Genomic DNA, 56,053 nt, shown 5'->3' with positions numbered 1-56,053 from the left:
TGCAGACCACCGCTTTCAGGTTGCCTTGCTTGAGGCTGCGCTCGACCCAATCGCGGGTATCGCGGGCCAGCGAGGCATGGTGCAGGGCAATCAGGCCGGCCCAGTCCGGGCGGGCTTCAAGCAGGGCCTGGTACCACAGCTCGGCCTGGGCTCGGGTATTGGTAAATACCAGGCAACTGGTACTGGCATCGATTTCCTGGCTGACCTGGGCAAGCATCTTCAGCCCCATATGGCCGGCCCAGGGGAAGCGTTCTATCGCCATCGGCAGCAGGGTGTCGACCTGCAATGCCTTGTCTTGTCGCCCCTGTATCAGCTGGCCGCCTTGCGGCAGCAACACATCCAGCGCGTGCTGCAGGTTACCGAGGGTGGCCGAGAGGCCCCAGGTCGTCAGCCCAGGTAGCCATTGGCGCAGGTGGGCAAGGGCCAGTTGCAGTTGCACGCCCCGTTTGTTGCCAAGCAGTTCGTGCCATTCGTCCACCACTACCAGGCGCAGCGTGGCGAAGTCCTCACGGGCCTGGGCCCGGGTCAGCAGCAACGTCAGGCTCTCGGGTGTGGTGACCAACACGCTTGGCAGGCGCCGGCTTTGCCGGGCACGCTCAGCACTCCCGGTGTCGCCGCTGCGCACGCCAACGCTCCAGGGCAGCTCCAGCTCCTCCAGCGGCGCCTGCAAAGCGCGTGCGGTGTCTGCGGCCAGTGCGCGCATGGGGGTAACCCATACCACTTGCAACGGTGCCGGCTGGCGACCCTGGGCTGGGGCCTTGAACGCACGTAGCGCACCGAGCCATACCGCGTAGGTCTTGCCAGCACCGGTACTGGCGTGGAGCAGGCCTGACTCGCCGCGCTCCAGCGCCGCCCATACCCGACGCTGGAATGCGAATGGCTTCCAGCCACGTTTGGCAAACCAGGCATTGGCGAGGTCGGGGGTGGAGGGCATGTGGCGGGTGGTCCTTCGAAGGCTGTGTTTCTACAGACCTCCCGTTGGCGGCAATGGTTTTACCGGATCAATTGCCCAGCAGGTAGCCGCTGCGGCACACCTGCTCGCCGGCCACATGGGCGATGACCATGCCGGCCGTTGCCATGCGCCGTGCGCTGCGGGCATACAGAAGGCCGGGCTGGCTATTGCGTATGGCGGTGACCCGGTCATTGAGCGGGTCGATGACTTCGGCTATCAAATGGCCGGCTTCCAGGTGTTGGCCGGGTTTGGCGTGATACACCAGCAATCCGCCCAGGGGTGTCGCCACTGGTTCCACTGCAGCCAGCGGTGTAGCCGGGCGGTGCAAGGCGGGCAGGGCCCCGCAAGTGCCCTCGATAACGCCTGCATGGGTGAGGAAGTCGAGGATCGCCCGGCAGTCTTTGCTGGCCAGGTCATGGCTTACGTCCGCCTGACCACGCAACTCGACGGTTACCGAGCAGCAGCCCAGCGGAATCGGGAAGCGCTTGCCAAAGCGCTGCTGTAACTGCCACCAGACCAGGCTGAAGCATTCATCGAACGACTGCCCGCCCGAGTCGGTCGCCAGCAGGCTGGCCTGGGCGCCCAGGTAGCGGGCCAGTGGCTCGATCTGCGGCCAGGCGTCTGGCGTGGTGTACAGGTGCTCGACCGCCTCGAAGTCGCAGTGCAGGTCCAGCACCATGTCGGCGTCACAGGCCAGCCGTTGCAGGATCAGGCGCTGGGCCTGCAGGGGGGTGCGCGCAGGGTGCGCATCCAACCCCCTGCGCAGGAATTCGCGAATCAGCGCGACGTTGTGTGCCGGGTCCTGGGTCAGGTGCCCTTCGATCTGGTCGCCGATGCTGTCCGACAGGTCGACGAAGTTGCGATTGAAGTTTTCGCCGCTTTGCAGTTCGAACCGCCCCAGTGGTGCGTCCAGTAGTACCTGCTCCAGGCCGACCGGGTTGGCCACCGGCACCAGGATGATCTCGCGCTGCAGGCGGCCCTGTTGCTCCAGTTCTGCCAAGTGGCGCTTCAGGTGCCAGGCCACCAGCATGCCCGGCAGCTCGTCGGCGTGCAGCGAGGCCTGGATATACACCTTGCCGCCACCGCGGGGGCCGAAGTGGAAACTGTGCAGTTGACGGGTGATGCCCGGAACGGGCGAGAGCAGGTCGTGGGTTGAATGGTGCATGGTGGTCCTGGCTGCGTGGCGAAAACGGTCTGCGACACGGGTCGGCATTCAGATAGAAGCACAGTTTCCGGCCTTGCGCCTCCATCGGTGTTTACCTGGCTACCGCGAACCAGCCAGCACGGTCCGGAACGGGTGTCAGGCCAGCAGGCCCTGCAGCGTCGCCAGGTCATCCGCTTCATCCACCGGCTTGTCCAGGCGCCAGCGCAGCATGCGCGGAAAGCGTACGGCGATGCCGCTCTTGTGGCGGCGGGACAGGGCGATGCCTTCGAAGCCCAGCTCGAACACCAGCGTGGGCGTCACGCTGCGCACAGGGCCGAAGGTTTCCACCGTGGTCTTGCGAATGATGGCGTCGACCTTGCGCATTTCTTCATCACTGAGCCCTGAATAGGCCTTGGCAAACGGCACCAGTGCCCGCCCCGGCGAGCCGGCTGGCGCGTCCCACACAGCGAAGGTGTAGTCGCTGTACAGGCTGGCCCGACGGCCGTGCCCGCGCTGGGCATAGATCAGCACGGCATCGATGCTGAACGGGTCGATCTTCCACTTCCACCAGGTGCCCATGTCCTTGGTCCGGCCCACCCCGTAAAGGGCTTCGCGCTGCTTGAGCATCAGGCCCTCGACGCCCAGGCTGCGCGAAAGCTCGCGCTGTCGGGCAAGGTCGGCCCAGTCCGGGCCTTCAAGCAGCGGCGACAGCAGCACCGGTGCAAGCGGGTGTTCATCGACCAGCCGTTGCAGTTGGCTGCGCCGTTCGTGTTGCGCTCGGCTGCGCCAGTCTTCGCCTTGCCACTCCAGCAGGTCGTAGGCCTGCAGCACGACAGGCGCATCGTTCAGCAGCTTCTTGCCCAGCGTTTTGCGCCCGATGCGCTGCTGCAGCAAGGCAAACGGCTGTACGGCCAGTTCATCTCCATTTCCCGGCTTCCAGACCAGAATCTCCCCGTCGAGCACCACGCCGTCCGGGAGCGTCTGCGCCAGGCTGTGCAGTTCGGGGAAACGGTCGGTCACCAGTTCCTCGCCGCGTGACCAGATCCAGATTTGGCCATCGCGCTTGACCACCTGGGCGCGAATACCGTCCCACTTCCACTCGATTTGCCAGGCACTCGGCGGCCCGAGGAAGGCATCGAACTGCTCGACTGGGACTTGCAGCGGATGGGCGAGGAAGAATGGATAGGGCTGGCCACCACGCTGGCTGTGTTCATCGGCGGATTCAGCAGCAATCAGCTTTTGATAGCTGGCGGCCGTAGGGCGATGGCTGATATCGGTGTAGCCGACCAGGCGCTGGGCCACGCGTTTGGCATCCAGCCCGGCCAATTGCGCCAGCGCGCGGGTAACCAGCAACTTGGACACGCCCACGCGAAAACTGCCGGTGATCAGTTTCAGGCAAAGCATCAGGGTGGGGCGTTCGAGTTGCGCCCACAGCGGTGGCAGGCGCTGCCGGACCTGTTCAGGCGGCAGTCCACGCAAGGGCAGCAAGTGTTGTTCAACCCAGGTCGCCAAGCCTTCGTCGCTGCCTTGGGCATGCAGCGGTAGCAGTAGCGATATGGTCTCTGCCAGGTCGCCGACGGCTTGGTAGCTTTCTTCGAACAGCCAGTCCGGCAAGCCGGCCAAGGCCGTTGCCAGTTCGCGCAGAAGACGCGTGGGCACCAGTTGCCGCGGACGCCCGCCGGCCAGGAAGTACACGGCCCAGGCAGCATCTTCGGCGGGCGCTGCCGCGAAGTAGTCGCGCAGAGCCTCGAGCTTGGCGTTGCTGGAGGTGGTCGCGTCCAGGCGCAGGTACAGCATGGCGAAGGCTTTCATGGCGAAAGCCCAGTGTCCGGTGCGTCGTCCTCGTTACCATATTCGGTGACGAAGGCACGGGCATCCAGGCCTTGCTCGTTGAGGTAGCGCACCAGCACGTTGACCGAGCCGTGGGTGACCATAACCCGTTCTGCGCCGGTCTGGCCGATGGCCCAGAGCAGGCCTGGCCAGTCGGCATGGTCGGAAAGCACGAAACCGCGGTCTACGCCCCGGCGTCGGCGTGTCCCACGCAACAGCATCCAGCCGCTGGCGAACGCATCGCTGTAGTCACCAAAACGGCGCATCCAGCTGCTGCCTCCGGCTGATGGCGGAGCCAGGACCAATGCCTGGCGCAGTAGTGGGTCGTTGCGTGGGATGTCGCCGGCATAGCGGGTTTCCGGCAGCCGGACACCGGCCTCGCGGTAGACCCGGTTGAGCGGTTCGACGGCACCATGCACCAGGATCGGGCCGATGCTGGCGTCCAGCCCGTGCAGAATCCGCTGGGCCTTGCCGAAGGCATAGCAGAACAACACGCTGGCCTTGCCTTGCTCGCTATTGGCCCGCCACCAGGTATTGATGCCGGCGAAGATCTCGGCCTGGCTCGGCCAGCGGTAGATCGGCAGGCCGAAGGTCGATTCGGTGATGAAGGTATGGCACGGCACAGGTTCGAAGGGCGTGCAGGTGCCATCGGGCTCGACTTTGTAGTCGCCTGAGGCGACCCAGACTTCGCCTTGATACTCCAGGCGCACTTGCGCCGAGCCCAGCACATGCCCGGCCGGATGCAGGCTCAGTGTCACGCCGTGGTGTAGCAGGCGCTGGCCGTAGGGCAGGGTCTGTAGATCGATGTCCTGGCCCAGGCGGCTGCGCAGGATACCGGCCCCGGGGCTGGCGGTCAGATAATGGCCATTGCCGGTGCGTGCGTGGTCGCCGTGGCCATGAGTGATCACGGCTCGGTCCACGGGCCGCCAGGGGTCGATATAGAAATCCCCAGGCGGGCAGTACAGGCCTTCGGGGCGAGCAATCACGAGGTCCATGGGCGTTTTGCACGGGCTGAGTTACCAGTTAGGAGCCGTGGTGGAGGCAGGAAGTTCGGACGGGTTGGGGTTGGCAGGTGCCGGGCGGGCAACTGGCAGCGCCTGTGAGATCGTGCGCCGCCCGCGCGGCGCTTCGCGGGGCAAGCCCGCTCCCACATTTCGGGTCAGTTAATCCTGTGGCAGATTGGTACGCCCCCTTGGCGCATGGCTCGACATTGAGCGGTCTAACAAGGCGGACAGCGGTGCCCTCACAGGAATGATTGGCCCGAAACAGATGTGGGAGCGGGCTTGACCCGCGAAGCGCCGCGCGGGCGGCGCACGATCCCACAGGCGCTGCCAATATCTGGTCAGGCGTTTCTCAGCCTCCCCCGTTACATATGCCTTACCGCCCCGGCACCAAGGTCAAACGCTGGTTGCCATACGCCCGCCCGAAATTCTGCGGCTGCAGTGGCAGGCTCATGAAACGCCCTTTGAACCAGGCATCCAGCGCGTCGCCGTGGTGCGCGCTGGCCGGGTTGCCGGACTGGCCGCTGCTGGTCAGCACCTGCAGCGGTTCGGCCTGACTGAAGTCGACGATCATCCGCGCCGAGGCCGGCAGACGGGTATCGAAGTCGCTGCCCCAGGCGTACGGGGTGAGGGCCAGGGTGCTGAAGTCGCCGCCTGCGGCCAGCGGCGAGCGGCTCAGGGCGTCGCCCAGGCCATGGTAGGCCGGTGCCGGCCAGCGATACTGGTGCAGCCTGCCCCACTGCCAGGCACGGCGGTCGGCCCCCAGTTGCGCGGTGCCGGCATCCACCGCGCCCGCCAGGCTGCGGGCGAGGATGGTGGGCTTGTCTTCTTTCTGCGCGGTGTTGCGGTCATCCCAGAACGGGCTGTCATCACGGCCCAACAGGTGATCGGCCTGTGCCGAGAATGACAGCCGTGCATTGCTGACAAAGGCTTGCCAGGCCGGGCCAGACTCCGGTCCGAGGTCGTCGAGGAAGGTCTGCCGCGCCACTTCCTGGAGGAACAGTTCGTACAACGCGGCATCCGCCGACACCGGGCTCAGGCGGCCGTCGAAAGCCTTGAGCCGGGTCAGTGCCTCACGGGCCTTGTCGCGCTGTGCGGGAGGCAGGGCGTCGATCGCCTGCTTCAGTGGCAGGGCCATGCCGGGGGCGTCGAACATCTGCTTGAGCTTGTCGGCCAGCAAGGTCACCTGGTCGTTCTGCAGGGCCATCAGGCTGCGGCTGTCGTGGCGACCATTGCCTGCCAGCTGGGCCAGGCGTTCGGCGCGCTCAGGGTAGTACCAGGTATTGGACAGCTGCATGCCATAGCCACGCGGCTGACTGCGCTGGTTGGCGTGGCCGATCCAGCCCGCGCTCGGGTCCTGGTCATACGGGTGTAGCATCGGGTCGGCGTAGCCATCCCAGTCGTAGCGCCCGTCCCAACCTGGCGAGGGTAGCAGGCCCTGGCCTTCACGGCGGTTGGGGTAGCGGCCACTGACTTGCCAACCGATGTGCTCGGGTTCGGCGAATACGAAGTTCAGCGCCGCGGCAGTCACTTCACGGGTGCTGTCGAACGCCCGCTCGACGTTGCTGGCCCGGGTCAGGTTGAACAGCGCATCCAGGCTGCGGTCGCCCTTGAACTGCGGCAGGTTCAACGCCAGGCCCAGGCTGGCGTTGGCTGGCTGGGCCAGCAGGGTGCCGTGACGGGTGTCGTACATGACCTCGCGCAGCGGCCGTTGGCCGCGGACGAAGAAGGTTTCGCTACGGGGGCGGGCGGGCAGCCATTTGCCGTCGGCCAGATAGTTCAGCTGGCTGCCCTGGCGACGCAATTGCTCCAGGAACAAGTCCTGGTTGTCGGCCATGACCGCGCTGCTGCTCCAGGCCAGCTTGCCGTTGTAACCGGCCAGCACGATGGGCAGGCCAGGCAGCGACAGCCCGGCAACCTGATATTTGCTGGTATGGATCTGCACCGGGCTCAACGCCCAGGCAGCGCGGCTGTCGCTGGCCATGAGGCTTTTGCCGCTGCGGCTGCGCTGCGGGCCCAGGGCCAGGTTGGCGGAGCCTGGGCTGCCGAGCAGGTCGAGATCGGCCAGTTTCTGGCTGGTGGCCGCCAGGGCTGGCAGCCCCGGCAACTGGCTGGCAAGGTTCAGCCCCTTGAGCTTGTCCATTTCGCTGTGCGCCAACGGCTCGTCCGGGGCACCGGGCAGCAGCCAGGCCAGCTTGTCGCTGCCGACCTTCTGCGCCAAGGTCAGGGCGCTGAGCTCTTCCTGCAGGTTGACTGACTGGCTGAACGCGTACAGGCAGAAGATCAGCGCGGAGTCCTCGGGCTTCCAGTATTCCGGGCGATAGCCGGTGCTGGCCAGTTCGGCAGGCAATTTGTCGCGGTAGCGGAACAGGTAGGCGTTGACCCCGCGCGCATACACTTCAAAGAAGCGCTTGAGCCGTGGCGACGCGTCGGCATATTGCTGGGCGGCGCTCTGCTTGAGGTTGGCGGCGCGCATCAGGCGGTCGATGTCCAGTGCTTCGCTGCCGGCCAGTTCAGCCAAGCGGCCTTGGGCCAGCAGGCGCATGGCGACCATCTGCTCGATGCGATCGCCGGCATGTACATAGCCCAGGCTGAACAGCGCGTCATGAAAACTGCTGCTTTCGATCAGCGGCGCGCCCATGGCATTGCGCCGCACCGAAACATTCTGCGCCAGGCCCTTGAGCGGCTGCACACCACTGGTCGGTGGCACGCTGTTCTGGTAGCCGCCCGTCTGGCAGCCGGCCAGCCCGAGCATGCCGAGCAGCGTGGCAGCGGTTGCGAACCGCGGGCGGAAGGGTGGAAAGGCGGGGGCGGCCATGGCAAGGGCTCCTGCAAGGCGAGGCTGGTTTGGAAAGGCGCTAAAGGTAGTTAGCGCGCAGGCGCCATGCAAGGTCCTGGGTCGGTTTATTTGCCGGCGGCGGATCAAACGTCGAAGTGATCGGCCAGGGCGTCCGAAAAATGCGTGCAATTGATACGTGCGTAGCGCCGGTAGTCACGGGTGACGGCAAATGCAGAACCGGGCATCAGCAGGATCTTGTGCTGTTCCAGTTTGCGCATGAAAGGTTGCAGGTCGGGCAGGTCTGGGTGGTAGACCCACAGGAACATACCCCCTTGCGGGGCAATTTCGAACTGCCAGCCGCGCTCGAGCAACAGGCGTTGGGTTTGCACTTGCTGGCGAATCAGGCGCTGCTGCACGTCCTTCATGTGCCGGGCATAAGTGCCATCCGACAATATGGTGTTGACGAAGCGTTCGCAGAACGCCGGCACGGCGACGCAGGTCAGCAGCTTCAGGCGCGTCAGCGGTTCGATCAGGTCTTGCGAGCAGGCAATGAAGCCTACGCGCAGTGAGGCCGACAGGCATTTGGAGAAACTGCCCACGTAAATGACCCGGTCCAGGTTGTCCAGTTCGGCGAAGGTCTGGCGCACGGCCGGGCTGAAGTCGCCATACACATCGTCCTCGACCACGTAGAACTCGTGCTCCACCGCCAGGCGCAGCACGCTGAAGGCGATGTGTGGGCTGATGTTACTGCCGGTCGGGTTGTGGAAGGTGCTGTTGCAGAAGAACGCCTTGACCTTGTGCGTGGCCAGGTAGCTTCGCATTTCGTCCACATCCGGCCCGTCCTGGGTCCGCCGGATGCCGACCACGTGCCCACCCGCCAGCTGGATCAGCTTGATCAGGTTGCCGTTGCCCGGCTCATCGACGAATACATGGTCGCCCGGCTTGATCAATAGCCGCGCAACCAGGTCCAGCCCTTGGGTGGCGCCCAGCGTGGTCAGCAGCTGGTTGGGGCGGGCTTCGACGCGGGTCAGCCGTTTCATGTGCACGCACAGCTGCTTGCGCATGGGCAGGTAGCCCTGGATATCGCCATATTCGGCCAGCGAACTTTGTTCCAGCCGCGCGGTGCGCCGGATCGCCTTGGCCAGTAGCTCGGTGTCGCGCCAGGCGGGCGGCAGCCAGCCGCTGCCCAGTTTGGTGTAGTGCTGGCCACCCTGCAGCAGGCGGAACAGCGGGTCGCCGGCCATGCACTCGGGCTCGTGGATCACGCTGGCTTGGCGGCTGCGGTTGGCAACGAAGTAGCCGCGGCCGGGTGACGCCGTCAACACCCCCTCGCTGACCAGCTGGGCATAGGCCGACACCACATCGTGGTAACTGAAGTCGACGGCAGCTGTCAGCTTGCGAATCGAGGGCATGCGCTGGCCAGGCAACCATTCACCCGCATCCAGGCGTTGTTTCAACAGGAGATGAAGGTTGCTGGTGATCATGGCAGGTCCGAAACCGTTAGAAAAAAAAGCCTAACAGTTAACGGAAATGCTTGTCGACTGTTCGTTTGCAAGTGGCCAGTACATGCCACTATCCCCTTGTCGGAACTTTCGGCTGCCCGCCTTGGCAGCACATTTAACGTCTGTTCAAACCAGACAACTGGATATCGAGCCCTGCCCCCTATGGACATGCAATCAGCCGTCATTGCCAGGCTTCCTGTGCCTGATGAACTGGAGTCATACAAAGTTGTAAAAAACCTTGTGACCTCTGCGTTATTGGAGTGCTGTTCAATTGAAGAATTCGAAGCGCTGAAAACAACAGCGATTATTGATGAAGTGACCGAGCAGGCGCATGCCGACCTGCTCGCATTTGCCATGAAGGACCCGGCCGCCGGCCGTGACCTCATCTTCATTGCCAGAACCTATACCTCTTATTCCGCTGTGTTGCATTACCGGCTTGCCCACTGGGTCTACAGCAACAGCGCAGCTTCATATGGCGCCGGCGGCCAATGCCTCGCCGCCATGATTTCACGGCGCGGAAAAATGCTTTCTGGAGCGGAGATCCACTTCCGTAGCCGCATCGGCGCGCGCTTCATCATCGATCACGGCATGGGCACCGTCATCGGCGAAACCTCGACCATTGGTGACGATTGCTACGTGCTCGGCGGCGTCACCCTGGGTGCTCGCGGTATCAGCGACAACCCGTCGAACGCGAGGCATCCGACGCTTGGCAACCGCGTGCAGATCGGCGCTTTCGCCAGTGTACTGGGTGCAATCCATGTCGGTGATGGCGCCTTTATCGGGCCGGGTTGCATTGTGACCAAAGACGTTCCTGCTGCTGCCCGGGTGCAGGTTAAAACATCATTGCAGGTGGTACTTGAATCATGAACGCTCTGAACTATGAAGTTATGCGCAATACCGAAAAACTGTATTACAAGGATCAATACCTGGCGGGTGCCAACACGCAAGTTACCCGGGTGCACAGTGACGGCATCGAGTTGCAAAGTACCGTCGCTTATCCCGAAGGTGGCGGCCAGGAGGCGGACTTCGGCACGATTGAACTCCCCATGGGTACCGTGCGATTTGTCTGGGTTAAAAAACTCTACGGCAGCCCCATTCGCCTGGAAGGTTTCAAGGGCGGAAAGCTGGGCGGCATCATTATTCACAGCTTGCACCCTGACGACCTGCATGTGCTGGATGAGGTCACGGTCGGCATGCCGGCCCGCGTCACCATCGACGTTGAACGGCGCGAACGTCTAACGCTTTCGCACAGTGCCAGCCACTTTCTGTATGCCGCTGCCGTCGGGCTGCGGGAGGAACTGAAGCAGTGGACCATCGGCTGCCATATCAAGGAGGACACGGCCCGCTTCGACTTTTTGGTCGAGGACGCCTTCACGGCCGAGGACGTGGTCGAGATAGAACGGCGGGCGAATGAACTGATCGGTTGCAACGCGCCCATCGAGCACTACGCGGTCGAGGGGCTGGAGGACGCCCGCTTGTGGACCTACGACGGCATCGAGATCCCGTGCGGTGGCACGCACCTGGATTCACCTCGACGCATCGGGCGGCTGAGCGTTCGGCGCAAGCGTCTGGGCAAAGGCAAGGAACGGCTGATCTGCGTGTTCCCTGATGCCGAAATCGACCTGTCCACCTATCACGAGCATGCACTATGACCAGCACCCTGCCGCGGCGCACTTACCTGTATTTCAGCGCACAGTCGATCAACCTGACCACGGCGGTCATGTCGGTAACCATGGCTGCCATCGTCGGTGCCGCGCTGGCGCCAGATGCCGCGTGGTCTACGGTGCCTTATGGCTTCCAGTTTCTGTGCCTGATGCTGGCAACCTATCCGGTTTCCAGGTTGATGAGCCGCATTGGTCGCAAGAAAGCGTTCATGCTCGGCGCGATTCCCCTGGCGCTGTCAGGCGTCAGCGGCTTTCTGGCGGTGCAGCACCAGCACTTCGCAACCTTGATACTCAGCCATTCTGCGCTGGGTGTGTACATCGCTTTTGCCAACTTCAACCGCTTTGCAGCCACAGACAACCTTGCCCAGGCCCTGAAACCCAAGGCCCTTTCGCTGGTCGTGGCCGGCGGCGTCATCGCTGCCGTGGTCGGGCCGACGCTCACCGAATGGCTGCGCGACATGGGCGGCTATCCGTTGTTTTCGTTGTGTTACGCCGCGTTTGTCGGCTTGGCGCTGCTGTCACTGCTGATCGCCCTGTGCCTGCCCAACGATACCCACACGGCCAATGCGGCCAACAGCGCCGTCAGATCGGCCAGTGCCCGCGCCGAGCCGGCAAGCCCGAGCGTTCTAGTGGCAATGGCCGTCGCTGCGCTGGGCTACGGGATCATGAACCTGCTGATGATCCAGGCCTCGATGCACATGAAGCACATGCACCAGGACTTTACCGACGTGCGTTTGGCGATCCAATGGCATGTGATTGCCATGTTTGCGCCGTCGTTCTTTACCGGTGCAATCATCCAGCGGCTAGGCATCAGGACCACAATCTGCGCAGGCCTGGCCCTGTTGATCGGTTGCTCGGCGTTGAACATCTGGTCGCACAGCTACGCCATGATGACCCTGGCGCTGGTTGCTCTCGGGCTCGGCTGGAACCTGACGTATGTGGGGGGCGGTGCCTTGCTGGCGCAGTCGCTGCAGAATAGCCCGGCAGCGATGCAGATGCAGGGCAAGAACGACCTGGCCATCGCCATTTTCGCCACCATCGGCGCCTTCAGCCCTTCGCTGTTGCTGAGTACGGTCGGCTGGGACGGTACCAATGCCATTTGCATGGTCTTGTGCATCGGCCTGCTCATCGCCACTGCCGGCCTGCTGCAGAACAAGGCCTGCCTGCGTGCTTCAATGGAAGGTGGCCGCAAATGAGCGAGCTGATCAGCGTCAGTGAACGCATCTATACCAAGCTGGAAATGAACAACCCGGGTGGCAGCCACAAATACCGTGCGGCCCGGCGCATCATCGAGCATGCCGTTTGCAATGGCGACATCATCCCTGGGGTGACGACCGTCATCGAGAAGACCGGTGGCAGTTTCGGCTTTGGCCTGCTGGCGGCTTGCCACAAGTATCAGGTTGCGGTCGAACTGGCCGTTGGGCTGAGTTTCAGCCAGACCAAGCGTGACTTGCTGGAGTGCTTCGGTGCCCGGTTGATTGGCAAGGAAATGCTCCTGGCCGGTGCAACACCCAAGGACGTGGTGATGCACCACCTGGAAAACCAGGCCGCGCTGGGCAAGTCATACTTCTACACCGACCAGTTCAACAACCCTGTGGGGGTCGAAGCCCATCGGTATCAGACCGCCAGCGAACTGGCCGTGCAATTGACCAATGCCGGTGCGGGGCGGGACATCCTGTTTGTCGGCTGTGCAGGTACGGGTGCCAGTTTCACCGGTATTACCCTGGGGTTGAAGGATCATGGCTTTGACGTGTCGACGGTGCTGGTTGACCCCAGCGGCTGTGATTCGCGGGCGGGTGTGTTCGCCGATCATCGCTTCGAGGGCATGGCGGTGGGGGTTTGCCCGCCTTTCATGGACTGGTCGCTGGTGGACGAGCGGGCCCAGGTGCAGCACGCCGAAATGCTGGCCGCGCAACGCTGGTTCTACATGCAAAGTGGCATTTTCGTGGGCAATACCGCCGCCGCCTGCCTGGCGGTTGCCCAGCGCATGGCGCAGCATCCGCGCTATGTCGAGACTACCCTGGTGACCATCGCCTATGACGCTGGCCTGTGGTATCAGGACCTGCTGGGGACGAGCCGGCGTAATGCAGCGTAGCTCCATGCAGGTACAGGTCGGCCTGGAGCCTGCACGGTTCATGTGGCAGCGGGCTTGCCCGCGACGGATCCAGCACGGTAGATGGCACCGGCTGTGCCGGTGATCGCGGCTACAGCCGCCCCCACAGGTACAGCGCCAGCGCCAGATTGGTTGCCTACTGCGATGGGCGGCTAATCAGGCCCCGTGGCACTTCTTGAACTTTTTCTCGCTGCCGCACGGGCACGGGTCGTTACGGCCAACGTCCTTCAGGGCGTTGCGGACCGGTTCCTGGTGACCGTGGTTGCAGTGCGGGCCGTGGACATGGCCGTGGTCGTGATGATGGTCATGGTCGTGGTTGCAGTCAGGGCCATGAACGTGGGGTTGTTGGGACATTGCAGGGTTACTCCGGGATATGATCGCCGGGGATTATCTCACCACTGCGCGATAAGTGCAGGTCCCGGTGGATGAGCAGCCCGGTGGCCAGTTCGCCCTGCAGTGTGTAGTGCAGCGGTTGCTTGCTTCTGAGCAGCTTGGCCAGCGGCTTGAGGTGTTGCCACAGGTTGGTTCGCGCGGTGATCTTGAAGGTGCGCCCGGCATGCCCGCCGACGCTGCGCCAGAGGCTGGTCTCGTCCTGCACCAGCAACAGGTCGTTGAGCCGTACGGCATATGACAGGCTGCGGATGAACAGGCGGCTGTCGTTGGGGTTGTCGACCTGCAGGTGCAGCACGAACTCCTGCTGCAGCAAACTGGCCTTGACCGTTTCGACCTCGACCAGGCGTACCTCAGGTTCGCGCCAGTCGTCACCGCCCCAGCTCGCACAGCCGGCCAGGCATGCCATCAGCGTAGCGAGTAGCAGCAGGCGGGCGCGGGCCGTCATGATCAGTTCGCCACGTAACTGGCACAGCACTTCTTGAACTTCTGCCCGCTGGCGCAGGGGCAGGGGTCATTGCGCCCGGCCTTCAGCCCGACCGTGGGGTCGATGAAGTACCAGCGCCCGGCGTGCTGGACGAACGCCGAGCGCTCGCGGTGCTGGTGGTCGCCGTCCAGGTCGTGCCAGCGTGCGGTGAAGGTGACAAAACCGTGCTCCGGCTGGCCACCGAGTACTTCCGCGCTTTCCACCTCCAGGCCCAGCCAGGTGCTCTGCGCACTCCAGGCGGCCATGGCGACACGGTCCAGGTCGGCTTGCTGGGCGGGCAGCGTGGTGGCCACCAGGTAGTCGACTAGGCCCAGTACGTAGGCACTGTAGCGTGAACGCATCAGCGCCTGGGCATCCGGCGCCGGGGTGCCGGCATGGTAATGCCCACAGCAGGCGTCGAGCAGGTTGCCACTGCCACACGGGCAGACCGAGACACTCATCATCACCACCAGTACTTGCCGAAGTTTTCAGGGTTGGCCCAGAACCGGGCATTGAGCCAGTCCGGGACCTGCTTGTAGTCATGTAGATCATAGGTGAACAGGCTCAAGACCTGCTGGTCACGCCTGAATTTCTCGCTGGCCGACAGGGCCAGGGCGAAGAAGTCGGTGTCCTGCCAGCCACAGGCGGCCAGGTCGGCCAACACGGCAACCCGGCTGGCATTGAGGTTGCGAATGCCACCGAGCAGTTCCAGGCCGGTGCGCTTGGGCAGGTGCTCCAGGCAGTCCACCAGCACCGCCAGGTCGAAGCGCTGGGCAGCGAGCTCGGCTGGTAGTGGGCCGGGGGCGGCAGTGGCGATAGTCACGTGAGGGTGCGCCTGGGCGAAGGCATCCAGTGCCGGGAAGCGCGTGCCCACCAGCAGCAGGCGTTGCGGGGTGAAGCGCTCGAGCAGCGCCGCCAGGGCTTGCTGCGGGGTGCGTTGGGAAAAACCGTCGGTCATTGCCTGTCCTCGTTCAAGTCGTCCAAGACTAGCTGGCCGCAGCGTGTGGGCAAAGAGGCATGTGACCGCGTCGTGGCTTATTGCTGGCAGCATTGGAATGCGCGGTCTTTACTCCCAGAGATCGGCCATATGCCGATTCCCCTAGGAGAAGCAATCAAATGAGCATAGTACGCACAGCGTTACCCCTGGTACTGCTCACCAGTGTGTTGACTGGTTGTGCAGGTTTGCAAAAAACCGACTGGCCGAAATGTGCTGCCGTCGGGGGTGTCGGCGGCGCCGCCCTGGGCGCTATCGAAAGTTCCAGCTGGGCGGGCTGGGGTGCGTTGCTGGGCGGTGGCCTGGCAGCGGGCTACTGCTGGGCCCATGGCGATGGCGACGAGGATGGCGACGGCGTGCCGGACAGCCGTGACAAGTGCCCTGGCACCCCGCGCGGGGTGCAGGTCGATGCCAATGGCTGCCCGCCCGAGCCGCCAGCGCCAGTGGTCGAAGAAGTGGTGGTGCAGAAGGAAGAGGTCATCGTCATCCGCGATGTGCACTTCGAGTTTGACTCTGCGCGCCTGACCGCCCGCGACAAGGAACGCCTCAATACCATTGCCACGCGCCTGAAACAGGAAGCGCCATCCGCCCGGCTGAGCGTGAGCGGCCATACCGACAGCGTCGGCTCCGACAGCTACAACCAGAAACTGTCCGAGCGCCGTGCCCATTCGGTGACCGATTACCTGGTCGAGAGCGGTGTGCCGCGCAGCAGCTTCATTTCGGTGGTGGGTGCCGGTGAAACCCAGCCAGTGGCAGACAATGCCACGGCCGATGGGCGGGCCATGAACCGTCGTACCGAAATCAAGATCCAGCGGTAAATCGGTATGCGCCCGTGCCTTGAGCAGTGGCACGGGCGCGTCTGCATGCCGGTCAGACGTTGGTGGCCAATGACACAGGAGCATTCAGCATGAGTGTGACGTCGAAGGCGGCATTGCCGCTGCTGGTGGCCGTTAGCCTGCTTGCAGGCTGCGCCACGCACAGTGATGGCAGCGCGCCGCTCAACCAAAGGACCTGGCCCATCTGCAGCCTGTTGGGCGGCCTTGTCGGTGGCGGCCTGGGCGCTATCGAAAGCTCTACGTGGGCGGCTGGCGGCGGTGCCTTGGGCGCGATCGCCGGCGGATTGATCTGTTATGCCCAGGACGGTGATGAAGATGACGACGGTATTTTCGATCGCCGCGACCATTGCCCCGACACCCCTGGCAACACCCCGGTCGACCACATGGGTTGCCCGTTGAAGGAATACCCGGCAGCGCCGCCGGCCACTGCTCCCGAACCCTCGCCTGAAGTGATCATCCTCGATGACAACGGCGCGGTGATGTTCGCCTTCGACTCCGCCGAACTGACGCCAGCGGCCAAGGCGCGTTTGCAGGACCTGGTGGCGAAACTCAATTCACCGACAGTGGCCAAGGTCAGGGTGATCGGCCACACCGACAGCGTCGGTTCCGACAGCTACAACCAGGCGCTTTCCGAACGCCGCGCCAGCAGCGTGGCCGAGTACCTGATCGGCCAGGGTCTCGAGGCCGGCAAGGTCACCAGCCAGGGCCGCGGCGAAAGCGAACCGGTCACGGACAATGAAACCGAAGAGGGCCGCACACGCAACCGACGGGTGGAGCTGCACCTCAACTAAGCGGTGCTGGCGCCGGTCTTGGCCTTGCAGTTAATGTGGGTCGCACGGCTCGCGCGCGGGCCGTCCCGACATAACGACAATTCATAGGGGCGGGGTATGAAGTTCATCCTGGGCCTGGGCAAGGTCCTGACGGTCGCTTTCTGGGGCGTGGTGTTGTTCAATCAGCTGATGCCACAGCCGTTGCCCTTCAATCTGCTGATCAATGCCGCCGGCATCTTCCTGCTGGGCCTGCACCTGCTTGAGGTACTGTTCTTCAATCGCAGCCTGCGCGGGCGTAGTCACCGCTGGTTCGACCGTTTGCAGATCCTGCTGACGGGTATCTTCCATGTCATGTCCATTCCCCGTGCGCAGGAGGCGCCGCGCAATGCGTAATCTGATATTGCTGGCCATGTTGGCCACCCCCCTGGCCCAGGCCGAAAACCTGGAGGTTGCCGCTAACTCCATGCTGCGCCTGCCCGACAAGTCGGCCAGTGTGCACTTGACCCAGTTGCATGTCGCTGATGCGGCGACCCTGATGCTGCCGGCGACGCTGGCAGAGTTGAAGATTGACCAGCTGGAGCTGGGCCGCGATGCGCGGATTGTCGTGGCCCCCGCCGATAGCCCGCTGCTGATCGAGGCGCGCAGCGCGCGGCTGGGCGAGGGCAGCGAGTTCAGCGCCACCGGGGCGGCGGGTAGCTATCAGCGGGCAGCCCGCTCGGGTCGAAGCCTGGACCTGAAGCTGGCGGAAGTGGATGCCGAGCGGCTAGCGATCGATGCCCGCGGCGGCGCAGGGGCACCGGGTTACGTGGGGCTCGATGGTGGCAACGGCCAGGCCGGTGGGTGCACGTGGGGCCAGGCCAGCCCCGGTGCCAATGGCGATGATGGCGGCAACGGGCACGATGGTGCCCCGGGCGGGCGCATTCGCCTGAGCTTGCCGCAGGGCTTCCCGCAAGCGCGCATCGTCGTGCGCCTGGATGGCGGCGCTCCGGGTAAGCCCGGGGCAGCAGGCAAAGCCGGCAAAGGTGGCGCGAGCAAGGGTTGCCTGGTGTACAGCACTGATGCCGGCGCCAATGGCCGACCAGGCCAGCCGGGGCAGCCTGGCCTGGCCGGGGCTGCAGGGGAGTTGATCCTGCAGCGGCTCTGAACCCTGTGGGAGGCAGCTCCCACCGTTGTCAAAGCACCAGTCGCGAACTGGCCACCACAACCACGGCCAGGCCCAGCAGCAGGTTGATGCCCACCATCCGCCGAATCCGCCCCAGCACCGCCGCGCCCGTCGGCCAGTCCTCGGCCAGCACCGCGGCTTTCAACTCCGGCAGCAGCAGCGCCTGAATACGCATGAACAAGGCAAACATGGCGATCCCGCCACCGATCATCACGTGCACATACTTCGGCGCCGTCTCGAAACCGCTGAAGCGCATGTGCAACATGCCGATACCACTTATCGCCAAAATCGCCACTGCCAGCCAGACCCAGACGAAGAAGCGTCGGAAAACTTCCACCCACAAGCGCAGGCGGGCAGGCCCTTCGAGGGCTGCAACCGTTGCCGGGCGTAGCACCAGCCAGGCGAAGAACATGCCGCCGACCCACACCAGGGCGGCCAGGACATGCAGTGTGTAGGGGAGGGCGAAGGCGAGCATCAGGATCTCCATGCGGCACAATGGGCAATAGCGGGGTATGATAGCCGCCCCATGCGAAACACTGAAAATATATCCAGCCCTCCGGGCGCCTGCAGACCATGATCAGCAACGAACTCAAAGCCACCATCCAGGGCGCCTATACGCGTTTTCTCGAAGCCAAGAGCCTCAAGCCGCGCTATGGCCAGCGCCTGATGATCGCCGAAGTGGCCAAGGTACTTGGCGACATCGCCTGCGACGATGAAGGCCGCCGTGCCGGCGAACCTGCCGTGGTCGCGGTGGAGGCGGGCACAGGTACCGGCAAGACGGTCGCGTATGCACTGGCTGCAATCCCTGCCGCCAAGGCGGCAGGCAAGCGCCTGGTGATCGCCACTGCAACCGTGGCCTTGCAGGAGCAGATCGTCATCAAGGACTTGCCCGACTTGATGCGCAGCAGCGGCCTCAACTTCAGCTTCGCCCTGGCCAAAGGCCGCGGTCGCTATCTGTGCCTGTCCAAGCTCGACATCCTCTTGCAGGAGGGCCACGCCCAGTCGGCCACCGCCCAGCTGTTCGAGGAAGAAGGCTTCCATATCGAAGTCGACGAGCGCAGCCAGAAGCTGTTCAACAGCATGATCGAGAAGCTTGCCGGCAACCGCTGGGACGGTGATCGCGACAGCTGGCCCGAAGCCCTGGAAGACCAGGACTGGGCGCGCCTGACCACCGACCACAGCCAGTGCACTGGCCGCCATTGCCCGAACTTCCAGCAGTGCGTGTTCTACAAGGCTCGCGAAGGCATGGGCAAGGTCGATGTGATCGTGACCAACCACGACATGGTTCTGGCCGACCTGGCCCTGGGCGGCGGGGCGGTATTGCCCGACCCGCGCGACACCATGTATGTGTTCGACGAAGGGCACCACCTGCCAGACAAGGCCATTGGCCATTTCGCTCATTACTCGCGCCTGCGCTCCACCGCCGACTGGCTGGAACAGACTGCCAAGAACCTGACCAAGCTGCTGGCCCAGCATCCACTGCCTGGCGATCTGGGCAAGTACATCGAGCAGGTACCCGAGCTGGCGCGCGAAGTGCGCACCCAGCAGCAGTTCATGTTCACCCTGTGCGAACAGGTGGCCGACTTCCGCCCCAGCGAGGACACCGAAGGCCGCGAGCGCCCGCGTTACCGCTTTGAGGGTGGCGTGGTGCCGGAACAGATCCGCGAAGTGGGCATCGAGCTGAAAAAGGGCTTTGCCCGCCTCAACGACCTGTTTACCCGCCTCGCCGACCTGCTGAAAGAAGGTATGGACGGTGAGGTCAACATCGGTATCGCCAGCCACCAGGCCGAGGAGTGGTACCCGCTGTTCGGCAGCCTGGTCACGCGCGCCCAGGGCAACTGGGAACTGTGGACGGCCTTTACCGCCGAAGACCCGGAAGACAGCCCACCGATGGCGCGCTGGCTGACCTTGGCCGAGAGTGGTGCGCTGTTTGACATCGAAGTCAACGCCAGCCCTATTCTCGCCGCCGAAATGCTTCGCCGCAGCCTGTGGAGTGTGGCCCATGGCGCGCTGGTGACCTCGGCGACACTGACCGCGCTGGGCAAGTTCGACCGTTTTCGCATGCGTTCGGGGTTGCCACGCGATGCTGTCACTTGTGTGGTGCCCAGCCCGTTCGTGCATGGCGATGCCGGCCTGTTGCGGGTCCCCGACCTGCAGGCCGACCCGCGCGACGCCGCGGCGCACACCGCGGCGATCATCCGCGAGCTGCCGAACATCGTCGAAGGCGCCCGTGGCGCGCTGGTGTTGTTCTCCTCGCGCAAGCAGATGCAGGATGTGTTCGATGGCCTGGACCGTGACTGGCGCAAACTGGTACTGATCCAGGGCAACCTGTCCAAGCAGGAAACCCTGAACAAGCACAAGGCGCGGGTCGACGACGGCCAGCACAGCGTGTTGTTCGGCCTGGCCAGCTTTGCCGAAGGGGTCGATTTGCCGGGAGCGTACTGCGAGCACGTGGTCATCGCCAAGATTCCTTTCTCCGTGCCCGACGACCCGGTCGAGGCGGCATTGTCGGAGTGGATCGAGGCCCGCGGCGGTAACCCGTTCATGGAAATTGCCGTACCCGACGCCTCGCTCAAGCTGATTCAGGCCTGTGGCCGCCTGCTGCGTACCGAACAGGATCGCGGCATTATCACCTTGCTGGACCGGCGTCTGGTCACCCAGCGCTACGGCAAGGCTATCCTCAATGCGCTGCCGCCGTTCCGGCGGGAGATTTCCTGACCGCCGGAGCACTTGCTCCGGCGTGTTGTCCATTACTCAGTCTTGGGGCCATGACGGCCCTGAAGGAGAGCCTCAGCCTTATGGTCCGCCGTACCCTGCCTGCCGTTTTCGCCCTGTTGTTCAGCTCGCCCTTGCTGGCCGGGCAGCAGACGCTGTTCAGCTTCGTGCGCCCGGCCTCGGTGGTCAATGTGGCGACCGAGGATGCCGGCATGCCGCAGTACAACGCGGAGCAAACGGCCGAGGGCGAGGTGTTGCGCCGCGTGGTGTTCAATCCGGCCCAGCGGCCCACCCTGCGCCTGAGCCCCCAAGGCGGGGTATGGGACTGGTCCACCGGGCAGTTCCTGACCTTGCGCCTGCAAAGTGCCATGGACTGGGCGTTGACTGTGGATGTGACGGTGCAAGGTAGTGACGGCCGCACCCTGACCAGCCGTATCGACCTGCCTGCTGGGCCCGCGCAAACCGTGATGGTGCCGCTGACCGCCAACTCGCCGCTGAGCCAGGGCATGCGCGCCGGCCCACCGATGCCGTGGAACCACGGTGGTCAGCGCCTGCTGCTGAGCAGCAGCGCCGGCGCGGTCGACCTCAAGCAGGTGGCTTCAGTGAGTCTCAGTATTCCCAACCCCAAGGTGGCGCAGAGCCTGCTGATCGAGCGCGTCGGCATCCAGGATGACGACCAGGCGTACCAGGCGGCCTATCAAGGGTTGATCGATGCCTATGGCCAGTCCACCCGCGGCAACTGGCCGGAAAAGGTGGCGGCTGACGAGCAGCTCAAGGCCGCGGGTGCACGTGAACAGCAACAGCTCAAGGGCTGGCTGGCAGAGCGCGGCAAGCAGCAACTGGACGCTTACGGCGGCCTGGTGGCCGGGCCGGCTTTCGCGGCCAAGGGCTTCTTCCGTACGGAAAAGCGTGACGGCCGCTGGTACCTGGTGACTCCGGAAGGGCACCCATTTTATTCCCTGGGGGTGAACGCCGTAGCGGCAGACGGCGGGCGGACCTACGTCGCCGGGCGTGAAGGTATGTTCAAAGCCCTGCCGGGCGAGGCAGATGCCCTGTCGGCGTTCTACGGCGAAGGCAACAACGACGATGGCAATGCCTCGTCGAAAGGGCGCAATTTCAAGAAGGGTCGCTGGTTCGACTTCTATGCCGCCAACCTGCAGCGCACCCACGGCAAACCCTGCCCTCCCGCCACCGAAGGGCAGCCGGCCAGTTGCCCACCGCTGGTGCTGGACGCGGCCCGCTGGCAGGCCCATGCACTCGACCGGCTGCAGGCCTGGGGCTTCAACACCATCGGCAACTGGAGCGAGCCTGCCTTGGGTCAGGCCCGGCGCATGCCATATACCCTGCCGCTGTCGATCGTCGGTGACTACGCCAGCATCAGCACCGGCATGGACTGGTGGGGCAGCATGCCCGACCCGTTCGACCCACGTTTTGCCATGGCCACCGAGCGCGCCGTGGCGATTGCTGCCCGTGATCACCGTGACGACCCCTGGCTGATCGGCTACTTCGCCGACAACGAGCTGGCCTGGGCTGCGCCTGGCAGCGACCCCAAGGCACGCTATGGCTTGGCCTATGGCACCTTGCGGCTGACCACCGACGTGCCGGCCAAGCGCGCCTTCCTCAAGCAGTTGCGTGACAAGTACCGTAACCAGGAAGGCTTGTCCAAGGCCTGGGGCATTGAACTGACGGCTTGGGAACTGATGGAAGACCCGGGCTTCGAGGCGCCATTGCCCAACCCTGAGCACCCCGAAATCGAGCGCGATTATCAGCACTTCCAGCAGGTCTTTGCCGAAACCTACTTCAAGACCATTGCCGATGCGTTGAATTGGCATGCACCCAACCACCTGCTGCTGGGTGGCCGCTATGCCGTCAGCACGCCCGAAGCGGTCAAGGCCTGTGCCGAGTTCTGTGATGTGCTCAGTTTCAACTTTTATACCCTCAAGCCACAGGACGGCTACGACTTTGCCCGCCTGGCCGAGCTGGACAAACCCGTGCTGGTGTCGGAGTTCCAGTTCGGCTCGCGCGACCGCGGACCGTTCTGGCCGGGCCCGCTGGAGCTGGTTCGGGAGGAAGACCGTGGCCCGGCGTACGGTAACTTCCTCAAAGCGGCCCTGGCGCAGCCGATGATCGTCGGCGCGCATTGGTTCCAGTACCTCGACCAGCCGGCCAGCGGCCGGTTGCTCGACGGTGAGAACGGCCATCTGGGGCTGGTAGCGATCACCGATATGCCGTATCCGGGTTTTGTCGATGCTGTGCGCAAGAGCAACCTGCAGGCCATGGCTCAGTTGCGTACCGAACTGGAAAAACCGGCTCCCTGACTGATGCACAAGTGCTGTGGGGAGCGGGCGCTTTTGCTCCCCACAGAAATTGCTCAGGGTTGTGGGGTTCTGGCAAACAGCACGTCCAGCTTGGGGACCTTTCATCGCGACCACCCAGCCCAAGGCAGTTTGCAAAACGCCAAACTACTGAAACAATGCACACCTTTTTGAATATGGTCGTACGGAGAGCAGCGGGTGCAGATCCAGGGTCACTATGAGCTGAAGTTCGAAGCCGTGCGCGAGGCCTTTGCCGCGTTGTTCGATGATCCCCAGGAGCGTGGTGCCGCGCTGTGCATCCAGGTGGGTGGCGAAACCGTCGTCGACCTCTGGGCCGGCAGCGCCGACAAGGACGGCCAGCAGGCCTGGCACAGCGACACCATCGCCAACCTGTTCTCCTGCACCAAGACCTTCACTGCCGTTACTGCCCTGCAGTTGGTCGGCGAAGGCAAGCTGGCCCTCGATGCTCCGGTGGCCAACTATTGGCCCGAGTTTGCCCAGGCCGGTAAACAGTCGGTTACCCTGCGCCAGTTGCTCAGCCACCGTGCCGGTTTGCCGGCCATCCGTGAGTTGCTGCCGGCCGAAGCCCTGTATGACTGGCAGACCATGGTCGATACCCTGGCGGCCGAGACCCCATGGTGGACGCCAGGCACGGAGCACGGCTATGCCGCCATCACTTACGGCTGGCTGATCGGCGAGCTGATCCGGCGTGCCGATGGCCGTGGCCCAGGTGACTCGATCGTGGCCCGTACCGCTCGGCCGCTGGGGCTGGATTTTCATGTTGGCTTGGCCGATGAGGAATTCGACCGCGTGGCCCATATCGCCCGTGGCAAGGGCAACCCCGGGGACGCGGCGGCGCAGCGCTTGCTGCAAGTGACCATGCGCGAGCCCGAAGCCCTCTCGACACGTGCCTTTACCAACCCGCCGGCGATCCTGACCAGCACCAACAAGCCGGAATGGCGGCGCATGCAGCAGCCAGCGGCCAACGGCCATGGCAACGCGCGCAGCCTGGCGGGTTTCTATGCCGGGTTGCTGGACGGCAGCTTGCTTGAATCCGAACTGCTCGACGAGTTGACCCGCGAGCATAGCCTCGGCCAGGATCGCACCTTGCTCACCCAGACCCGTTTCGGCCTGGGCTGCATGCTCGACCAGCCTGACGTGGCCAACGCTACCTTTGGTCTCGGCGCCCGTGCTTTCGGCCACCCAGGTGCCGGAGGTTCTGTCGGTTTTGCCGACCCGGAGCACGATGTGGCATTCGGTTTCGTGGTCAATACCCTCGGCCCATATGTACTCATGGACCCTCGCGCGCAGAAGCTGGTACGCGTGCTCGGCAGTTGCCTTTGATCGGGTAATGCGGGTATTGGCCCACCCCTTTGACTATCCTCAATGCCAACGCCTGAAGTGCCTAGGCAAAATATCTTTCTATTTCATGGTGTATCGCTGATGTCTTCACATAAAACCTTAGCACTCGCCCTGTGCCTGACCGCCGTTACCGGCTGCGCCAGCCACGCCCCGGACGGCTCCAAGGAAGGTGGCTCCAGCTGGTGGCCTTTCGGTTCGGACAAGGTAGCCGAGCAGGAAGTGAAGGCAGCCGTCACTGAAAAAGTGACCAAGGCCGATGCCAAATCCGAAAGCGCCAGCCGCTGGTGGTGGCCGTTCGGTGGTGACGAAGCGCAGGCCAAGGGCCCTGTGGTACCGAAAATCGACCAGAAGGCCACTCAGGCCTGGCTGGACGAGTACGAGCCCAAGCTGCGTGAAGCGATCAAGGACAGCAAGCTGGAACTGGAGCGCCGCGACAACGTGCTGGCCGTTACCCTCCCGGTGGACAGCTCATACAACCCGGACCGCCCGAACATGCTGCTGCCAATGACCCTTGGCCCGATCACCCGGGTGGCCAAGACGGTTGAAGGTGACCCCAAGACAGCCGTGCTGGTACTCGGCCATGCCGACACCAGTGGTGCCGCCGCTGCCAACCAGAAGCTCAGCCTGGAGCGCGCCGCTTCGGTATCGGCCATCTTCCGTCTCAGCGGCCTGCAGCGTGACCGCCTCACTCTCAAGGGCATGGGCTCGGTGATGCCGCGCGCCGCCAACGACAGCGCCGAGGGCCGCGCACTGAACCGCCGTGTGGAAATGCTGCTGACCCCGCAAAACACCATGGTCGCACTGTTGGCCAAGTACCAGCAGGCCGCCCCGGCACCTGTCCCGGCCTCGATGGTGGCAGTCCAGGATGCCAAGGCACCAGCCACCAAGGCCACCGACAGCAAGGCGGCGGCCAAGCCGGCAGCTAAAAAGCCGGTCGCCAAGGCCAAGGCCCCTGCCAAGACTGTAGCCAAGAAAAAAGCCGCGCCGGCCAAGCCAGCCGCCAAGCCAGCCGCGAAAAAAGCTACCACTGATAAAAAAGTAGCTGCCAACAGCCCTGCGAAGACCAACTGATCGTCAAGGAACGCAGCAATGACCCAATCCCTGGCCGATATGCGCCGCGACTACACCCGTGATGGCCTGGCTGAAGCCCAGGCCCCGGGGGAGCCCTTCGCACTGTTTCACCAGTGGTTTGCCGATGCGGTGAAAACCGAGCAGGCCCCTGTGGAAGCCAATGCCATGACCCTGGCTACTGTGGACGGCGAAGGCCGCCCACATTGCCGTGTATTGCTGCTGAAGGGGCTCGATGAGCAGGGTTTCACCTTCTTCACCAACTACGAAAGCGCCAAAGGCCAGCAACTGCAGGCCAACCCGTTTGCCGCCATGACCTTCTTCTGGCCGGCGCTGGAGCGCCAGGTTCGGATCGAAGGGCGGGTGGCAAAGGTTTCGGCCAAGGAGTCAGATGATTACTATCAGGTGCGCCCCTTGGGCAGCCGCCTGGGGGCTTGGGCTTCGCCGCAGAGCCGGGTCATTGCCGGGCGTGAAGAGTTGGAGGGCTTGGTCAAGGCAACCGAAGCGCGTTTCTCGGATACTCAGCCGCATTGCCCGGAGCATTGGGGTGGTTACCGTTTGCTGCCTGAGCGTATCGAGTTCTGGCAGGGGCGGGCTAGCCGCCTGCATGACCGTCTGAACTACCGGTTGGTGGATGGGCAATGGCTGCGCGAGCGGCTGGCGCCCTGAGGTTTTGGGGCCGCTTTGCGGCCCCTGCAATGTTCACGCTTACCCCGGATAGCCCGCCGCCTCCCGCTCCAACCACCCCGCCAGTTCCTTGCGCTTTACCCTCTCGACCCGCGCCTGCTCCAGCTTCTGCAGCATGTAGACCCGCTTCTGCGGATCCGCCCCCGCCAGCGACAACGCCTGGTCACGGTCCATCCATCGGCGCATGCGCACATACAGCCACCCGTGGAAATACAACCCTGCAACGGTGGCGACCACGACGATGAAGTAATCCATGGCTATCCTTGGTCTCACATTAAAGGCCCTTGGACACAGCCATGCAGGCTGTACCCCGGCTGAATGAAAACAATTTTATTACGTTTGTACCGTGACAGCCGTCAACGTGCAGCGTCTAATGAGCACCTGACTTATGGAGACTTTACCCATGCGTAAATCCGCTTTGCTGGTGGCGACCTTTACCACCATGTCGCTGCTGCTGGGGGGCTGTGCCTCGAGCCTGACCGGTGACAGCTACTCCCGTGATGAAGCCCGCCGCGTGCAAACCGTACGCATGGGCACCATCGAATCGCTGCGTCCGGTCAAGATCGAGGGTACCAAGACCCCGATCGGCGGTGGTGCTGGCGCCATCGTCGGTGGTGTGGCCGGCAGCGCGGTGGGTGGTGGCCGCGGCAGCATCGTCGCTGCAGTGATCGGTGCGGTGGCCGGTGGCCTGGCCGGTTCCGCTGCCGAGGAAGGCTTGACCCGCACCCAGGGTGTGGAGATCACCGTACGTGAAGACGACGGCAGCATGCGTGCCTATGTGCAGGCGGTGCAGGAAAACGAAATCTTCCGAGTTGGTGACCGTGTGCGCATCATGACTGTCGACGGTACCAGCCGCGTCTCGCACTGACCGTCATGCCGTAAAACAAAACCCCGACATGGCGGCTGCCAGTCGGGGTTTTTTAATGCCTCGCGCTTAACCTGCGGTAGACCTGCGGCTGGCCATGGCGGTGACGGCATAGCCGATAACAGCGGCGAAGAACGAGCCGGTCAGGATGCCCATGCGGTCCATGCCCGCGTAGTCGCTGCTACCCGGTACGAAGGCGAGCGAACCCACGAACAGGCTCATGGTAAAGCCGATGCCACAGAGTATCGCCACCCCGAGCAACTGCCCCCAGCTGGCCCCTGCAGGCAGTGCGGCCAGGCGCAGTTTGACTGCCAGCCAGGTAAGGCCGAATACACCCACCGTCTTGCCCAGCAACAGGCCAGCTGTGATACCCAGCGGCACGGGGTGGGTAAAGCTCTGCACGCTCATGCCCGCCAGCGAAACGCCGGCATTGGCGAAGGCGAACAGCGGCAGGATGGCGTAGGCCACCCAGGGTTGCAGGGCATGTTCAAGGGCCAGTAGTGGTGAAGTTTCGGCGTTGCGCGTTCGCAGCGGGATGCACAGGGCCAGGGCGACACCGGCCAGGGTGGCATGCACGCCGCTCTTGAGCACGCAGACCCACAGGATCAGACCAACCACCATGTAGGGCCCAAGCTTGACCACGCCAAGGCGGTTCATCGCCACCAGCACCACCAGGCAGGCTGCGGCCAACAGCAGCGAGAGGCTGGACAAGGTGCCGGAGTAGAACAGCGCGATGACTATGATCGCCCCCAGATCGTCGATGATCGCCAAGGTCATCAGGAACAGTTTCAGCGATACCGGCACGCGCTTGCCCAGCAAGGCCAATACACCTAGGGCGAAGGCGATGTCGGTAGCGGTAGGGATTGCCCATCCGGCAACGGCGGCAGGGTCGTGACGGTTGATGAACCAGTAGATCAGCGCGGGTACTACCATGCCGCCGACGGCGGCCGAGGCAGGTAGCACGATCTGCGACGGTTTGGACAGGTGGCCATCGACTACCTCGCGCTTGACCTCCAGGCCGATCAGCAGGAAGAACAGGGCCATCAGGCCGTCGTTGATCCACAGCAGCAATGGCTTGGCGATGTTCAGTGCGCCGACCTGGACCGCGACGGGCACGTCGAGCAAGCCACTGTACAGGTAGGACAGTGGCGAATTGTTGATGACCAGTGCCAGCACGGCGGCGGCTATCAGTAGCAGCCCGCTGGCGGCTTCAAGCTGGAAGAAACGGGTGAACAGGCCACGCACGGGCTGTTGGCTCTCCATGAGCAGTTTAAGAATGGTACGGGCGTACACCCTAGCCTGTAGGGATATGCTTTAAAACAAAAACTATATTCGTTTTCGTTATATGTTGTTGCAGACAGGCCTGGAGCAAGCCTAGATGGATTCAGGGAAGGAAGGGGGAGGGGAAGTCTGGAGTCTGGGGTGGGTTTTTCTGATGCCTGCCAGGGCCCTTTCGCGGGCAAACCGCTCCTGCAGTGAGATCACTGTCACGTGCATGAGCGGGTGTACCCGCGAAGAATGCCTGTCTGTCTATGAAACTGTCAGAGCCCGAGCATATCCCGTGCCACCGCCTCGGCAATACGAATGCCATCGACACCTGCCGACAGGATCCCGCCGGCATAACCGGCCCCTTCACCCGCCGGGAACAGCCCCTTGACGTTCAGGCTCTGGTAATCCTCTGCGCGGGTAATCCGCAATGGCGACGAGGTACGCGTCTCGATCCCGGTCAACACCGCGTCATGCAGGTTGTAACCCTTGATCTGCCGATCGAACGCCGGCAGCGCCTCGCGGATCGCCTCAATGGCAAAGTCCGGCAAGCTCGGCGCCAGGTCACCCAAAGTCACGCCCGGCTTGTAGGACGGCTCGACACTGCCCAATGCGGTGGATGGCCGGCCGGCGACAAAGTCGCCTACCAGTTGCGCCGGGGCCTGGTAGTTGCTGCCACCCATCACGTAGGCATGGGCTTCCAGGCGCTCCTGCAGTTCGATACCGGCCAGTGGGCCGCCCGGGTAGTCGCGTTCGGGGTCGATGCCGACGACGATGCCGGAGTTGGCATTGCGCTCGTTACGCGAGTACTGGCTCATGCCGTTGGTAACCACCCGGCCCGGCTCGCTGGTGGCCGCGACCACGGTGCCACCTGGGCACATGCAGAAGCTGTACACCGAGCGTCCGTTCTTGGCGTGATACACCAGCTTGTAATCGGCAGCACCGAGCTTCGGGTGGCCGGCGTACTTGCCCAGGCGTGCCTTGTCGATCAGCGTTTGCGGGTGTTCGATACGGAAGCCTACCGAAAACGGCTTGGCTTCCATGTACACGCCCTTGGCGTGCAGCATGCGGAAGGTGTCGCGGGCGCTATGGCCCAGGGCCAGGACGACGTGACGTGAATGCAGTTGCTCGCCACTTTCCAGGACCACACCCGTCAGTTGGCCATTGTCGATCAGCAGGTCGGTGACCTTCTCCTGAAAGCGCACTTCTGCACCCAGGGCGATCATGTCCTGGCGCATTTGCTCGACCATGCCGGTAAGGCGGAAGGTACCGATGTGCGGCTTGTTGATGTAGAGGATCTCGTCCGGCGCACCGGCCTTGACGAATTCTTCCAGCACCTTGCGGCCGTGGTGTTGCGGGTCCTTGATCTGGCTGTAGAGCTTGCCGTCGGAGAAGGTGCCGGCGCCGCCTTCACCGAACTGCACGTTGGACTCTGGGTTGAGCACGCTTTTGCGCCACAGGCCCCAGGTATCCTTGGTGCGCTGGCGCACTTCCTTGCCGCGTTCGAGGATGATCGGCTTGAAGCCCATTTGTGCCAGCAGCAGGCCCGCAAAGATGCCGCACGGGCCGAAACCGACCACGATCGGACGCTCTTGCAGGTCGGCCGGGGCCTGGCCAACGAACTTGTAGGTAACGTCCGGGGCGGGACCGATGTTGCGATCGTCGGCGAACTTGTCGAGCAGTTCGGCTTCGTTGCTGGCTTCCAGGTCGATGGTGTAGATGAACAGCAGTTCGCTGTTCTTCTTGCGCGCATCGTAGCTGCGCTTGAACAGGTTGAAGCTGAGCAGTTGCTCGTCGCGGATGCCCAGGCGCTGGACAATGGCTTCGCGCAACGCTTCGTCGGGATGGTCCAGGGGCAGCTTCAGTTCGGTGATTCGTAGCATGGCAGGGTCCAGTATCCCGGCCATGGGCGGCCGGCGGCTTTACTCAAACCGCCAAGTATAAGCTGTTAGCCGCCCCGACTGGCAGGATAAAAGCGCCCGGCGATCAGTTGTCGCGCGCGCCACCGTAGTAACCGCAGCCTCGCAGGGTCTGACCGTCGATGCGCAGTTCGGCGCGCAGGTGGTGGACGGCGCCGGTGGCGCTGTCGACGCAGCGTTGCGGGGCCACCCACAGTTCCACGTGCTGGCCGTTGGCTTCGCTGGTCAGGGTCAGGCCGCCGCCGGGCACTTCTTCTTCGAGGAACGGCAAGGGCAGCGGGTCTTTGCCGATGCGGTTGAGCACCATGCCCTTGCCGCTGGCCTTGATGTCCCAGTCCGGTTCATGGCCATTGGCGCGCAGGGTCAGCTGCTTGAAGTTGGGATCGTCGCAAGCACGGGTGGAGGGCTCCAGGCGGTACAGGCGGCTGACTTCCAGCTGGCCGTCGTTGTCGGCCTGCTTGGCGCCAGTGAGGCGACCGCGCACGTCGGCGAACAACTTGGCGTTGGCGTCCTTGGCCAGGTTGGCGGACTCCTGCAGGATGCCGGTGCCGGCGACGTCGTTGATCACGAAGCGGCGTGCTTCGCCGCAGGGCTTGAACAACAGGCGGCCGCCGTTGGCGCTCAGTTCGCCCTGCATGCGCGTGGTGCCGATGTTCGGGTCACGGGGCTGCTCGGCCAGTAACTGGCAGCCAGCGAACAGGGGCAGCAGGGCACTGAGCAGCAGGGTAGGGGTGAGGCGCATGGGGCGGGCTCCGAAAATCTTTGCCAAAGAGCTGGCCACGATACACGTCCTGCGGGCAGAAAAAAGGGCCCGAAGGCCCTTTTTCATTCAACCCCCCAGGTAGGCATCGCGCACCTTCGGGTCGGTCAGCAGTGCCTCACCGGTGCCCTGCATCACTACCCGGCCGTTCTCCAGCACATACGCCCGGTCGGCGATTTTCAGCGCCTGGTTGGCGTTCTGCTCCACCAGGAACACCGTCACACCATCGCGGCGTAGCTGTTCGATGATGTCGAAGATCTGCTGGATGATAATCGGTGCCAGGCCCAGCGAAGGCTCATCGAGCAGCAGCAGCTTGGGCTTGCTCATCAGCGCCCGGCCGATGGCCAGCATCTGCTGCTCACCACCGGACATGGTCCCGCCGCGCTGGATGTAACGCTCTTTCAGGCGCGGGAACAGTTGCAGGACCTTGTCCAGTTGCTCCTGATAGTCGCCCTTGTCGGTGAAGAAACCGCCCATGGCCAGGTTTTCCTCGACGGTCAGGCGAGCGAACACGCGACGGCCTTCCGGCACTACCGCGATGCTCTTGCGCATGATGTGCGATGACGGCTGGCCAACCAGTTCTTCACCCAGGTACTTGATGCTGCCGCTATGCGCCTGCGGCGAACCGCAAAGGGTCATCAGCAAGGTCGACTTGCCGGCACCGTTGGCGCCGATCAGGGTGACGATCTCGCCCTGGTTGATCTCTACGTTGACGCTGTGCAGCGCCTGGATCTTGCCGTAGAAAGTGGAAACGTTTTCAAATTTCAGCATTTACGCTTCCCCCAGGTAGGCTTTGATCACGTCAGGGTTGTCGCGGATCTCTTCCGGCGTGCCGTGGGCCAGGGGGGTACCCTGGTTGATCACCACGATATGGTCGGAGATGCTCATCACCAGCTTCATGTCGTGCTCGATCAGCAGCACGGTGACGTTGTGCGACTCACGCAGGTAGGCGATCAGAGCCTTGAGGTCTTCGGTTTCCTTCGGGTTCAGGCCAGCCGCCGGTTCATCGAGCATGATGATGCGTGGCTGGGTCATCATGCAGCGGGCGATTTCCAGGCGGCGTTGCTGCCCGTAGGCGAGGGTGCCGGCGGTACGGTTGGCGAATTCGGTCAGGTTGACCTTCTCCAGCCAGTACTGCGCGCGTTCCATGGCCTCCTTCTCACTGCGGCGGAAGCCCGGGGTCTTGAACAGGCCGGCGAAGAAGTTGGTGTTGAGGTGGCGGTGCTGGGCGATCAGCAGGTTTTCCAGTGCGGTCATTTCCTTGAACAGGCGCACGTTCTGGAAGGTCCGCACCACGCCCTTGCGGGCGATCTGGTGGCCGGCCAGGCCCTGAATCGGCTGGCCATCGAGCAGGATGGTGCCGCCGCTGGGCTTGTAGAAGCCGGTCAGGCAGTTGAACACGGTGGTCTTGCCGGCGCCGTTCGGGCCGATCAATGCCACCACCTGTTTTTCCTTGACGGTCAGGGCCACGCCGTTGACCGCCAACAAGCCGCCGAAGCGCATGCTCAGGCCGCTGACTTGCAGAATTTCACGGCTCATCGATGCAGCTCCATGTGTGGACGTTGCATAGGCAGCAAGCCTTGCGGACGCCAGATCATCATCAACACCATCAGCGCACCGAACATCAGCATCCGGTATTCGCTGAACTCACGCATCAGCTCGGGCAGCAGGATCATCACGATGGCCGCGAGGATCACGCCCAGTTGTGAGCCCATGCCGCCGAGCACGACGATGGCGAGGATGATCGCCGACTCGATGAAGGTAAACGACTCCGGTGTGACCAGGCCCTGGCGCGCGGCGAAGAAGCTGCCGGCGAAACCGGCGAAGCAGGCACCCAGGGTGAACGCCGAGAGCTTGATCACGGTCGGGTTCAGGCCCAGTGCACGGCAGGCGATCTCGTCTTCACGCAGTGCTTCCCAGGCACGGCCGATCGGCATGCGCAGCAGGCGGTTGATCACGAACAGCGCCAGCAGCGCCAGCAGCAGGGCCACCAGGTAAAGGAAGATGACCTTGTTGATCGAGTTGTACTCCAGCCCGAAGAACTCGTGGAAGGTCTGCATGCCCTCTGCGGCACGACGTTCGAAGGTGAGGCCAAAGAACTCCGGCTTGGGGATGTTGCTGATGCCGTTCGGGCCACCGGTCCAGTCGGTGAGGTTACGCAGGAACAGGCGGATGATCTCGCCGAAGCCGAGGGTCACGATCGCCAGGTAATCACCACGCAGGCGCAGCACCGGGAAGCCAAGCAGGAAACCGAAGGTGGCGGCCATCAGGCCGGCTATCGGCAGGCACACCCAGAAGCTCCAGCCCAGGTAGTGCGAGAGCATGGCGTAGCTGTAGGCGCCGACGGCGTAGAAACCGACGTAACCGAGATCGAGCAGGCCTGCCAGGCCGACCACGATGTTCAGGCCCAGGCCCAGCAACACGTAGATCAGGATCAGCGTGGCAATGTCGACCGCGCCGCGCGAACCGAAGAACGGCCATACCAGTGCCGCGACGATCAGCCCCATGATCACATAGCGCTGGGTTTTCGGCAGGGTCAGGTAGTTGCTGACAGCCGGCGGGATCAGTTTGCGATCCGAACGGCGGCCCATCACCGCGCTCCACTGCTTGTCGAACAGCACGCGCAGGAACATCAGCACCGAACACACGGCGATGATGCTGATGGTGAAGGAGCCCTGGCTGTGCACGACCAGGCTGATGCCGTCGATGCTCAGTTTCAGGCCCAGCACCGGGAAGGCCACGGCCCATACCAGCAAGGCGCTGAAGAACGCCTGTTTGAGATTTCTGTTCATACTTTTTCAACCTCCGGGCGGCCGAGGATGCCGGTCGGCCGGAACAGCAGGACAAGAACCAACAAGCCGAATGCCACCACGTCCTTGTACTGGTCGCCGAAGATATCGGCGCCGAACGCTTCGGCCACGCCCAGCACCAGCCCGCCGAGCATGGCGCCCGGGATGCTGCCGATGCCGCCCAGTACCGCCGCGGTGAAGGCCTTCAGGCCCACCAGGAAACCGGCGTTGGGGTTGATCACCCCGTACTGCATGCTCAGCAGCACGGCCGCTACGGCGGCCAGGGCGGCACCGATGACGAAGGTGAGGGCGATGATGTTGTTGGTGTTGATGCCCAGCAGGTTGGCCATCTTGATGTCCTCGGCGCAGGCGCGGCAGGCGCGGCCCAGGCGGGAGCGGGAGATGAACAGGGTGAGCAGGGTCATGGCGACCAGGGTGACCACGAACACCAGGATCTGCATGTAGCTGATCAGTACTTCTTCAGCACCGCCTGGCCCGAACGAGAAGCTGCCGGGTATCAGGTTGGGGATGGACTTGTCCTTGGAGTCCTGTGAGAGCAAGACCGTGTTCTGCAGGAAAATCGACATGCCGATGGCGGAAATCAGCGGGATCAGACGGTTGCTGTTGCGCAGGGGGCGGTAGGCAACCCGTTCGATGCTGTAGCCATAGGCGCTGGTGACGAAGATCGTCGCGACGAAGGCGACGGTCATCAGGATCGGCAACGAATGGATACCCATCATGGCCAGGCCCGCCAGGGCGATGAAGGCCACGTAGGAACCGATCATGTACACCTCGCCGTGGGCGAAGTTGATCATGCCAATGATGCCGTACACCATCGTGTAGCCGATGGCGATCAAGGCATAGGTGCTGCCGATGGTCAATCCATTAACCAGTTGTTGGAAGAAATGGTAGATCTCAGGCATTACAGCGCTCCTAAAAACCTGATTTGCATTTCGCTGGCGGGGGTAAGGCCAGGAAACCGCGGGTGACGGTTTTAAGATTTTCAGGTGGGCCCGCCCCCGGATCGCGGGGATCAGGCCCATGAACCTCGTAAAACAAAGCCCACTGCTCGCACAGTGGGCTTTTACGGTCAGCTATTTAGTCACGCAGTTACTGAGGGGAGACTTCAGTCTTCGGCTTGCCGAAGTGCCATTCGTAGACCACGAACTTGAAGTCTTTCAGGTCGCCTTTCTCGTCATACGACAGGGTGCCGGTCGGGGTCTTGAAGGAACCGGCGTGGATGGCGGCTGCCACCTTGTCGGTGTCTTCGGACTTGGCCGCTTCGATACCTTTGGCGATCAGCTCCACAGCCGAGTAGGCTGGGAACACGAACGGGCCGCTCGGGTCCTTGCCGTCAGCCTTGATGGCGTCGACGATGGCCTTGTTCTCAGGGTCGGCGTCGAACGACTTCGGCAGGGTGACCAGCAGGCCTTCGGAAGCACCTTGGGCGATCTGCGAGATGGAGTCGTTACCCACGCCTTCCGGGCCCATGAACTTGGCTTTCAGGCCTTTTTCCTGGGCTTGGCGCAGGATCAGGCCCAGCTCTGGGTGGTAGCCGCCGTAGTAGACGAAGTCGACATTGTTTTGCTTGAGCTTCTGGATGATCGAGGAGAAGTCCTTGTCACCGGCGTTCAGGCCTTCGAAGACAGCAACCTTGGTGCCTTTCTTCTCGAGGGTCTGCTTGACCGCGGTGGCGATGCCTTCACCGTACTGCTGCTTGTCGTGCAGAACGGCAACGACCTTCGGCTTGACGTGGTCGGCGATGTAGTTGCCGGCAGCCGGGCCCTGAGCGCTGTCCAGGCCGATGGTGCGGAAGATCAGCTTGTAGCCACGGGCGGTGATTTCCGGCGAAGTGGCGGCCGGGGTGATCATGATCACGCCTTCGTCTTCGTAAATGTCGGACGCAGGCTGGGTGGAGCTGGAGCACAGGTGGCCGATGACGAACTTGACGCCGTCGTTGACCACTTTGTTGGCGACTGCCACGGCCTGTTTAGGGTCGCAGGCGTCGTCGTATTCCTTGGCTTCGAGCATCTTGCCATCGACGCCGCCCTTGGCGTTGATATCCTTGATGGCTTGCTTGGCGCCGATGAACTGCATGTCGCCGTACTGGGTCACGGGACCCGTCTTAGGACCGGCGATGCCGATCTTGATGGTATCGGCGGCAAACGAATGGCTGGCTACCCCGGCCAGTACCATCGCGGCGAACAGCTTGGAAATCTTGATCATAGTGCTCCACTCATTCTGTTGTAATTCTTATAGTCCTGGCGGCCAGGGCTACAGACCGGGCGGGATTTGCGGCGTGGCCATGCCAACGCGCAAGCCCACCTTCCCCCGGAACATGTCCCGGAACTGTACCGGTACAGTGTAGAGCGCTGTTCGCGCGCTTGAAAAGCGGGCAAAAAGTACCTGTTCCGCGGGTTGTCGCATGATCGACACAAAGATACAAAAAGGCGCCATCAATTTGCCTGCATCTTGAGCCCCACCCCACAACTTCGAGGCTAATCGACCAAATTACATATTTGAAACCGGGTTTTTCTGCAAAAATGCCGGCCATTTTTATTGGCCGATTTTTGCGGATACCACCCATGACTGATCAAACAAGCACCCTCTATGCCAAATTGATTGGCGAGACAGCAATCATCGAGTGGAAAGCGCTGGAGCGTTTCTGGGCAAAGGGTGACCTGATTTGGGTCGACCCCAGCCTCGACCTGATCACCGTTGCCGAGGCGATGGCCGAGAATCGCAGCGAGATCTTCGCCAAGTGGCGTAGTGATGGCACTGTTGGACCGGTATCGGCCGAGCAGGCGCTGGACCTGCAAACCCGCGATCCAGAGATCTGGGCCGTGGTGGTTTCGCCGTTCATCGTGATCCAGGTGAAGCGGCCGGCTGAAGCGTGATCTTTTTTTGTGCGCAAAAATGCGCAGTAGCCCCGTTTTGGTGCGCGTAGGCGTTCAAGACGGGTGGAGGTAAGTAACAATTCGGCGTGGCGGTAACAGTTTACGGGATGCGTAATGTGTCCTTGGTCCTACCAGGCCCGCTCGTGGCCAGCCTGGAAATGTTCGAATGAGTCAGGAGTCATCGATGAGTACTGCACTACCTTCGCTTGGATTCGCCGGTATCGGCCTGATGGGCCTGCCCATGTGCCGACGTCTGCTGGCCGCGGGTTATCCGCTGACCGTGTGGAACCGCAGCCCGGACAAGTGCGCTGCGCTGGTCGCCGCCGGCGCGCGCCTGGCCAACAGCCCGGCCGAGCTGTGTCGTGACAGCGACATGGTGCTGCTGTGCCTGGCCGACACCGCAGTGGTGCGCGAAGTAGTGTTTGGTGAGCAAGGCATTGCCCAGGGTGGGCGCAGCGGCCAGTTGCTGATCGATTTCTCCAGCCTCGAACCCACCGCCACCCGTGAAATGGCCGCTGAACTGGCGGTGCTGTGCGGGATGGCTTGGCTGGATGCGCCGGTTTCTGGCGGCACGCCCGGCGCCGAATCTGGCACCCTGGCAATCATGGTCGGCGGCGAAACGGCTGACCTGCAGCGCGCGCACCCGGTTTTGCAGGTGCTTGGCCAGCGGGTGACGCACATGGGCGCAGTGGGTGCCGGCCAGGTCACCAAGGCCTGTAACCAGATGATCGTGGCCTGCAATGCGTTGGTGATTGCCGAAGTGGTGGCACTGGCCGAACAGTCCGGGGTGGACGCGACACTGATCGCCGAAGCGCTTGCCGGCGGTTTTGCCGATTCAAAACCGTTGCAGATCCTTGCGCCACAAATGGCCGAAAGCCGGTTCGAGCCGATCAAGTGGCACGTGCGCACGTTGCTCAAGGACCTCGATGGCGCGGTCAAGTTCTCACGCGAGCAGGGTTCGGCAACACCGCTCAGTGGCCTCGCCGCGCAGTTGATGCGCCTGCACGGTAGCCAGGGTTACCTGCATAAAGATCCGGCGACCCTGGTAGAACTGTATCGCAACAAGGGCTGAGCACAGCATCCTGGCGCAGCCGCTCAAGCAGTGGCTGCAGTTCGCCCATCGGCAGTGGGCGCGCCAGCAGGTAGCCCTGCAGGTAGTCGCAGCCATGGCTTTCAAGAAACGCACGTTGCTCGGGGGTTTCCACACCATCGCTGACCACCTGCAGGTGCAGGGTATGCGCCATGATGATGATCGCCTGGACGATTTCGCGGTCTTTCTGGCTGCCGGGTACGTCCTGCAGGAAAGTGCGGTCGATCTTCAGCACGTCCAGCGGCAGGCGTTTGAGATAGGCGAGGGAGGAGTAGCCGGTGCCGAAATCGTCGATCGACAGAGCCACGCCCAGGGCACGAACGCGCTTGAGCAGGTTGACAGTGCGCTGGATATCACCCATCAGGGCGTTTTCGGTTATCTCCAGCTCCAGCTGGCGCGCCGAGAGCCCGGCATGGAACAGCGCCATCTCCACTTCGTGGGGGAGTTCGTCGTGGCTCAAGGTCACGGCCGAACAATTGACCGTGACCTTGAGCTCGCCATAACCGTGGCGTTGCAGGTAGGCGAGGTCGGCACAGGCGTGGCGCAGCACCCACAGGTCAAGGTCGATGATCAGGCCGTTGGCTTCGGCAATACCGATAAAGCGATCGGGGCCGAGCAGGCCATGCTGCGGGTGCTGCCAGCGCACCAAGGCCTCCAGTTTGGCCACATGCCCATGGCTCAGGTCAAAAATTGGCTGGTAATACACGCACAGCCCGCGTTCTTCCAGCAGGGCCAGGCGCAGCTCTTCTTCCAGTTGCAAGGCAATCGAGGCCCGCGCCTTCAGGCTGTCGTTGAAGAAGTTGAGGCTGTTGCGCCCGTTGTCCTTGGATTGATACAGGGCCAGGTCGGCATGCTTGAGCAGCTCTTCGGCGGTTTTGCCATCGTCCGGGAAAATACTGATGCCGATGCTGGTGGTCATGACCATGCGCCGGCCGCCAAGGTCGATGGGGTCTTTCATGCGTTGCATGATGCGCTGGCCGAGGTGGCGGGCTTCATCACGGTTGTTGAGGCTGGTGACCACGCAGAATTCGTCGCCGCCAAAGCGCGCCACCAGGTCGTGGCTACGGGTGGCGGCCTTGATGTGGTTGGCAATCACCTTGAGCAGCTGGTCTCCGGCGTCGTGGCCGAGGCTGTCATTGATGCGCTTGAAATGGTCGATGTCGAGGAACATTACCGCCAGGCGGCTTTCGCTGGCCTGGTGCTCAGCCAGGCGTTCGGCGAGCACCTGGTTGAAGCCACGGCGGTTGACCAGGTTGGTCAGGGCGTCATAGTGGGCCGCCTGCTGCAGCGAAGCGCGGGCTTGGTCCAGCTGGCTGAGCAGCTCGCTGACCCGGCGCAGGTCGTGGTCCTTGCTTTGCAGCTTTTTGTCCGCCAGTGCGGCACTGATGCTCGCGCCACTGATCAGCAAGGTGATGAAGCCAATGCCCAGCGCCAGTTGGAGGCTGTTGTCGCCAGACGGCAAACGTAGCGCGGTATCGGCCGGAATGACCAAGGTCATGGCCGACATCGCGGTAAAGTGGGTGGCAACGATGCCGCCCGCCATCAGCAGGCTGGCGCCATATTTCATGGCTTGGTACAGGGTACCGCTGCCATTGCGGAAATAGCGGGCCATGCACAGTGCAGCCAGGCTGGTGAGCAGGGCAATGGCGGCGGAGGTCAGTAGCAGCCCGGTCTGGTAGTACTGGCGGGCGCCGGTTTCCATCGCGGCCATGCCGACAAAGTGCATCAGGATGATACCCAGGCCAATCAGTACTGCGCTTTGCACGAAATGCCACCCACGCATCTGCTTGCGTTCGAGGCTGTGCATGGCCAGCCAGGCCACGCCCAGGGCGATAAGCAGCGAAAGGATGGTCAAGGAAACGTCGTAGTGCACTTCCACCGGGGCCTGAAAGGCCAGCATGCTGATGAAATGCATGGCCCAGATGCCACCGGCCAGGCAGCAGGCGCCAAGCATGTTCCATTGTCGGTGTGCGGTGGGGTCGTCGCTGTGAGACTGGCGCTCGGCCATGTCGAGGGTGGCGAAGCAGGCTGCGCAGGCGACGAAATAGGCGAGCAGAACCAGCAGCGGCTCATGCCGACAATCGATGACGATACGCCCGGATGCCGGAAGATCGGCGAACAGTTGCAGCCCCAGCCACTCCATGGAATGCCTCTTGATCGAGTTTTCACTCGTCTGCGCTACAACCCTGTGCAGACTGTCCAGAGGCAGTATAGGAAGAGGTGTTTAAGCCTTCCTGAATAATGGCATATTGATTTCTACCATTTGGTTATCGTTTCAATCGCTGTCAGGAATATTGCTTTCCCTGTGGGAGCGGGCCCCGCGCCCCCACGGGCGGCGGGGCCTGATCTTGCTTAGCCAGCCACCAGCACGCGAATGGCTTCCAAGCGCAGGGCGGCCTTCTCCAGCATCGCCAGGCCATCTTCGCGCTGCTTGCGCAAGGCGTCGATTTCGCTGTCACGCACACTCGGGTTGACCGCTTGCAGCGCTACCAGGCGCGCCAGCTCTTCGTCGGCCTCGGCTGCGAGGCGGCGCTGGGCTTCGGCCACGCGCTCGACGTGGTTTGGCAGAATTTTCTGCTCGCCGCCGCTGATACGCTTGGCCAGTACATCGCGCTGGGCCTGGACGAACTTGTTGGCGCTGGCTCGCGGCACGCTTTCGAGCTGATCGTTGAGGGTTTCGAACGCCACGCGCGATGCCAGGTCGTTGCCGTTTGCATCGAGCAGGCAGCGCAACGCAGCCGGTGGCAGATAGCGGCCCAGTTGCAGGCTGCGTGGCGCCACCACCTCGCTCACGAACAGCAGCTCCAGCAGCACGGTACCCGGCTTCAGTGCTTTGTTCTTGATGAGGGCCACGGCGGTGTTGCCCATCGAACCGGACAGCACCAGGTCCATGCCGCCCTGCACCATCGGGTGTTCCCAGGTGAGGAACTGCATGTCCTCGCGAGACAGCGCCTGCACACGGTCGTAGGTGATGGTTACGCCTTCGTCGTCGCCCAGCGGGAAGCTGGCGTCGAGCATCTTCTCGCTCGGCTTGAGGATCAGCGCGTTCTCGGAATGGTCCTCGCTGTCGATACCGAAGGCGTCGAACAGGGTTTCCATGTAAATCGGCAGGGCGAATTGGTCGTCCTGTTCAAGAATGGCCTCCACCAGCGCTTCGCCCTCACCGGCGCCGCCAGAATTCAGCTCCAGCAGGCGATCCCGGCCGGTGTGCAGTTCGGCTTCCAGGCGCTCGCGCTCGCCGCGTGCGTCTGCCACCAGGGCCTCCCAGGCCTTGCTTTCACCACCTTCGAGCAGCGGCAGCAGGCGTGGGCCGAACTGGTGTTGCAGGGCATTGCCGGTCGGGCAGGTATTCAGGAAGGCGTTGAGGCCCTCGTGGTACCACTGGAACAGGCGTTCTTGCGGGCTGTCCTGCAGGTACGGCACATGCAGCTGGATGGTGTGCTTCTGGCCGATCCGGTCGAGGCGGCCGATGCGCTGCTCCAGCAGGTCCGGGTGTGCCGGCAGGTCGAACATCACCAGATGGTGCGAAAACTGGAAGTTGCGGCCTTCACTGCCGATCTCGGAACAGATCAGCACTTGGGCGCCGAATTCTTCATCGGCGAAGTAGGCGGCGGCGCGGTCACGCTCGAGAATGCTCATGCCTTCATGGAACACCGAGGCCGGAATGCCGGAGCGCACGCGCAAGGCGTCTTCCAGGTCCATGGCGGTTTCAGCGTGGGCACAGATCACCAGTACCTTGGTGCGTTTGAGCATCTTCAAGGTGTCGATCAGCCAGTCGACCCGGGGGTCGAAACGCCACCAGCGCTGGTCGTCGGCCACGTCACCCTGGGCCTGGAAGGCAACTTCCGGGTACAGCTCTGCTCTCTCGCCTGCTGGCAGGTCGCGGTATTGCTCGGGCATGGCCACCGGGTAAGGGTGCAACTGACGCTCAGGGAAGCCTTGGACCGCCGCGCGGGTGTTACGGAACAGCACGCGGCCAGTGCCGTGGCGGTCGAGCAGTTCGCGGATGAGGCGCGCGCTGGCCTGGGTGTCGCCATCGCTGACTGCGGCCAGAAGGGCTTCGCCCTCGGCGCCCAGGAAGCCCTGGATGGTGGCGTGGGCCTTGGGCGACAGGCGGCCTTCGTCAAGCAGTTCCTGCACGGCTTCGGCCACCGGGCGGTAGTGCTCGCTCTCGGCGCGGAAGGCGGCCAGGTCGTGGAAGCGGTTGGGGTCGAGCAGGCGCAGGCGGGCGAAGTGGCTGTCCTGGCCGAGTTGCTCGGGGGTGGCGGTGAGCAGCAGCACGCCCGGAATTACCTGGGACAGTTGCTCGACCAGGCCGTATTCGGCGCTGACCTGGTCTTCGTGCCAGACCAGGTGGTGGGCTTCGTCGACCACCATCAGGTCCCAGCCGGCGGCAAACAGCGCGTCCTGGGCCTTTTCGTCGTCGACCAGCCATTCCAGGGCAACCAGCGCCAGTTGGGCGTCTTCGAACGGGTTGCTGGCATCGCTTTCGATGAAGCGCTCGGCGTCGAACAGTGCCACCTGCAGGTTGAAGCGACGGCGCATTTCCACCAGCCACTGGTGCTGGAGGTTTTCCGGCACCAGGATCAGTACGCGGCTGGCGCGGCCCGACAGCAGCTGGCGGTGAATGACCAGGCCGGCCTCGATGGTTTTACCCAAGCCCACTTCGTCGGCCAACAATACCCGTGGCGCGCTGCGGTCGGCGACTTCGCGGGCGATGTGCAACTGGTGGGCGATGGGTTGCGCGCGGCAACCGCCCAGGCCCCATAGTGGCGACTGCATCTGCTTGCTGGTGTGCTGCAGAGTGTTGTAGCGCAAGCTGAACCACGACAGCGGGTCGATCTGCCCGGCGAACAGGCGGTCGCTGGCCAGGCGGAACTGGATGAAGTTGGACAGCTGGGTTTCCGGCAGGGTACGCGGCTGGTTTTGCCCGTCCAGGCCGTGGTAGATCATCAGCCCGTCGATGTCCTCGACCTCACGTACGGTGAGCTTCCAGCCTTCGAAGTGGGTGATCTGGTCACCTGGGGAGAAGCGCACGCGGGTCAGCGGCGCATTGCGCAGGGAATACTGGCGGGTGTCGCCAGTGGCCGGATAGAGCACGGTCAACAGGCGGCCATCCTGCGCCAGGATGGTACCCAGGCCGAGCTCTGCTTCGCTGTCGCTGATCCAGCGTTGCCCCGGTTGATACTGCTGCGCCATACTGCCTGAACTCCCGCGATGAAAAAGCCGATTATGTTAACGGATCGGCCGGTCAGACCAAAGTGCCGAGCGCACCGAAAGCATTCGAAAGCACAGTCTAGCCGTTTCATCGCCCTGTACTGCGCCGCCGACGAGGGCCACGGATCAACATGTCTGCCAAGCATTGCTGGATCAGCACCTCGATGGCCTTGGGCAGCCTGTTGCTGCTGAGCGCCTGCGAGCAGAACAACTTCGAGCCCTTGCCCCCCATTCCAATGGAGCAGCTTGAGGTACTGGGCGTGCAGACGCCAATCAAGAGCGTGCATTTTCGTGACCGCGATGGCGAAGGCTTGCTGGTGTTGAGCCGCAGCGACGGCCAGGCCAGCGACCCCGAAAGCGAGCAGGAAGTGGACAAGGTGGTACTCAACGCCACCTTGTACGGGCGTGCAGCCGAAAGCGATGCCTTCAAGGCGCGCTGGCAGATCGAACAGGAAACCACTTGCCCGGGGCTGGACCTGGATGTGGACTTCTATAATGACGTAAGTGATGTCAGCGACCTGAACAAGGACGGTGTAGCCGAGGTGACAGTGGCGAGCCATGCTTTCTGTGGTGGCGGTATCGACCCCCACGACATTGCCATCGAGATGCGCGAAGGGCAGGCGAGCTACACCATTACCGGCCAGTCGCTGATCACCCCGGCGGGCGAGGAACCGGTTGGCGGCGAGCGCGACGACAGCGCCTCGCTGAAAGCCGCGCCGCAGGTATTGCGCGATCATATGGATGCAGTCTGGCAGCAGGTCTACAAGCGGCCGTGGAGTGAAGCCAGCCCGCCCAGCGATGACGACCTTGACGACGAAGCCGAGTAAATGTTGTCCAAGACTTCAAGGTAAACCCGCGCCTGCCGATACAGAGGGCATAGGAGAACGTCCATGCTGCCGCCGCTCATTCCGCTCAGTGCCGCTCCGGTGACCTCGCAACAGGACCCGGTCAAGCCAACCCCCGACATCAAACCGGTGGTGCCGACGCAGCCTGCGTCAGGCGAAAGTGCCATTGACCTCAAGCAGCAGCGCGACCCGCAGGAGCAGGCATTGCTACTGCGCGATGAGCAGCGGCGCCAGCAGCAACGCCGACAACAGGGTGACCAAGGGCGCTACCAACCCGTGCCCGGTGACGAGGTCAACGCCGACAACACCGTGCCGGTGGCCCCTTTGATGGGCGAGAATGTACGCCAGGGGCTGCTGGTGGACATCGAAGTCTGACGAGGGGCTGGTCAGCGCCGGCGCCTGGCTTCATCATGCAAGCCTCAGTTGATCGTCGAGCCCACCCATGAGCCAAGACAACCTCATCGATTTCGATGCCGAACGCGCCAAGCGCGTCCATGACCTGAAGGAAAAGCGCCTGAACGAAATGCGCAATGCATTCGAACAGGCCCTGCCGTTGGGCGCCAGCAAGAAAAAGAAACCCAAGGGCAAGCCGAAAAAGCGCTGAAACTTGACGCAAGTCAACCCTGCACCCGCCTCGCGTGCCCGGTCCCGGGCACCATTGACCTCGATCAATTTCCCCACTCGCCGCATTGGTTAACTTGCTCCCATCGGACAACGGCAAACGAATGGGGAGGCCAACATGTTCTTCGACAATGTGGTTATCGCCGGTGTGGTAACGGTCGGCCTGATGGTCGCTTTCTTTGCCGGTCTGGGCATTTTCATCTGGAAGGACTCGAACAAGCGCAAGCCGCGCTGACCTTCTGGGTATACGAGCACGCAAGGCATTTAGGGCGACTTCGGTCGCCCATTTTTTTTGCCTCAGATTCCTGTGATGCTTGCGCTTGAATAAAGATGATTAGCTAGCTAATTATTCATTTACGCTTTATCCTGCTCACCATTGTCTATCTTTTCAGTAAGATCATTCCCCGCAAGGTCCGCCGAGTGCCCATCACCTTCCAGGCCCTGTTCGCCCCCAGCAGCCTCGCCCTCAAGTTCGCCATCAAGACCCTGCTTGGTGGCGGCCTGGCGCTCTGGCTGGCGATGCGCTGGGGCCTGGAACAACCGTCGTGGGCTTTGATGACCGCCTTCATCGTCGCCCAGCCTCTATCTGGCATGGTGGTTCAAAAGGGCCTGGCGCGGTTGGCCGGCACCTTGGTCGGCACCGCCATGTCGGTGCTGTTCATCGGCCTGTTCGCCCAGACCCCTTGGCTGTTCCTGCTCACTCTGGCCTTGTGGCTGGCGCTGTGCACCGCCGCGTCCACCCAGTTGCGCAGCGCCTGGGCATACGCCTTCGTACTGGCCGGCTATACCGCGGCGATCATCGCGTTGCCGGCAATCGACCACCCGCTCCAGGTATTCGACCAGGCCGTAGCCCGTTGCACCGAGATCTGCCTGGGAATTTTCTGCGCCACGGCCAGCAGTGCCTTGCTCTGGCCGATGCGGGTCGAACAGCAACTGGGTGGGCAGGCGCGGCAGGCCTGGCAGAACGGCCTGCAGGCCGCCAGTGCCATGCTGGGCGGCGAAGACGAGGCGCGCAAGGGCTTGCTGGAGAGCCTGGGACGTATCGTTGCTATCGACAGCCAGCGCGAACATGCCTGGTTCGAAGGCAGTCGCGGTCGCCAGCGTGCGCGCGGCATTCGCGGCCTGAGCCAGAAACTGATGGTGCTGTTGCGTATTTCCAGGTCGGTGCGCCGCCAATGGCGGCAGCTGGATGAGCGCGAGGCCGAGCACCTTGCGCCTTGGTTGCAGCAAGTGCGTACGTCGCTGGGCAACCCCGATCAGCCCAGCCTGTTGTTGCTGCGCCAGCGCATCTGGGATGCCGCTCACGATGAGCGGATCAGTTCGGCCGAACACTTCTGCCTGGCGCGCATGGCCTTGCTGCTGGACTACGCCATGGCCGCCGGCCAGGCGCTGGAGGATGTCGAAGCGGGCAGGGCGCCGAAGGATGTAGCCCAGGGCCTGGCGGTGCACCGTGACTGGTCATTGGCGTTGCTGTTCGGTTCGCGGAGTGCGCTGGCTTTTCTGGTGATGAGTGGTTTCTGGCTGGCCACCGCCTGGCCTTCTGCACCGGGTGGCCTGGTGCTGACCTGCGTGGTCTGCAGCTTGTTCGCCAGCCGGGAGAACGGCGCGCAGATTGGCCTTAGTTTCTTGCGCGGGATCTTTCTGGCGATTCCCGCGGCGTTTCTGGTCGGGCAGATTCTGCTGCCGCAATGGAGCAGCTTCGCCATGCTCTGCCTAGGCATGGGGGTGCCGCTGTTTTTCGGCGCCTTGGGCATGGCCCACCCGCGTACCGGTGCCACTGCGACCTCCTATTGCCTGCATTTCATCGTGCTGGTGTCGCCACTGAACGCCATGCAGTTCGGCGTGGCGACCATGCTGAACAGCGCACTGGCCATGTTGGTAGGCGTGTCGGCGGCGGTCATGGCCTTCCGTTTGTTGGTGTTCCGCCACCCGGCCTGGCTGGGCCGACGCCTGCGTGCCGCCACCCAGAGCGATCTGGTGCGCCTGACCCGGCGTGACCTGCGCGGGGCCGATACCTGGTTTGGCGGGCGTATGGCCGACCGCCTGATGCAACTGGCGCGACATGCCAGTGAATTACCGCAAGGCGAACGCAAGCGCTGGGATGATGGCCTGCATGGGCTGGATATCGGCGACGAACTGGTCCACCTGCGCATGTGTCTGGCGGTCGCCCAGGCCCCCTTGGGGCAAGCCGAACGTGAGTACTTGCAACAGGTGGAAGCGGTACTGGCCAAAGGGCCGGCGGCCGGCCGTGGGCAGCGCCTTGACAGTGCCAGTGAACAGTTCATTGCCGCCTTGCGCCGCTTGCCTGCCAGCGACCCGCTGCGTTTGGCAGAGGGTGCGGTGCTGCAATTGCAGAAAAGCTGGGGCAAATGGTGCCGCTGGCAGGAGGAAGCCCATGGGGTTGCGTGAGTGGGCAGTGGGCGGCGTGCTGCTCAGCCCGTTTCTACTTTATGTGTTACTGGCGCTAGCGCTGACCGGCCTGCTGCGCTTGCTGGTCCAGGCCACGCCGCTGGGGCGGTGGATCTGGCATGAAGCGCTGTTCGATGCGGCGCTGTTCGTTTGTGTGTTGTTCCTGGTGGTACGCCTGCTGGGAGCTTTATAAAGGAGTGTTTCGATGCGTGCGGCCGTACGTACTCTGGTAACCCTGTGCGTGGTGGCCCTGGCCGTGTTGGCCGGCTATCAGCTGTGGCAGTACTACATGCTTACCCCCTGGACACGCGATGCCCGCGTGCGCGCCGATGTGGTGGTGATCGCCCCTGACGTGTCCGGGTGGGTGCGCGAGCTCAAAGTGCACGACAACCAGCAGGTCAAGGCGGGCGACCTGTTGATGAGCATCGACCGCGAGCGCTTCCAGGCAGCATTCGACCAGGCCCGCGCGGTGACCGAAACACGGGCGCAGCAACTGCGCTTGCGTGAGCGTGAAGCGGCCAGGCGTACCGCCCTTGGGCCGGAGGCGATCAGTGCCGAGCTGCGTGAAAATGCCCAAATCAATGCTGCGATTGCCCGGGGTGAGCTGCATGAGGCCGAGGCGCAGCTGCAGGTGGCGAAAATCAACCTGGCGCGTAGCGAGGTGCGTGCTCCACGCAGTGGGCACATCACCAACCTGCGCCTGGCCGAAGGCAACTACGTCAACACTGGGGAGTCGGTGATGGCCTTGGTGGATGATTCAACCTTCTATATCCAGGCCTACTTCGAAGAAACCAAGTTGCCGCGCATCCGCGTAGGCGACACGGTGAAAGTCTGGCTGATGGGTGCGGGCGAACCGATGCAGGGGCATGTGGAAAGCATCAGTCGCGGCATCACCGACCGCAACAGCAACCCCGACAGCCAGTTGCTGCCGGAAGTGGAGCCGACCTTCAATTGGGTGCGACTGGCACAGCGCATACCGGTGAGGATTCGCTTGGACCAAGTGCCGGAAGGCGTAGTCCTGAGTGCCGGCATGACCGCGAGCGTGCAGGTGCATGAGGATGCGGATCGGCAGTGAGGGCCCTGGGGCCGCAACGCGGCCCCACCCTTTCGAAGTTAGAGGAACATGCCGCCTGAAACCTCCAGCCGCTGCCCGGTAATCCAGCCGTTACCGTCTTCCAGCAACAACGCAATTGCTGCCCCTATATCATCTGGCAAACCTACCCGGCCCAGCGCGGTATTGCCGGCGATGTAATCATTCACCTGCTGGTTATCCCGCACCACGCCACCCCCAAAATCGGTCTCGATCGCTCCGGGTGCCAGAATGTTCACCCGAATGCCGCGTGGCCCCAGCTCCTTGGCCTGGTAACGGGTCAGCACCTCCATCGCACCCTTCATCGCCGCATAGGCGGCGTAGCCCGGCAGGGCAAAGCGCGCCAGACCCGTGGAGATGTTGACGATGCGGCCATTGTCCACCAACAGCGGCAGCAGGCGCTGTGTGAGGAAGAACGGCCCTTTCAGCTGAATGTTCAGCAACTGGTCGAACTGCGCTTCGCTGGTTTCAACATATGGCACGTTCAGCCCGATCCCGGCATTGTTCACCAGAAAGTCAAAGCGCTCGCGCCCAAAGTGCTGCTGCAGGGTGCTGCCCAGGCGCTCGGCGAAGCTGGCAAAACTGCTGCTGTCGCTGACGTCCAGTTGCAACATGGCTGCCTTGACCCCGGCCTGCTCCAGCCGGGTCGCCACGCGCTGCGCTTCGTCCGCCTTGCTATGGTAGGTACCCACGACATCGATACCGCGTGCAGCCAGGTGTTCGGCTGCGTTGCGGCCAAGGCCGCGGCTGGCGCCAGTGATCAGGGCAATTTTGCGAGTCATGGTGAAAGCCTCGTGTTGGGGAGTCAGCACAGGTTATTGGTCGTGCCGGTGCTGTTAAATCCGGTAAATATGGAAATACTGTTCGTTAAAACCGGATAGTCGAGGCCGTCAGTGAACAAGCTGGAGTTGTTGCGCACCTTTGTGCGAGTCAGTGAGGTCAGCAGTTTTACCCTGGCCGCCGAGAGCCTGGGGCTGCCACGTTCAACGGTGTCGGAGCAGGTGAGGGCGCTGGAACGCCTGTTGGGTACGCGGTTGTTCAACCGCACCACCCGCCGTGTGCAAGCGACCCAGGATGGCGCCTTGTTGTACGAGCGGAGCAAGGACCTGTTGTCTGGCATGGACGAGATCGAGAGCCTGTTCAGTGCCGACGATGCTGAACTGGCCGGGCGCCTGCGTATCGACCTGCCGACCATGATGGCGCGACGGGTGATCATTCCGATGCTCCCGCAGTTTCTGCAGCGCTTTCCACGGCTGGAAGTGGAACTCAGTTGCACCGACCGCCAGGTCGACCTGCTGCGCGAAGGTTTCGACTGTGTCATGCGCATCGGCGCCTTGTATGACCTGGATGTGGTGGCACGCCCGGTCGGGCAACTGAGCATGCTCAACTGTGCAAGCCCTGGCTATCTGGCCCGCTATGGGATACCCCATGCCTTGCAGGACCTGGCAGGGCACCAACTGGTGCATTACGTGCGCACGCTGGGTGCGCGCAGTGCCGGGTTCGAGTACCTGCTGGGGGGTGAGGTGCGGTACCAGGCCATGGCCGGCGTGGTCACGGTCAACAACGCCGAAGCCTACTCGGCGGCATGCCTGGCGGGGCTGGGGCTGATCCAGGCCCCGGCGGTGGGGGTGGCCGGGCACCTTCAGCGCGGCGAGTTGGTTTCTGTGCTGGAAGACTGGCAGGCGCCGGCCATGCCGGTATCGCTGCTGTATGCCCGGCAGCGGCATGTGCCACGCCGGGTGCAGGCGTTCATGCAGTGGTTGGCCGAGGTGCTGCGTAGCCAGGTCGATGCAGCGGCGTGCAATTGAGCCAAGTCATGGCGCGTGGTTGACCACTTGCATTAGGCTGGCCGTTGCGAGTTGCCCGGCAGAGGCAACCGTTACCGCCCGGCGTGCGTATCTTCCGAATTCATTGCGAGGTTACGTCATGGCCATCACTTCCCAGGACATCTGCAACGCCGCCAACCAGCTCAAGGGTTTTGTCGGTTTTCACGGCAAGCGCGGCGTGCATATCGTGCGCTTTTCAGAGGATTCGTTCGGCATGGATGTGGCCGACACCAGCATCACCCCTTGTAGCGAATTTGTCTGGCGGCCCGGGCAAGGTGCGCGAATGGCGCTGTGCCGCGAACGGCTGGCGTTGTTGCTGGAGCAGCATGTGGATGACCGCCTGAATATCGGCGAGCCGCTGCGTGCCTACTTGCGTCGCCGTGACCTGCCGGAGATCGTGGCCGAGCGCAGGCTTCAGCAGCCTGGCTGAGGCTGGCTGAGGGCCTGTTGGGGCGGGTCTGACCGCGAACAATCCAAGTGGCGTGATGGCTTGCGGGCCAGCCCGTACCTACAGAGGGCGCGCGCTGCTTCGGGCGGGGTCCTGCAACAACGCCACCACCCCCGCACTGTCCAGCGGCCGGCTCAGGTAATAGCCCTGCACCTCATGGCAGCGATCCTTCTCTAGCGCCTTGAGCTGTTGTTCGCTTTCTACGCCTTCGGCCGTCACGGTCAGGCCCATCGCCTCACCCAGGTTGATGATGGCCTGGACCACGGCGCGGTCGCTGCCGCCGTTGTTGTTGAGGCCGCTGATGAAACGCTTGTCGATCTTGATGCTGTCGAAGGGGTAAGTGCGCAGGTAGCCCAGCGATGAATAACCGGTGCCGAAGTCGTCCATGTTCAGTCGCACGCCCAGTTCCTTGAGCGACAGCATGGTACCCAGCGCGCCTTCGATGTCGTTGAGCATCACGTTCTCGGTAATTTCCAGTTCCAGGCGCTGGGCCGGGAACGCCGTGTCCAGCAGTATTTCGCGCACATCCGCTACCACGTCGCTGCGCAGGAACTGCGCAGGCGACAGGTTCACCGACACCAGAATGTCGGCGGGCCAGTCATGGGCGGTCCGGCAGGCCTCTCGCAGCACCCAGCGGCCCAGCGCGACAATGATGTCGCTCTGCTCGGCCAGCGGGATGAAGGTATCCGGGCCCAGCAAGCCTTCTTGCGGGTGCTGCCAGCGCAGCAAGGCTTCGACAGCGACGATACGCAGGTCACTCAGGCGGTAGCGCGGCTGGTAGTGCAGTTCGAACTCCTGATTGCGCAGGGCCCGGCGCAGGTCGTTCTCCAGCTGGCGGCGGTACTGGATCTGCTGGTTCATTTCGGCGGCGAAGTAGCGCCAGGTATTCTTGCCATCGGCCTTGGCCTGGTACAACGCAATGTCGGCGCAGCGGATCAGTTCGCCAGCATCGAAGCCCTGGGTACGCGTCTGGGCGACGCCAATGCTGGCGCCGACGTGCAGGGGCTGGCCGTCGAAGACGACAGGCTGCTGCAGCAGGCCGATCAGGCGCGCACAGAAGCGGTCGATTTCGCTGCGGTTGTCCATGCCACCCAGCACCAGGATGAACTCGTCGCCGCCCAGGCGCGCGACCAAGTCACCTTCGCGTGTGGTGTCGCGCAGGCGCGTTGCCACTTCCTGCAGCACGGCATCCCCGGCGGCATGGCCCAGTGAGTCGTTGATCGGCTTGAAGTTGTCCAGGTCCAGCAGTAGCAAGCTCAGTGGCGGCGAGTCGCTGCCTCGCAGCAGCGCCTGCTCCAGGTGCCTGGCGAGCTTGTTGCGGTTGGCCAGCCCGGTCAAGGGGTCGTGCAGCGACAGATGCTGGATGCGTGCGTGGGCATCGACTTCGTCGGTGATGTCACTGGCGGTACCGCGAAAACCTATGGGCTTGTCGTGGCGCCAGATGGCGCGGGCGGAGATCCGGCAGTAGCGGTTCTGGCCATTCTGGTCGCGGTAGGTGCAGCGCAAGTTGGCCAGCTGCTGCGGGTCGGCGCTGGCCAAGGCATCCAGCCACGGTGAGAGGGGTGTGGTATCGCAAGCCAGCAGCTGGTTGAGCGGGTGCCCCAGCCAGTTGTCGACCGGGTAGCCAGTGACGTTGGCAAAGCGCTGCGACAGGTAGGTCAGGCGTTGTTGCCGGTCGGTCTCCCATATCCAGTCCGAAGCCGACTCGGCCACTGCACGAAAGCGTTGCTCGCTGGCCTCCAGGGCCTGGTTGCTCTGTTGCAGGTGCGAAAGCGTGAGGCCAACCGCTCGCGAGCTGCGCAGGGCATGGCGAAACAGGTACAGCATGATCAGGCCGAGGATCAGCAGTGCACTCAGTAGCGGCGGCAATACGGCATGCAGCAACTGGCGGCCCGGCAGCGGGCTGCTCCAGGACAAATGATAGCCGGTGTCGCCCAGGTCGATGCGCTGATGCCCGTGTTCACCCCTATCATCCTTTTCCACGTGCATACCGGTCAGGCCGGCGCCACTGCTCAGGCGTGCCAGCTTGTCCTCGGTGAGCTGGTCGACGAACAGCATCACCGGCGCCTGGCGCACTTCGCTGTCAGTCACCTCCCGGTCAGGGCGTACGGCTGCTGCGCTGAGCACGGCCGGCCAGCCATTGAACAGGACGAAATGGGTGACCTGCTCGCGTGATATCGCAGCTGTACGGGCCTGATCGATGATCGGCTGCAGGGCTGCATCGATGTAGGTGTTCGCCGCCGCCTGGCTGGGTTGGCCTTTGAACAGGGCGTAGGTCGTGCGGGAATCCTCCACCACGAACACCCCTTCATAGCCACTGGCGCTGTAGAGCGACTCGCCGACGTTTTTCTCGTCATAGGCCCATTTCCAGTCGGCCTGGCCAGCCAAATGTTCGAAGGCTGCGTCCCACACCGCATAACTGGACAGGAACTGCCGCGAGGCGAGCAGCCGTTGTTCCAGGGCTTGGGTAGCCTGAAAGGTACTGCGCTGGCGCTCCTGCTGGTCAAGGGTGCTGGCGATGTTGAACAGGGCGCCGAGTATGGTCAGGCAGGCCAGGCCGAACACAGCACTGAACCCCACAATGAGGTGGCGTACCTGAAATCTGGGTGTGGGGCTGGCGGTTGGAAGCTTGGCGGTCCTGGCCATGCGCGAGCGGCTCCTTCAGGCAACCTCCCGCCAGGCAGTCAGGCAGTAGGTTCAATCAGGATAGGCCAGCCTGAGCGTGGCAGCTTCACCGCGGGCGAAATTGACCTGATCGCGGCCGGCGTGCTTGGCGGTGTATAGCGCCTTGTCCGCTTGCTCCAGCCAATGCTCGGGGGATTGCAACCCGGCTTCGAATGGTGACAGGCCGATACTCAGGCTGATGCGCAGATGCGGCATTTGTGGGTTGCGGTAGCTCGAAACCCGTTCGCGTAGGCGTTCCATGGCTTGGCAGGCCTGGGCTTCGCTGGTATCGGGCAGAATCACGCAGAACTCGTCGCCACCATAACGCCCGGCCTGGTCGGCCTCGCGCAGGCTGCGCCGCAGTTCGCTGCTGAGCTGGCGTAGGACACAGTCACCGACTACGTGGCCATAGGTGTCGTTGATGGTCTTGAAATGGTCGATGTCGATCAGGGCAATCACCGCGTGGCCCTGCTGCTGTCTACATGCCTGGAACTTCAGCAGCAGCAGGTCTTTCCAGGCCCCGTGGTTGAGCAGCCCGGTCAGGCTGTCGGTGAGGCTCAGGGCACTTAACCGGCGTTTGTGATCGCCCAGCTTGATCGCCAGCTGGTAGCACACCCAGCCAAGGGCCAGCGGGTACAGCGTCAGCATGGGCAGGCAGGCATACACCTGCAGCGGTGTGGCAGCAAGTTGCAGGCCGGGGCCTAGCAGCACGATGGCGACCAGCATGCCGGCCAGCTGCGCCAACACTCCGCGAAAGACCATGCGCTTGCCGCCTGCGGCGACGTTGTTCATGGTCATCATCGACAGCACGGTAACGCTGGGTAGCGGGTTGAAGTGCATGGCGGCTGTCCAGAATCCGCCCATCAGCGAGTCCAGCAGCAGGTTGCGCTGTTCTGCCTGGTACGGCGTTGCCGAGCGGGTAGCCCAGAGAAAGGCAATGTGTGGCCACAAAAGCCCATTGAACAGCAGCAGTAGCCACGCCCAGATGGGGGGCGCCAGTGGGGCAATGGCCGCCATGACACTGAACATGCCGATGCCCAGGCCGATGATGCGGGGCAAGTAGATGCGCTTGACGAATGAAAGGCCTTTGCCGCTGCGGTTGTCCATCATGGTCGTATTCTTCTGCCGGGTACCGTTTATCGCATAACTTGCATGAATATTGTTGAACAGTGTTTCATCGACGAAAAATGACCTTGCAAGCCAATTCACGGTTGATCCGGTCACTGTGGGGTAACATGAAGGCTTTTCTGATGCTCGGAGTGTTGCTGATGGTTCCTTTGACCAATGCCGCCGGCGAGCCGGCGCCACAGCGGGACGGGCGTTTTCACAACCAGACGTTGCTGCCCCAGGATGGCGTGTTGAAGAAGCTGCGCATCGGGCTCAAATACCTGTTTCTGCGCAAGCCGCCGGAAACCCGCCCGGCCACCCCGATCAGCGTGCAACCGATGACCCGTCAGCAACTGCTCGACGCACCCGATCACAGCTTGTGGCGTTTGGGGCACTCCACAGTATTGTTGAAGTTGCGCGGGCGCTTCTTCATCACCGACCCGGTGTTCGCCGAGCGCGCCTCTCCGGTGCAGTGGGCTGGCCCGCAACGCTTTCATGCGCCACCGCTGGGGCTGGACCAGTTGCCGCCGCTGGCGGCGGTGGTGTTGTCGCACGATCACTTCGACCATCTGGACGAGCAGGCGATACGTCAGTTGGCGTCGCGCACTGGCGTTTTCCTGGCGCCGCTGGGGGTAGGCGACCTGCTGACACGTTGGGGTGTAGAGCCGGCAAAGGTACGTCAACTGGACTGGTGGCAAGAGAGCGACGTGGAGGGCGTGCGCTTCGTCGCTACCCCGGCACAGCATTTTTCCGGGCGTGGCTTGCTGGACAGCAACCGCACGCTATGGGCGTCATGGGTGATCCTCGACGAGGGGCTGCGGGTGTTCTTCAGTGGCGATACTGGCTATTTCGATGGCTTCAAGCACATAGGCGAACGCTTCGGCCCATTTGACCTGACCCTGATCGAGACCGGTGCCTACAACGCTGCCTGGCCTGACGTGCACATGCAGCCGGAGCAGAGCCTGCAGGCTCACCTGGACTTGCGTGGGCGCTGGATGCTGCCGATTCACAATGGCACCTTCGACCTGTCCATCCACGGCTGGCAGGAGCCCTTCGAGCGCATTCTGGCCCTGGCCACCCAGGCCCAGGTGCGCCTGAGCACGCCGCAGATGGGGGAGCGGGTCAGTCTCGACTCGCCCCATGCCGGGCAGAACTGGTGGCAGCCGCGGCCTGTGCGTCAGCGCGGCCAAGGGCGTGAGCGAACGATAGCGGCGCGCTGAGCATCATTCACTGTCGTTGGTTCTTTGTCTGGGCGGGGCCTGGTCGTCCTTTAATAGCCGCGAGGGCGGCTTGCCACTGTCACTGCGTACTTGTGCATGGCTGATCAAGCCGAAGATAAAGCTGCCGCCGATGATGTTGCCCGCCAGTGTCGGCAGGGCAAATTCCAGCCAGAAGCTGCGCCAGGTTTCATCGCCTGCCCAGACCAGATAGGACACTTCCACCGAGCCCACTACTATATGAGTGAAATCGCCGAGGGCCATCAGGTAGGTGATCATCAGGATGATCCAGATCTTGGCGTGTTCCATGGACGGGATCATCCAGACCATGGTGGCAATCATCCAGCCCGACACGATGCCTTTTGCGAACATCTGGCTGATGTCATTCTTCATGACCTTCCGGCCGACCTCCAGGAAGGCCACATCGGTCTTGCTGTCGAAGATCGGCAATTCCAGCATTACCCAGGCCACCAGCAGGGTACCGGCCAGGTTGCCGAACAGCACCACGCTCCACAACCGCAGCAGGCGCCCGAAGTTGGCCAGGGTAGGGCTGGTCATGACCGGCAGTACGGCAGTGAGGGTGTTTTCGGTGAACAGTTGCTGGCGGGCCAGAATCACCGCGAGAAAGCCCGCACTGTAGCCGATGCTGGCAACCACCTGGGCACCGTCGCCTTCCGGCAGGCGCGCGTAGAAAAGCCCCATGGCCATGAGTGACAGCCCCATGGACAAACCGGCGGCCAGTGCTGACCACCACAGCGCGGCGAGGGTACGTTCAAGCTCCTGATCGCCCTGATAGCGGATGATCTCGTGCAGCACTGCCGCCCGCGGCGGCTGATTGTGGCTGACTTCCTGCTCTTCATCCGCCGACAAGCCGGGGGTCTTCTCGCTCTGCGCATCGCTCATGGCCGCTACGCTCCGTAGGATTGTTTATCTACTGATCCGCGGCGCTTTCATTAGTTGCGGAGGGGGAAGCGAAACGCTGTCGAAAACTTTTTTAGAACAGGGTGTTGACTCTGATTTCAAAGCGCGTATTATTCGCCTCCTCGCAGCGTTGAACGCTTCGAGGCAAGCGGTAAGTTGTTGAAGTTGTTAGCTTTCGGAAGAAAGCGGTGGTAAAAAACTTCAAAATAAACGCTTGACAGCAAATGAGGAAAGCGTAGAATGCGCGCCTCGGTTGAGACGAAAAGCTCTTAACCAAACGCTCTTTAACAAATCGAATCAAGCAATTCGTGTGGGTGCTTGTGAGTACGGACTGATAGTCAAAAAGATTATC

At 63.0% G+C, this 56,053-nt stretch carries 52 protein-coding genes (1 of these 52 cut by a window edge); 26 read left to right on the top strand and 26 right to left on the bottom strand.

What is annotated here, in order from left to right; genetic code table 11:
• The 6 genes from OO258_RS02580 to OO258_RS02555 all read right to left on the bottom strand — a co-directional run.
• Positions 1 to 934, bottom strand: the 5' end (the start) of a protein-coding gene (locus OO258_RS02580; protein ID WP_266028759.1) for a ligase-associated DNA damage response DEXH box helicase. The gene continues 1,520 nt to the left of window position 1, outside the view; only the first 934 of its 2,454 coding nucleotides appear in the window; it begins with the start codon at positions 932 to 934; the stop codon falls past the left edge of the window.
• Positions 935 to 1,001: 67 nt separating this feature from the next.
• Entirely contained in the window at positions 1,002 to 2,117 is a 1,116-nt protein-coding gene (locus tag OO258_RS02575) for a succinylglutamate desuccinylase/aspartoacylase family protein (RefSeq protein ID WP_266028758.1), read from the bottom strand.
• A 135-nt stretch (positions 2,118 to 2,252) separates the two neighbouring features.
• Complete coding sequence (locus OO258_RS02570) at positions 2,253 to 3,908, bottom strand: ATP-dependent DNA ligase (RefSeq protein ID WP_266028757.1); 1,656 nt, start codon at positions 3,906 to 3,908, stop codon at positions 2,253 to 2,255.
• Positions 3,905 to 4,921, bottom strand: a complete 1,017-nt coding sequence (locus OO258_RS02565) for a ligase-associated DNA damage response exonuclease (RefSeq protein ID WP_110742821.1) — start codon at positions 4,919 to 4,921, stop codon at positions 3,905 to 3,907. The genes OO258_RS02570 and OO258_RS02565 overlap by 4 nt, the downstream gene beginning before the upstream one ends.
• 382 nt (positions 4,922 to 5,303) lie before the next feature.
• Positions 5,304 to 7,745: a penicillin acylase family protein gene (locus OO258_RS02560; RefSeq protein WP_266028756.1), complete on the bottom strand. Its 2,442-nt coding sequence runs from the start codon at positions 7,743 to 7,745 to the stop codon at positions 5,304 to 5,306.
• 104 nt (positions 7,746 to 7,849) lie between these two features.
• Positions 7,850 to 9,190, bottom strand: coding sequence for a PLP-dependent aminotransferase family protein (locus OO258_RS02555; protein WP_110742825.1), 1,341 nt, complete (start codon positions 9,188 to 9,190; stop codon positions 7,850 to 7,852).
• 180 nt (positions 9,191 to 9,370) lie between these two features.
• Between OO258_RS02555 and OO258_RS02550 the strand changes: the two genes are divergently transcribed.
• The 4 genes from OO258_RS02550 to OO258_RS02535 are packed head-to-tail and all read left to right on the top strand — an operon-like array spanning position 9,371 to position 12,967.
• Entirely contained in the window at positions 9,371 to 10,075 is a 705-nt protein-coding gene (locus OO258_RS02550; RefSeq protein WP_266028755.1) for a serine O-acetyltransferase, read from the top strand.
• Positions 10,072 to 10,860, top strand: a complete 789-nt coding sequence (locus OO258_RS02545; protein ID WP_266028754.1) for an alanyl-tRNA editing protein — start codon at positions 10,072 to 10,074, stop codon at positions 10,858 to 10,860. The genes OO258_RS02550 and OO258_RS02545 overlap by 4 nt, the downstream gene beginning before the upstream one ends.
• On the top strand, positions 10,857 to 12,068 hold the full coding sequence (locus OO258_RS02540; RefSeq protein ID WP_266028753.1) for an MFS transporter: 1,212 nt from the start codon (positions 10,857 to 10,859) through the stop codon (positions 12,066 to 12,068). Before OO258_RS02545 ends, OO258_RS02540 begins: the two co-directional genes overlap by 4 nt.
• The gene (locus OO258_RS02535; protein ID WP_266028752.1) at positions 12,065 to 12,967 is read left to right on the top strand and encodes a PLP-dependent cysteine synthase family protein; all 903 of its coding nucleotides are present in this window, start codon (positions 12,065 to 12,067) and stop codon (positions 12,965 to 12,967) included. The genes OO258_RS02540 and OO258_RS02535 overlap by 4 nt, the downstream gene beginning before the upstream one ends.
• 174 nt (positions 12,968 to 13,141) lie before the next feature.
• Here the strand turns inward: OO258_RS02535 and OO258_RS02530 are convergent, their stop codons facing one another.
• The 4 genes from OO258_RS02530 to OO258_RS02515 are packed head-to-tail and all read right to left on the bottom strand — an operon-like array spanning position 13,142 to position 14,799.
• Positions 13,142 to 13,339 carry an SEC-C metal-binding domain-containing protein gene (locus tag OO258_RS02530; protein WP_009684590.1) on the bottom strand — a complete coding sequence of 66 codons (198 nt, stop codon included), beginning with the start codon at positions 13,337 to 13,339 and terminating at the stop codon, positions 13,142 to 13,144.
• A 7-nt stretch (positions 13,340 to 13,346) separates the two neighbouring features.
• Positions 13,347 to 13,823: an LEA type 2 family protein gene (locus OO258_RS02525; RefSeq protein WP_110742906.1), complete on the bottom strand. Its 477-nt coding sequence runs from the start codon at positions 13,821 to 13,823 to the stop codon at positions 13,347 to 13,349.
• 2 nt (positions 13,824 to 13,825) lie between these two features.
• Positions 13,826 to 14,302 carry a YchJ family protein gene (locus tag OO258_RS02520; protein ID WP_110742831.1) on the bottom strand — a complete coding sequence of 159 codons (477 nt, stop codon included), beginning with the start codon at positions 14,300 to 14,302 and terminating at the stop codon, positions 13,826 to 13,828.
• Between the two features lie 2 nt (positions 14,303 to 14,304).
• Positions 14,305 to 14,799, bottom strand: coding sequence for a DUF6231 family protein (locus OO258_RS02515; RefSeq protein ID WP_110742833.1), 495 nt, complete (start codon positions 14,797 to 14,799; stop codon positions 14,305 to 14,307).
• Between the two features lie 158 nt (positions 14,800 to 14,957).
• Here OO258_RS02515 and OO258_RS02510 point away from each other — a divergent pair, with 158 nt between their 5' ends.
• From OO258_RS02510 to OO258_RS02495, 4 genes are all read left to right on the top strand, one after another.
• A complete protein-coding gene (locus OO258_RS02510) occupies positions 14,958 to 15,653 on the top strand; it encodes an OmpA family protein (RefSeq protein ID WP_266028751.1) in 696 nt (231 codons plus the stop codon).
• 89 nt (positions 15,654 to 15,742) lie between these two features.
• Entirely contained in the window at positions 15,743 to 16,462 is a 720-nt protein-coding gene (locus OO258_RS02505; RefSeq protein WP_266028750.1) for an OmpA family protein, read from the top strand.
• Positions 16,463 to 16,558: 96 nt separating this feature from the next.
• Positions 16,559 to 16,834, top strand: coding sequence for a DUF1145 domain-containing protein (locus tag OO258_RS02500; RefSeq protein WP_266028749.1), 276 nt, complete (start codon positions 16,559 to 16,561; stop codon positions 16,832 to 16,834).
• A complete protein-coding gene (locus OO258_RS02495; protein ID WP_266028748.1) occupies positions 16,827 to 17,585 on the top strand; it encodes a collagen-like protein in 759 nt (252 codons plus the stop codon). Before OO258_RS02500 ends, OO258_RS02495 begins: the two co-directional genes overlap by 8 nt.
• 28 nt (positions 17,586 to 17,613) lie before the next feature.
• Here the strand turns inward: OO258_RS02495 and OO258_RS02490 are convergent, their stop codons facing one another.
• Positions 17,614 to 18,078 carry a CopD family protein gene (locus OO258_RS02490; protein ID WP_266028747.1) on the bottom strand — a complete coding sequence of 155 codons (465 nt, stop codon included), beginning with the start codon at positions 18,076 to 18,078 and terminating at the stop codon, positions 17,614 to 17,616.
• 98 nt (positions 18,079 to 18,176) lie between these two features.
• Here OO258_RS02490 and dinG point away from each other — a divergent pair, with 98 nt between their 5' ends.
• The 5 genes from dinG (at position 18,177) to pdxH (ending at position 25,732) form a co-directional block, all read left to right on the top strand.
• Positions 18,177 to 20,321 (top strand): ATP-dependent DNA helicase DinG, encoded by a 2,145-nt coding sequence (gene dinG / locus OO258_RS02485; RefSeq protein WP_266028746.1) that lies wholly within the window; start codon positions 18,177 to 18,179, stop codon positions 20,319 to 20,321.
• Positions 20,322 to 20,401: 80 nt separating this feature from the next.
• Positions 20,402 to 22,636, top strand: a complete 2,235-nt coding sequence (locus OO258_RS02480) for a beta-galactosidase (protein WP_266028745.1) — start codon at positions 20,402 to 20,404, stop codon at positions 22,634 to 22,636.
• A 195-nt stretch (positions 22,637 to 22,831) separates the two neighbouring features.
• Positions 22,832 to 23,977, top strand: coding sequence for a serine hydrolase domain-containing protein (locus OO258_RS02475; protein ID WP_266028744.1), 1,146 nt, complete (start codon positions 22,832 to 22,834; stop codon positions 23,975 to 23,977).
• Between the two features lie 99 nt (positions 23,978 to 24,076).
• A complete protein-coding gene (locus tag OO258_RS02470) occupies positions 24,077 to 25,066 on the top strand; it encodes an OmpA family protein (protein ID WP_266028743.1) in 990 nt (329 codons plus the stop codon).
• Between the two features lie 18 nt (positions 25,067 to 25,084).
• Positions 25,085 to 25,732 carry a pyridoxamine 5'-phosphate oxidase gene (pdxH, locus tag OO258_RS02465; protein WP_110742850.1) on the top strand — a complete coding sequence of 216 codons (648 nt, stop codon included), beginning with the start codon at positions 25,085 to 25,087 and terminating at the stop codon, positions 25,730 to 25,732.
• Positions 25,733 to 25,771: 39 nt separating this feature from the next.
• On the opposite strand, the gene OO258_RS02460 is transcribed toward pdxH, so the two are convergent.
• Positions 25,772 to 26,005, bottom strand: a complete 234-nt coding sequence (locus tag OO258_RS02460) for a hypothetical protein (protein WP_110742852.1) — start codon at positions 26,003 to 26,005, stop codon at positions 25,772 to 25,774.
• A 148-nt stretch (positions 26,006 to 26,153) separates the two neighbouring features.
• On the opposite strand from OO258_RS02460, the gene OO258_RS02455 reads away from it, so the two are divergent.
• Positions 26,154 to 26,618: a glycine zipper 2TM domain-containing protein gene (locus OO258_RS02455; RefSeq protein ID WP_009684613.1), complete on the top strand. Its 465-nt coding sequence runs from the start codon at positions 26,154 to 26,156 to the stop codon at positions 26,616 to 26,618.
• A 66-nt stretch (positions 26,619 to 26,684) separates the two neighbouring features.
• Here OO258_RS02455 and nhaA read toward each other — a convergent pair whose 3' ends face one another.
• From nhaA to OO258_RS02415, 8 genes are all read right to left on the bottom strand, one after another.
• On the bottom strand, positions 26,685 to 27,878 hold the full coding sequence (gene nhaA, locus OO258_RS02450) for a Na+/H+ antiporter NhaA (RefSeq protein ID WP_266028742.1): 1,194 nt from the start codon (positions 27,876 to 27,878) through the stop codon (positions 26,685 to 26,687).
• Between the two features lie 278 nt (positions 27,879 to 28,156).
• A complete protein-coding gene (locus tag OO258_RS02445; RefSeq protein ID WP_110742855.1) occupies positions 28,157 to 29,764 on the bottom strand; it encodes an NAD(P)/FAD-dependent oxidoreductase in 1,608 nt (535 codons plus the stop codon).
• Positions 29,765 to 29,867: 103 nt separating this feature from the next.
• Positions 29,868 to 30,542: a COG3650 family protein gene (locus OO258_RS02440; protein WP_266028741.1), complete on the bottom strand. Its 675-nt coding sequence runs from the start codon at positions 30,540 to 30,542 to the stop codon at positions 29,868 to 29,870.
• Between the two features lie 87 nt (positions 30,543 to 30,629).
• Positions 30,630 to 31,331: an ABC transporter ATP-binding protein gene (locus OO258_RS02435; protein WP_003254879.1), complete on the bottom strand. Its 702-nt coding sequence runs from the start codon at positions 31,329 to 31,331 to the stop codon at positions 30,630 to 30,632.
• Positions 31,332 to 32,099 (bottom strand): high-affinity branched-chain amino acid ABC transporter ATP-binding protein LivG, encoded by a 768-nt coding sequence (livG, locus tag OO258_RS02430; RefSeq protein WP_110742859.1) that lies wholly within the window; start codon positions 32,097 to 32,099, stop codon positions 31,332 to 31,334.
• Positions 32,096 to 33,352, bottom strand: a complete 1,257-nt coding sequence (locus tag OO258_RS02425; protein ID WP_110742860.1) for a high-affinity branched-chain amino acid ABC transporter permease LivM — start codon at positions 33,350 to 33,352, stop codon at positions 32,096 to 32,098. The genes livG and OO258_RS02425 overlap by 4 nt, the downstream gene beginning before the upstream one ends.
• Complete coding sequence (gene livH / locus OO258_RS02420; RefSeq protein ID WP_008097482.1) at positions 33,349 to 34,272, bottom strand: high-affinity branched-chain amino acid ABC transporter permease LivH; 924 nt, start codon at positions 34,270 to 34,272, stop codon at positions 33,349 to 33,351. The genes OO258_RS02425 and livH overlap by 4 nt, the downstream gene beginning before the upstream one ends.
• 187 nt (positions 34,273 to 34,459) lie before the next feature.
• Positions 34,460 to 35,575: a branched-chain amino acid ABC transporter substrate-binding protein gene (locus tag OO258_RS02415; RefSeq protein WP_027918931.1), complete on the bottom strand. Its 1,116-nt coding sequence runs from the start codon at positions 35,573 to 35,575 to the stop codon at positions 34,460 to 34,462.
• A 359-nt stretch (positions 35,576 to 35,934) separates the two neighbouring features.
• On the opposite strand from OO258_RS02415, the gene OO258_RS02410 reads away from it, so the two are divergent.
• Both OO258_RS02410 and OO258_RS02405 read left to right on the top strand, forming a co-directional pair.
• Positions 35,935 to 36,246, top strand: a complete 312-nt coding sequence (locus OO258_RS02410; protein WP_266028740.1) for a DUF2288 domain-containing protein — start codon at positions 35,935 to 35,937, stop codon at positions 36,244 to 36,246.
• 184 nt (positions 36,247 to 36,430) lie between these two features.
• Entirely contained in the window at positions 36,431 to 37,318 is an 888-nt protein-coding gene (locus tag OO258_RS02405) for an NAD(P)-dependent oxidoreductase (RefSeq protein WP_266028739.1), read from the top strand.
• On the opposite strand, the gene OO258_RS02400 is transcribed toward OO258_RS02405, so the two are convergent.
• Together OO258_RS02400 and rapA are read right to left on the bottom strand one after the other, a co-directional pair.
• Positions 37,218 to 39,479 (bottom strand): putative bifunctional diguanylate cyclase/phosphodiesterase, encoded by a 2,262-nt coding sequence (locus OO258_RS02400; protein ID WP_266028738.1) that lies wholly within the window; start codon positions 39,477 to 39,479, stop codon positions 37,218 to 37,220. The genes OO258_RS02405 and OO258_RS02400 overlap by 101 nt on opposite strands.
• A gap of 209 nt (positions 39,480 to 39,688) precedes the next feature.
• On the bottom strand, positions 39,689 to 42,535 hold the full coding sequence (gene rapA, locus OO258_RS02395) for an RNA polymerase-associated protein RapA (RefSeq protein WP_266028737.1): 2,847 nt from the start codon (positions 42,533 to 42,535) through the stop codon (positions 39,689 to 39,691).
• Between the two features lie 149 nt (positions 42,536 to 42,684).
• On the opposite strand from rapA, the gene OO258_RS02390 reads away from it, so the two are divergent.
• The 7 genes from OO258_RS02390 (at position 42,685) to OO258_RS02365 (ending at position 47,503) form a co-directional block, all read left to right on the top strand.
• The gene (locus tag OO258_RS02390; protein ID WP_266028736.1) at positions 42,685 to 43,380 is read left to right on the top strand and encodes a M949_RS01915 family surface polysaccharide biosynthesis protein; all 696 of its coding nucleotides are present in this window, start codon (positions 42,685 to 42,687) and stop codon (positions 43,378 to 43,380) included.
• Between the two features lie 63 nt (positions 43,381 to 43,443).
• A complete protein-coding gene (locus OO258_RS02385) occupies positions 43,444 to 43,773 on the top strand; it encodes an aspartate-semialdehyde dehydrogenase (RefSeq protein WP_266028735.1) in 330 nt (109 codons plus the stop codon).
• Positions 43,774 to 43,840: 67 nt separating this feature from the next.
• On the top strand, positions 43,841 to 44,002 hold the full coding sequence (locus OO258_RS02380) for a hypothetical protein (protein ID WP_177410696.1): 162 nt from the start codon (positions 43,841 to 43,843) through the stop codon (positions 44,000 to 44,002).
• Between the two features lie 135 nt (positions 44,003 to 44,137).
• Positions 44,138 to 44,254 (top strand): cytochrome c oxidase subunit CcoM, encoded by a 117-nt coding sequence (ccoM, locus tag OO258_RS27455; RefSeq protein ID WP_003254862.1) that lies wholly within the window; start codon positions 44,138 to 44,140, stop codon positions 44,252 to 44,254.
• A 185-nt stretch (positions 44,255 to 44,439) separates the two neighbouring features.
• On the top strand, positions 44,440 to 46,428 hold the full coding sequence (locus tag OO258_RS02375) for an FUSC family protein (RefSeq protein WP_266028734.1): 1,989 nt from the start codon (positions 44,440 to 44,442) through the stop codon (positions 46,426 to 46,428).
• Positions 46,415 to 46,621, top strand: a complete 207-nt coding sequence (locus tag OO258_RS02370; RefSeq protein ID WP_110742876.1) for a DUF1656 domain-containing protein — start codon at positions 46,415 to 46,417, stop codon at positions 46,619 to 46,621. The genes OO258_RS02375 and OO258_RS02370 overlap by 14 nt, the downstream gene beginning before the upstream one ends.
• Positions 46,622 to 46,633: 12 nt before the next feature.
• Entirely contained in the window at positions 46,634 to 47,503 is an 870-nt protein-coding gene (locus OO258_RS02365) for an HlyD family secretion protein (RefSeq protein ID WP_266028733.1), read from the top strand.
• 38 nt (positions 47,504 to 47,541) lie between these two features.
• On the opposite strand, the gene OO258_RS02360 is transcribed toward OO258_RS02365, so the two are convergent.
• Positions 47,542 to 48,300, bottom strand: a complete 759-nt coding sequence (locus tag OO258_RS02360) for an SDR family NAD(P)-dependent oxidoreductase (RefSeq protein ID WP_266028732.1) — start codon at positions 48,298 to 48,300, stop codon at positions 47,542 to 47,544.
• A gap of 111 nt (positions 48,301 to 48,411) precedes the next feature.
• On the opposite strand from OO258_RS02360, the gene OO258_RS02355 reads away from it, so the two are divergent.
• A complete protein-coding gene (locus tag OO258_RS02355; RefSeq protein WP_266028731.1) occupies positions 48,412 to 49,326 on the top strand; it encodes a LysR family transcriptional regulator in 915 nt (304 codons plus the stop codon).
• 118 nt (positions 49,327 to 49,444) lie between these two features.
• Positions 49,445 to 49,774 (top strand): DUF2025 family protein, encoded by a 330-nt coding sequence (locus OO258_RS02350; protein ID WP_266028729.1) that lies wholly within the window; start codon positions 49,445 to 49,447, stop codon positions 49,772 to 49,774.
• Between the two features lie 78 nt (positions 49,775 to 49,852).
• Here OO258_RS02350 and OO258_RS02345 read toward each other — a convergent pair whose 3' ends face one another.
• Together OO258_RS02345 and OO258_RS02340 are read right to left on the bottom strand one after the other, a co-directional pair.
• Positions 49,853 to 52,438, bottom strand: a complete 2,586-nt coding sequence (locus OO258_RS02345; protein WP_266028728.1) for an EAL domain-containing protein — start codon at positions 52,436 to 52,438, stop codon at positions 49,853 to 49,855.
• A 51-nt stretch (positions 52,439 to 52,489) separates the two neighbouring features.
• Positions 52,490 to 53,563, bottom strand: coding sequence for a diguanylate cyclase (locus OO258_RS02340; protein ID WP_266028937.1), 1,074 nt, complete (start codon positions 53,561 to 53,563; stop codon positions 52,490 to 52,492).
• Positions 53,564 to 53,691: 128 nt separating this feature from the next.
• Here OO258_RS02340 and OO258_RS02335 point away from each other — a divergent pair, with 128 nt between their 5' ends.
• Positions 53,692 to 54,783 carry an MBL fold metallo-hydrolase gene (locus tag OO258_RS02335; protein ID WP_266028727.1) on the top strand — a complete coding sequence of 364 codons (1,092 nt, stop codon included), beginning with the start codon at positions 53,692 to 53,694 and terminating at the stop codon, positions 54,781 to 54,783.
• 3 nt (positions 54,784 to 54,786) lie between these two features.
• On the opposite strand, the gene OO258_RS02330 is transcribed toward OO258_RS02335, so the two are convergent.
• Positions 54,787 to 55,683, bottom strand: a complete 897-nt coding sequence (locus OO258_RS02330; protein WP_266028726.1) for a formate/nitrite transporter family protein — start codon at positions 55,681 to 55,683, stop codon at positions 54,787 to 54,789.
• Positions 55,684 to 56,053: the final 370 nt, after the last annotated feature.

The sequence above is a fragment of the Pseudomonas sp. DCB_BI genome (assembly GCF_026240995.1).
GTDB lineage: Bacteria > Pseudomonadota > Gammaproteobacteria > Pseudomonadales > Pseudomonadaceae > Aquipseudomonas.
This window is presented reverse-complemented; position numbering and strand designations above follow the sequence as displayed.

Bases quoted from the DNA above. Each gene is read 5' to 3' on its own strand.
- OO258_RS02575 (WP_266028758.1), bottom strand. From the start codon at position 2,117: ATGCACCATTCAACCCACGACCTGCTCTCGCCCGTTCCGGGCATCACC.
- OO258_RS02570 (WP_266028757.1), bottom strand. From the start codon at position 3,908: ATGAAAGCCTTCGCCATGCTGTACCTGCGCCTGGACGCGACCACCTCC.
- OO258_RS02565 (WP_110742821.1), bottom strand. From the start codon at position 4,921: ATGGACCTCGTGATTGCTCGCCCCGAAGGCCTGTACTGCCCGCCTGGG.
- OO258_RS02560 (WP_266028756.1), bottom strand. From the start codon at position 7,745: ATGGCCGCCCCCGCCTTTCCACCCTTCCGCCCGCGGTTCGCAACCGCT.
- OO258_RS02555 (WP_110742825.1), bottom strand. From the start codon at position 9,190: ATGATCACCAGCAACCTTCATCTCCTGTTGAAACAACGCCTGGATGCG.
- OO258_RS02550 (WP_266028755.1), top strand. From the start codon at position 9,371: ATGGACATGCAATCAGCCGTCATTGCCAGGCTTCCTGTGCCTGATGAA.
- OO258_RS02545 (WP_266028754.1), top strand. From the start codon at position 10,072: ATGAACGCTCTGAACTATGAAGTTATGCGCAATACCGAAAAACTGTAT.
- OO258_RS02540 (WP_266028753.1), top strand. From the start codon at position 10,857: ATGACCAGCACCCTGCCGCGGCGCACTTACCTGTATTTCAGCGCACAG.
- OO258_RS02535 (WP_266028752.1), top strand. From the start codon at position 12,065: ATGAGCGAGCTGATCAGCGTCAGTGAACGCATCTATACCAAGCTGGAA.
- OO258_RS02530 (WP_009684590.1), bottom strand. From the start codon at position 13,339: ATGTCCCAACAACCCCACGTTCATGGCCCTGACTGCAACCACGACCAT.
- OO258_RS02525 (WP_110742906.1), bottom strand. From the start codon at position 13,823: ATGACGGCCCGCGCCCGCCTGCTGCTACTCGCTACGCTGATGGCATGC.
- OO258_RS02520 (WP_110742831.1), bottom strand. From the start codon at position 14,302: ATGAGTGTCTCGGTCTGCCCGTGTGGCAGTGGCAACCTGCTCGACGCC.
- OO258_RS02515 (WP_110742833.1), bottom strand. From the start codon at position 14,799: ATGACCGACGGTTTTTCCCAACGCACCCCGCAGCAAGCCCTGGCGGCG.
- OO258_RS02510 (WP_266028751.1), top strand. From the start codon at position 14,958: ATGAGCATAGTACGCACAGCGTTACCCCTGGTACTGCTCACCAGTGTG.
- OO258_RS02505 (WP_266028750.1), top strand. From the start codon at position 15,743: ATGAGTGTGACGTCGAAGGCGGCATTGCCGCTGCTGGTGGCCGTTAGC.
- OO258_RS02500 (WP_266028749.1), top strand. From the start codon at position 16,559: ATGAAGTTCATCCTGGGCCTGGGCAAGGTCCTGACGGTCGCTTTCTGG.
- OO258_RS02495 (WP_266028748.1), top strand. From the start codon at position 16,827: ATGCGTAATCTGATATTGCTGGCCATGTTGGCCACCCCCCTGGCCCAG.
- OO258_RS02490 (WP_266028747.1), bottom strand. From the start codon at position 18,078: ATGCTCGCCTTCGCCCTCCCCTACACACTGCATGTCCTGGCCGCCCTG.
- dinG (WP_266028746.1), top strand. From the start codon at position 18,177: ATGATCAGCAACGAACTCAAAGCCACCATCCAGGGCGCCTATACGCGT.
- OO258_RS02480 (WP_266028745.1), top strand. From the start codon at position 20,402: ATGGTCCGCCGTACCCTGCCTGCCGTTTTCGCCCTGTTGTTCAGCTCG.
- OO258_RS02470 (WP_266028743.1), top strand. From the start codon at position 24,077: ATGTCTTCACATAAAACCTTAGCACTCGCCCTGTGCCTGACCGCCGTT.
- pdxH (WP_110742850.1), top strand. From the start codon at position 25,085: ATGACCCAATCCCTGGCCGATATGCGCCGCGACTACACCCGTGATGGC.
- OO258_RS02460 (WP_110742852.1), bottom strand. From the start codon at position 26,005: ATGGATTACTTCATCGTCGTGGTCGCCACCGTTGCAGGGTTGTATTTC.
- OO258_RS02455 (WP_009684613.1), top strand. From the start codon at position 26,154: ATGCGTAAATCCGCTTTGCTGGTGGCGACCTTTACCACCATGTCGCTG.
- nhaA (WP_266028742.1), bottom strand. From the start codon at position 27,878: ATGGAGAGCCAACAGCCCGTGCGTGGCCTGTTCACCCGTTTCTTCCAG.
- OO258_RS02445 (WP_110742855.1), bottom strand. From the start codon at position 29,764: ATGCTACGAATCACCGAACTGAAGCTGCCCCTGGACCATCCCGACGAA.
- OO258_RS02440 (WP_266028741.1), bottom strand. From the start codon at position 30,542: ATGCGCCTCACCCCTACCCTGCTGCTCAGTGCCCTGCTGCCCCTGTTC.
- OO258_RS02435 (WP_003254879.1), bottom strand. From the start codon at position 31,331: ATGCTGAAATTTGAAAACGTTTCCACTTTCTACGGCAAGATCCAGGCG.
- livG (WP_110742859.1), bottom strand. From the start codon at position 32,099: ATGAGCCGTGAAATTCTGCAAGTCAGCGGCCTGAGCATGCGCTTCGGC.
- OO258_RS02425 (WP_110742860.1), bottom strand. From the start codon at position 33,352: ATGAACAGAAATCTCAAACAGGCGTTCTTCAGCGCCTTGCTGGTATGG.
- livH (WP_008097482.1), bottom strand. From the start codon at position 34,272: ATGCCTGAGATCTACCATTTCTTCCAACAACTGGTTAATGGATTGACC.
- OO258_RS02415 (WP_027918931.1), bottom strand. From the start codon at position 35,575: ATGATCAAGATTTCCAAGCTGTTCGCCGCGATGGTACTGGCCGGGGTA.
- OO258_RS02410 (WP_266028740.1), top strand. From the start codon at position 35,935: ATGACTGATCAAACAAGCACCCTCTATGCCAAATTGATTGGCGAGACA.
- OO258_RS02405 (WP_266028739.1), top strand. From the start codon at position 36,431: ATGAGTACTGCACTACCTTCGCTTGGATTCGCCGGTATCGGCCTGATG.
- OO258_RS02400 (WP_266028738.1), bottom strand. From the start codon at position 39,479: ATGGAGTGGCTGGGGCTGCAACTGTTCGCCGATCTTCCGGCATCCGGG.
- rapA (WP_266028737.1), bottom strand. From the start codon at position 42,535: ATGGCGCAGCAGTATCAACCGGGGCAACGCTGGATCAGCGACAGCGAA.
- OO258_RS02390 (WP_266028736.1), top strand. From the start codon at position 42,685: ATGTCTGCCAAGCATTGCTGGATCAGCACCTCGATGGCCTTGGGCAGC.
- OO258_RS02385 (WP_266028735.1), top strand. From the start codon at position 43,444: ATGCTGCCGCCGCTCATTCCGCTCAGTGCCGCTCCGGTGACCTCGCAA.
- OO258_RS02380 (WP_177410696.1), top strand. From the start codon at position 43,841: ATGAGCCAAGACAACCTCATCGATTTCGATGCCGAACGCGCCAAGCGC.
- ccoM (WP_003254862.1), top strand. From the start codon at position 44,138: ATGTTCTTCGACAATGTGGTTATCGCCGGTGTGGTAACGGTCGGCCTG.
- OO258_RS02370 (WP_110742876.1), top strand. From the start codon at position 46,415: ATGGGGTTGCGTGAGTGGGCAGTGGGCGGCGTGCTGCTCAGCCCGTTT.
- OO258_RS02365 (WP_266028733.1), top strand. From the start codon at position 46,634: ATGCGTGCGGCCGTACGTACTCTGGTAACCCTGTGCGTGGTGGCCCTG.
- OO258_RS02360 (WP_266028732.1), bottom strand. From the start codon at position 48,300: ATGACTCGCAAAATTGCCCTGATCACTGGCGCCAGCCGCGGCCTTGGC.
- OO258_RS02350 (WP_266028729.1), top strand. From the start codon at position 49,445: ATGGCCATCACTTCCCAGGACATCTGCAACGCCGCCAACCAGCTCAAG.
- OO258_RS02345 (WP_266028728.1), bottom strand. From the start codon at position 52,438: ATGGCCAGGACCGCCAAGCTTCCAACCGCCAGCCCCACACCCAGATTT.
- OO258_RS02340 (WP_266028937.1), bottom strand. From the start codon at position 53,563: ATGGACAACCGCAGCGGCAAAGGCCTTTCATTCGTCAAGCGCATCTAC.
- OO258_RS02335 (WP_266028727.1), top strand. From the start codon at position 53,692: ATGAAGGCTTTTCTGATGCTCGGAGTGTTGCTGATGGTTCCTTTGACC.
- OO258_RS02330 (WP_266028726.1), bottom strand. From the start codon at position 55,683: ATGAGCGATGCGCAGAGCGAGAAGACCCCCGGCTTGTCGGCGGATGAA.